Source organism: Streptomyces sp. NPDC058665, assembly GCF_042714995.1.
Classification (GTDB): domain Bacteria; phylum Actinomycetota; class Actinomycetes; order Streptomycetales; family Streptomycetaceae; genus Streptomyces.
The window spans coordinates 149,197-206,867 of the sequence record NZ_JBHXRX010000004.1; the positions used below are offsets into that span (position 1 = coordinate 149,197).

The 57,671-nt window shown below is 71.0% G+C and carries 30 protein-coding genes; 21 read left to right on the plus strand and 9 right to left on the minus strand.

The genetic code is table 11. The annotated features are described in order from the left end of the window. Positions 1-141: 141 nt before the first annotated feature. Positions 142-1,035, minus strand: coding sequence for a S1 family peptidase (locus ACFWV8_RS03940; protein WP_384197739.1), 894 nt, complete (start codon positions 1,033-1,035; stop codon positions 142-144). 1,302 nt (positions 1,036-2,337) lie between these two features. Here ACFWV8_RS03940 and ACFWV8_RS03945 point away from each other — a divergent pair. The 11 genes from ACFWV8_RS03945 to ACFWV8_RS03995 all read left to right on the plus strand — a co-directional run bounded on the left by ACFWV8_RS03945 (position 2,338) and on the right by ACFWV8_RS03995 (position 38,470). Next, positions 2,338-3,579 (plus strand): NAD(P)/FAD-dependent oxidoreductase, encoded by a 1,242-nt coding sequence (locus ACFWV8_RS03945; RefSeq protein WP_384197741.1) that lies wholly within the window; start codon positions 2,338-2,340, stop codon positions 3,577-3,579. A gap of 292 nt (positions 3,580-3,871) precedes the next feature. Further along, a complete protein-coding gene (locus ACFWV8_RS03950) occupies positions 3,872-5,080 on the plus strand; it encodes an SRPBCC family protein (protein ID WP_384197742.1) in 1,209 nt (402 codons plus the stop codon). Between the two features lie 2 nt (positions 5,081-5,082). Beyond that, complete coding sequence (locus ACFWV8_RS03955) at positions 5,083-14,355, plus strand: amino acid adenylation domain-containing protein (RefSeq protein WP_384197744.1); 9,273 nt, start codon at positions 5,083-5,085, stop codon at positions 14,353-14,355. Further along, complete coding sequence (locus ACFWV8_RS03960) at positions 14,352-23,276, plus strand: SDR family NAD(P)-dependent oxidoreductase (protein ID WP_384197745.1); 8,925 nt, start codon at positions 14,352-14,354, stop codon at positions 23,274-23,276. The genes ACFWV8_RS03955 and ACFWV8_RS03960 overlap by 4 nt, the downstream gene beginning before the upstream one ends. A 26-nt stretch (positions 23,277-23,302) precedes the next feature. Next, a complete protein-coding gene (locus ACFWV8_RS03965) occupies positions 23,303-29,449 on the plus strand; it encodes a beta-ketoacyl synthase N-terminal-like domain-containing protein (protein WP_384197747.1) in 6,147 nt (2,048 codons plus the stop codon). Then, positions 29,442-30,563, plus strand: a complete 1,122-nt coding sequence (locus ACFWV8_RS03970) for a DNA alkylation repair protein (RefSeq protein ID WP_384197749.1) — start codon at positions 29,442-29,444, stop codon at positions 30,561-30,563. Before ACFWV8_RS03965 ends, ACFWV8_RS03970 begins: the two co-directional genes overlap by 8 nt. Beyond that, the gene (locus ACFWV8_RS03975; protein ID WP_384197751.1) at positions 30,560-34,447 is read left to right on the plus strand and encodes an aminotransferase class I/II-fold pyridoxal phosphate-dependent enzyme; all 3,888 of its coding nucleotides are present in this window, start codon (positions 30,560-30,562) and stop codon (positions 34,445-34,447) included. Before ACFWV8_RS03970 ends, ACFWV8_RS03975 begins: the two co-directional genes overlap by 4 nt. 172 nt (positions 34,448-34,619) lie before the next feature. Then, complete coding sequence (locus ACFWV8_RS03980) at positions 34,620-34,928, plus strand: hypothetical protein (protein WP_384197753.1); 309 nt, start codon at positions 34,620-34,622, stop codon at positions 34,926-34,928. After that, positions 34,925-36,049 carry a class II histone deacetylase gene (locus tag ACFWV8_RS03985; protein WP_384197755.1) on the plus strand — a complete coding sequence of 375 codons (1,125 nt, stop codon included), beginning with the start codon at positions 34,925-34,927 and terminating at the stop codon, positions 36,047-36,049. Before ACFWV8_RS03980 ends, ACFWV8_RS03985 begins: the two co-directional genes overlap by 4 nt. Next, positions 36,046-36,855: a thioesterase II family protein gene (locus ACFWV8_RS03990; RefSeq protein WP_384197757.1), complete on the plus strand. Its 810-nt coding sequence runs from the start codon at positions 36,046-36,048 to the stop codon at positions 36,853-36,855. The genes ACFWV8_RS03985 and ACFWV8_RS03990 overlap by 4 nt, the downstream gene beginning before the upstream one ends. 43 nt (positions 36,856-36,898) lie before the next feature. Beyond that, positions 36,899-38,470: an MFS transporter gene (locus ACFWV8_RS03995; protein WP_384197758.1), complete on the plus strand. Its 1,572-nt coding sequence runs from the start codon at positions 36,899-36,901 to the stop codon at positions 38,468-38,470. Between the two features lie 61 nt (positions 38,471-38,531). On the opposite strand, the gene ACFWV8_RS04000 is transcribed toward ACFWV8_RS03995, so the two are convergent. Continuing rightward, entirely contained in the window at positions 38,532-38,969 is a 438-nt protein-coding gene (locus ACFWV8_RS04000; protein WP_384197760.1) for a VOC family protein, read from the minus strand. A 103-nt stretch (positions 38,970-39,072) separates the two neighbouring features. Here ACFWV8_RS04000 and ACFWV8_RS04005 point away from each other — a divergent pair, with 103 nt between their 5' ends. Further along, a complete protein-coding gene (locus ACFWV8_RS04005; RefSeq protein WP_384197762.1) occupies positions 39,073-39,816 on the plus strand; it encodes a 4'-phosphopantetheinyl transferase family protein in 744 nt (247 codons plus the stop codon). 68 nt (positions 39,817-39,884) lie between these two features. After that, a complete protein-coding gene (locus tag ACFWV8_RS04010) occupies positions 39,885-40,244 on the plus strand; it encodes a VOC family protein (protein WP_384197804.1) in 360 nt (119 codons plus the stop codon). 20 nt (positions 40,245-40,264) lie between these two features. Here ACFWV8_RS04010 and ACFWV8_RS04015 read toward each other — a convergent pair whose 3' ends face one another. Then, complete coding sequence (locus tag ACFWV8_RS04015; protein ID WP_384197763.1) at positions 40,265-40,855, minus strand: TetR family transcriptional regulator; 591 nt, start codon at positions 40,853-40,855, stop codon at positions 40,265-40,267. A 203-nt stretch (positions 40,856-41,058) separates the two neighbouring features. Between ACFWV8_RS04015 and ACFWV8_RS04020 the strand changes: the two genes are divergently transcribed. Next, positions 41,059-45,075, plus strand: coding sequence for a CHAT domain-containing protein (locus ACFWV8_RS04020; protein WP_384197765.1), 4,017 nt, complete (start codon positions 41,059-41,061; stop codon positions 45,073-45,075). Positions 45,076-45,079: 4 nt separating this feature from the next. After that, positions 45,080-45,910, plus strand: coding sequence for a CHAT domain-containing protein (locus ACFWV8_RS04025; RefSeq protein ID WP_384197767.1), 831 nt, complete (start codon positions 45,080-45,082; stop codon positions 45,908-45,910). 32 nt (positions 45,911-45,942) lie between these two features. Here the strand turns inward: ACFWV8_RS04025 and ACFWV8_RS04030 are convergent, their stop codons facing one another. The 6 genes from ACFWV8_RS04030 to ACFWV8_RS04055 form a co-directional block, all read right to left on the minus strand. Next, complete coding sequence (locus tag ACFWV8_RS04030) at positions 45,943-46,116, minus strand: hypothetical protein (protein WP_384197769.1); 174 nt, start codon at positions 46,114-46,116, stop codon at positions 45,943-45,945. Next, complete coding sequence (locus tag ACFWV8_RS04035; protein WP_384197771.1) at positions 46,106-46,768, minus strand: DUF6338 family protein; 663 nt, start codon at positions 46,766-46,768, stop codon at positions 46,106-46,108. The genes ACFWV8_RS04030 and ACFWV8_RS04035 overlap by 11 nt, the downstream gene beginning before the upstream one ends. A gap of 112 nt (positions 46,769-46,880) precedes the next feature. Further along, complete coding sequence (locus ACFWV8_RS04040; protein WP_384197772.1) at positions 46,881-47,390, minus strand: GtrA family protein; 510 nt, start codon at positions 47,388-47,390, stop codon at positions 46,881-46,883. A 183-nt stretch (positions 47,391-47,573) separates the two neighbouring features. Next, entirely contained in the window at positions 47,574-48,836 is a 1,263-nt protein-coding gene (locus ACFWV8_RS04045) for an MFS transporter (RefSeq protein WP_384197774.1), read from the minus strand. Beyond that, positions 48,833-50,017 (minus strand): PLP-dependent cysteine synthase family protein, encoded by a 1,185-nt coding sequence (locus tag ACFWV8_RS04050; RefSeq protein WP_384197776.1) that lies wholly within the window; start codon positions 50,015-50,017, stop codon positions 48,833-48,835. Before ACFWV8_RS04050 ends, ACFWV8_RS04045 begins: the two co-directional genes overlap by 4 nt. 140 nt (positions 50,018-50,157) lie before the next feature. Further along, positions 50,158-50,595 (minus strand): hypothetical protein, encoded by a 438-nt coding sequence (locus ACFWV8_RS04055; protein WP_384197778.1) that lies wholly within the window; start codon positions 50,593-50,595, stop codon positions 50,158-50,160. Between the two features lie 225 nt (positions 50,596-50,820). Here ACFWV8_RS04055 and ACFWV8_RS04060 point away from each other — a divergent pair, with 225 nt between their 5' ends. From ACFWV8_RS04060 to ACFWV8_RS04085, 6 genes are all read left to right on the plus strand, one after another. Beyond that, positions 50,821-51,960: a glutathione-independent formaldehyde dehydrogenase gene (locus tag ACFWV8_RS04060; protein ID WP_384197780.1), complete on the plus strand. Its 1,140-nt coding sequence runs from the start codon at positions 50,821-50,823 to the stop codon at positions 51,958-51,960. A 215-nt stretch (positions 51,961-52,175) separates the two neighbouring features. After that, on the plus strand, positions 52,176-53,816 hold the full coding sequence (locus ACFWV8_RS04065; RefSeq protein WP_384197782.1) for a DHA2 family efflux MFS transporter permease subunit: 1,641 nt from the start codon (positions 52,176-52,178) through the stop codon (positions 53,814-53,816). Positions 53,817-53,873: 57 nt separating this feature from the next. After that, positions 53,874-54,446, plus strand: a complete 573-nt coding sequence (locus ACFWV8_RS04070; RefSeq protein ID WP_384197783.1) for a hypothetical protein — start codon at positions 53,874-53,876, stop codon at positions 54,444-54,446. Positions 54,447-54,571: 125 nt separating this feature from the next. Beyond that, entirely contained in the window at positions 54,572-55,777 is a 1,206-nt protein-coding gene (locus ACFWV8_RS04075) for a sensor histidine kinase (RefSeq protein WP_384197785.1), read from the plus strand. Beyond that, positions 55,774-56,940, plus strand: a complete 1,167-nt coding sequence (locus ACFWV8_RS04080) for a hypothetical protein (protein ID WP_384197787.1) — start codon at positions 55,774-55,776, stop codon at positions 56,938-56,940. The genes ACFWV8_RS04075 and ACFWV8_RS04080 overlap by 4 nt, the downstream gene beginning before the upstream one ends. Continuing rightward, positions 56,883-57,560, plus strand: coding sequence for a response regulator (locus ACFWV8_RS04085; protein ID WP_384197789.1), 678 nt, complete (start codon positions 56,883-56,885; stop codon positions 57,558-57,560). Before ACFWV8_RS04080 ends, ACFWV8_RS04085 begins: the two co-directional genes overlap by 58 nt. Positions 57,561-57,671: the final 111 nt, after the last annotated feature.

Genomic DNA, 57,671 nt, shown 5'->3' on the forward strand with positions numbered 1-57,671 from the left:
CCCCCCCCCCCCCCCCCCCCCCAAAAAAAACAAAATTCTTGGGGGGGCCCCCCTTCTTTTTTAAAACCCCCCCCCCCCGGCCCGGGGCGCGCGGCCCCCGCCCGGGCCCCCCCCCCCCCCCGCCGGGGTGCTACGGAGGTGCTAGAGGACCGTGGCGCCGTAGACGCTCAGGGCCTCCGTCACGGGCTGGTAGAACGTGGTGCCGCCGGAGGAGCAGTTGCCGCTGCCGCCGGAGGTGAGGCCGAGCGCCGTGTTGCCGGAGAAGAGCGAGCCGCCGCTGTCGCCGGGCTCGGCGCAGACGTTGGTCTGGATCATGCCGTACACGATGCCGCTGGCACCGTAGTTGACCGTGGCGTTGAGGCCGGTGACCGTACCGCCGCGCAGCCCGGTGGTGCTGCCGCTGCGCTGCACGGACTGGCCGACGGACGCGTTGCCGGCCGACGTGATGTCCCGGTACGTGCCGTTGTACAGGTAGACACGACCGTCGGCCGCCGCCGCGTTGGAGTGGCGGATGATGCCGTAGTCGTTGGTCGGGAAGCTGGTGCCGGTGCGCGTGCCGATGGACCAGCTGGCGCCGATGTTGGTGCAGTGACCGGCGGTCAGCGCGTGGGCCACGCCGCCGACCGACACGTTGAAGCCGAGCGAACAGCGGCTGCCGCTGGTGGTGATGGCCTCGCCGCCGGCGATCAGCGGACTGAACTTGCCGTTGGTGCGCTTGATCGTCAGGTCGGCCTTGGAGTCCGCCAACGCTCCCTTGACCTCGGCCAGTTCGGCCTTCGACACGGTGCTGTCGACGGTCACGACGATCTTTCCGGTGCTCGCGTCGGTGTACCAGGCGGTGCCGGCGACGTCCGCTTCGAGCACGGCGGAGTCGGCGGCGGCGAGCTGCGAGGCGGTCGCCTTGGCTTCGGGAGCCGGGGCGGCGACGGCCGAGGGGGTCGCGAGCGCGACGGCGGTCACCAGACCGGACGTCACTGCGAGGAGCCGCGCCCGTCTCGACGTACCGCTGAGGGGGGAGAAGCGCTTGAAGATCACGAGATCCTCCGTAGGCATGGGGGATGGACGGCCCACCGGTGGGCGGGCGGTCGGTTGCGTGCAGGTCCGGTACCGGCGGTAGCTGGACGTGGACCTGTCAAGCTGCGCGGTGGAATCGTTGACGGCTACGGCTCCGGATACAAGGCCGACTTCCGGTCCCCGGGCGGAGAATCGCTCTGCGCGCCGGCGGGGCCGCTCCCGGCCCCGCGCCCGGCGCACGCCCCGCGCTTCGCCTTTGCTGTGCAACGTGTGCGCACCCCCGGGGCCTGTGCGTCCCGTGCGGAGAACACCTATGGCGGGCGGCGGGTTTGAGTCTGTTTGCAGTCTCTTTGCGAAAGGTTACGACGGGTCATATCGCGAACACGCCTGGTTTCCTGCTCGGTTCGTCGCCCGGTAAAGCTGTTGTGTACTGAGTCTGTTGGGGCTTCTGCGGCGTACGGTACGGCTTCCGCGACTGCGGAGTGTGCATGGCTTTCCGGTGAATTTCCCGGGCATCCGAGATGGCCGAATCTTTGACTCCGCATCCCGGGAACCGTCGTTTCGAGGCCCGAATACGTCCGGAGACGCGCTCTTGCGAAGGGTTACGGGGGTGTGCCTCGTGCCGACGGCGAACCGGTCGGTCTCCATCGCTTGTGTGGTGTTGCCGGCCGGCCCGTCCATGACTCGCATCGGTCCGCCGCGACCATGGGCTCCGACGGCCGCGGTCCTTCGCCCCGTTCCAGCCCGACGTGGTGCCCGGAGGTCCTCCACTCCCGATCGCCGTGCCGAAGGCTCCCGATTTGCGATTGTGACCGTTCGGTTCCGGGCGGTAGCCGCCGAAACTTTCGTCCGCGCACCCCCTGTGCTGCCCCCGCCGAGCGGCGGTGAGCGCTCGCTGACGGCGTGTGACGGTGGGTGGTAGGTGGCTGTGGCCTCGGCGTTCATGTGGTCGGGCTCAAATAAACGTGCGGCGCGGTGAATTATCCGGTGCGCCGCAACCGTCGCGTCATTATTTAGTTCAGAACGAAAAAACTTCGCTTTGCCAGAAGGGCTGAATTTCTCACCCTGGCTGGCTGGATTCAGGCCCCTGTTGGATTGTGACGCAGGCCACATTCATGACTGCCCATCAGCTCACAAAGTGGGTTACTCGGTACGGGGGTTGGGCGGAATGGATCATTCAAGTGGCGAGATATCGATGTCATTGCATTGCCTCGCTATTACCCGTACTTGACCTTCATCTGTCGATTTTCATAGCCTCCGGGTCGTGCTCCCGCCGCTTACAGCGGTGCGTCAGTTCCTCAAACCAAATTGACGGGGGATCGTATGTACGACGTGATCGTTGTGGGTGGACGCTGCGCCGGGTCACCGGTGGCGATGCTGCTGGCACGAGAGGGGCACCGGGTTCTTGTGGTGGACCGGGCCTCGTTCCCCAGCGACGCCGTCTCGACGCACTACATCCACCAGGCCGGACTGCTCAAGCTCCAGGGATGGGGTCTGCTCGACGAGATCATAGGGGCCAAGACCCCGGCGCTCCGGAAGATGAACTACTCCTACCGGGGCATAGAACTCAACGGTTTCGCCGACCCGGTGGACGGCATCGACGCCGTCTACTGCCCGCGCCGCACCGTGCTGGACGAGATCCTCATCAACGCCTCCCGCCGCGCCGGCGCCGAGGTGATCGAAGGGTTCACCGTCTCCGACCTGGTCTTCACCGACGGCCGTGTGACGGGCATCCGAGGACGCGAAGGGGACGGCCAGGAGCGGGAGTTCCGCGCCACCGTCGTCATCGGCGCCGACGGCTTCCACTCCACGGTCGCCAAGAAGGTCGGCGCGGAGCTCTACAACGTGCGCCCCGCCGCCGGCTTCATCTACTACTCGTACTACACCGGTCTCGACTGGGGCCTGCACCACAAGACCGGCTTCAACGAGAAGTGGTTCGGCACCTGGCCGACGAACGACGACGTGAGCATGCTCGCCGTCATCTGCACCAAGCGCCACCTCAAGGAGTTCCGCCAGGACGTCGAGACAGGCTTCCAGGCCGTGTTCGACGACGTGTCGCCGGAGATGGGCGCGCAGTTGCGCGAGCAGGGCAGGCGTGAGGAGCCCTTCAAGCCCATGCGCTACCCGGACAACTACTACCGCCGCGCCCACGGCCCCGGCTGGGCGCTGGTCGGTGATGCCGGCTACCACAAGGACCCCTACACCGGCTGGGGCATCACCGACGCCTTCGCGCACGGTGAACTCCTCGCCGAGCGCGTTCATCAGGGCCTGGCCGGCGAGCGGCCGATGGAAGAGGCGCTGGCCGAGTACAACACGCTGCGCGACGAGGAGAGCGCGGGCGTCTACGACTTCACGACGACGCTCGGCGAACTCACCGAACTGCCGCCGTTCTTCGAGGCGACGATGTCCGCGATGAGCGCCAGCCAGGAGTGGACCAACAAGATGCTCGGCCTCATCGGCGGAGTCGTACCGGACTACGAGGTCTACGCGCCGGACGCCCTCGAACGTCTCTACGACGCCGCGGGCGTGCCGGAGGAGAAGCGGATCTACGACCCGGCCGGATGACAGGCCGGCGGGGGCCGGCGGGGGTCGGCGGGGGCCGCCCCGGCCAGGGGCTCACCAGGCCAAGCGCCCCATGCCGGGCGTGCCGCCCGCCCCTGACGCCTCGTCAGCTCCCGCCCGTCGGCCGGGCAGCCCCCGCGCCTCACCCGCGCCGGCCCGGCCCAGCTTCCCCGTAATCACTCGTCATGCGGTAACCACCGTTGCCGGGGTCCGCCGCGGCTTTCCGCGGGCCCCGGCGCCATGGGTGTTCCCGCACGGCATTCCATGCGCTTGACCCTCTGAGGGAGACCAGCAGATGACGCGCGCGTCCAGCATGTTCGATCTCATCAGTGACCAGGGCGACGACAGGCCGTACTTCGAGACGGGCGGCATCGGCAGGTCGCACGGGTTCTACACCGGCGAGGAGCAGTACCGCCTGGAGATGTCACGCATCTACGGCCGGCGCTGGCTCCCCGTGGACCATGTCTCCCGGCTGAAGGACAAGGGCGCCTACACCACGCTGAACATCGGCACCGGATCCGTACTGATCATCCACGGGGACGACGGGATCCAGGCGTACCACAACTACTGCCGGCACCGGGGCTACAAACTCGTGGAGGAGGCGACCGGCAAGCGCCAGAGCCTGGTCTGCCTCTACCACTGCTGGGTGTACGACCGGAACGGCAAGCTCAAGAGCCTCAACGGCACCTACTTCGACCACTTCTTCGAGAAGGAGAAGAACGGTCTGCTGCCCGTACGGACCGAGATCCGGTTCGGGGTCGTCTTCATCGCCCTGTCCGACGACGCCCCCGATCTCGACGCCTCACTGGGCGAGTTCGGCGAGTTCGCGCGCGTCTACGAACTCGCCGACCTCCAGTGCGTCGAGGCGAAGGACTACCCGGTCGCCTCCAACTGGAAGCTCGTCGCGCACAACGTCAACGAGAGCCTGCACTTCCCCACGGCCCACAAGGACCTGCACCGCATCACCGACTTCGACGACGCGGGCACCTACGACCTCAAGGGCGACATCGTCGGCGCCTGGCAGGGCATCCGGAACGCCTACAACTCCGTCTCCATGACCGGACGCAGCGCCCGCACACCGATGGAGCTGGTCCCCGAAGCCGACCGGCAGAAGATCAACTGGATCACGATCCTGCCCAATCTGCTGTTCGGCTTCACCGCCGACTACGTGATGATGCAGTGGGTCTGGCCCGAGAGCCCCGGCACCTGTTTCGTCCGGCACTTCTGGCTCTTCCACCCCTCCGAGACCGCCAAGAGCGACTTCTCCCACGAAGCGGTGTTCGCCCTGTGGGACAAGGCGAACTACGAGGACTGGGAGATGTGCGAGCGCACGCACCGCGGCCTGTCGAACCCGCTCTGGACACCCGGGCAGCTCTCGCTCGACGAGGAAGTCGTCTCACAGATCGACTCCTGGGTCCTCGCCGAGACGGCACAGGGCCCCGACACCACCGCGATCGCCGGGAACGGCGCGCACACCTCCGAGACCGGAAAGGCCACGGGGTGAGCATGCCGGCCAACTGCTTCGTCATCGGCGGCACCCGGGTCCTCACCCAGTGCGCCGCACAACTCCTCGACGCGGACATACGGATCGAGGGAGTCTTCAGCGACGACCCCGCCGTGACCGCCTGGGCCGGTGAGCACGGGATCCCCGTGCTCGACCCGCACGGCGACCTGTCGGCGACACTCTCGGCGCAGCCGTTCGACTACCTGTTCAGCATGGTCAACTTCCGGATCCTGCCCGCCGAGATCCTCGGCCTGCCGGCCACGGCCGCGATCAACTTCCACGACGGGCCGCTGCCCCGCTACTCCGGCAGCCACGTCCCCGCCTGGGCGCTGTACGAGGGCGCGCCCCGGCACGCGGCGACCTGGCACCTGATGACCGAGGCCGTGGACGCCGGCGGTGTGCTCCTGGAGCGCTGGTTCCCCGTACGTGACCACTCCACCGCCCTGTCGCTGACCTACGAGACGGCCGAGGTGGGCATCGAGCTCTTCGCCGATCTCGTACCGCACCTGGTGGCGCGAACCCTGCCCGAGCCGGTCGACACGAGCGACCGCGAGCGGCGGTTCTACCGGCGGTCCGCCCGGATGGCTTCCGGCGGACTCATCCACGCCGGAGTCTCCGCCGTCGAGGCCGTCCGGCTCTCCAAGGCCCTGGACTACGGCTCCTTCCCGAACCCGCTCGGGGTACCGACCCTTGTCACCGAGCAGGGCGCGGTCTTCACCCGGCAGGTCAGACTGATCCCGCGCGAGGACCCCCGCACCGAGACCACCGTGCTGTCGGTGACCACGTCGGCCATCACCCTGGCGGCCCCGGACGCCGACCTCGTACTGAGCGACTGCACCGCCGTCGACGGGAGCGCGCTGAGCGGCCAGGCAGCCGCGCAACGGCTCGGCATCGCCCCGGGCTCACCGCTGCCCGCCGTCCCCGCCCAGCGGCTGGCGGACATCGCCGCCGCCCAGAAGGCGCTGCGGACACACGAACCCTGGTGGCGCGCACGGCTGGAGGAGCTGCGCCCCGCCCCGCTCGCCGCCGACGACTTCTCCGCGGCCGGGGCCCACTACGGCCGTTACGAGCTGGCGCTCACCCCCGGCTCGCGGGAGGAGGCGGTCGCCGTCGTCCGAGCCTTCCTCACCGCCGTGGCCGAGCGCACCGGCGAGCCGACCTTCGACTTCGCCTGGTCTCCGGCGTCCGCGCGGGTCCTCGCGGAGCAGACCCATGGCATCGCCGCCGCGAGGTTCCCCGTACGGTTCGACGGCGACACCTCCCGGTCCCTGCGGGACAAGCTGGACGAGGCGGCGGCCCGTCAGGGCTACGCCGGCGACCTCGAACTCCGGCTCGGCCTGGCCGGGCGCCCGCTCGGCTCCGACGAGCCCAGCTTCACAAGCGTCATGGTGCTGGACCGCGACGCGGGGGACGAGGCGTCCGCCGAACCGCACACCGAGATCGCGCTGCTGTGCCTGCGGGACGGTCCGCCCACCGTCTTCGTACGCGAGACGGCGATGGGGGAGGACGAGGCGCTGGAGTTCACCGAGCGGGTCGAGGACCTGGTCCTGACGGCGCTGCTCCACGGCGATGAGCCGCACCCCGAGCCCGCGGCACAGCCGGAGGCGCAGCCCGCGGTACGGCCCGAGGCCCCGGTGGCGGCCGGGACCGTACTGGACCTGATCGCGGCCACCGTCGCCGACCGGCCGAGGGCGACCGCTGTCCGCAGTGGCGCCCGCACCCTGGACTACGCGGGCCTGGACGCCTGGGCGGACGCCGTCGCCGCGCGCCTGCACGACCAGGGCATCGAGTCCGGTTCGGTGGTCGGCGTACTGATGGAGCGGGATCTCCCGCTGCTCCCCGCCATGCTCGGAATCCTGCGGGCCGGGGCGGCCTTCCTGCCTCTGGACCCGGGATATCCCGTGGAGCGGCTGCGGCGGTACGTGGAGGTGTCGCGGTGCGACCTGATACTCACCGACGCCCGTACGCATGACCTCGGCATGTCGCTCGGTGACGCGCGTAGCGTGCCCGGCCCGGACGGCTCCGCGCAGGCGGTGCCGCCCCAGGTCACCGCCTCCGACCTGGCCTACCTCCTGTTCACCAGCGGGTCGACCGGCGACCCGAAGGGCGTGGAGGTCGAGCACGGGGCGCTGGCCAACTTCCTCACCGGGATCGGTGAACGCCTCGGCGTCTCGTCCGACGACACCGTGCTCGCACACACCACCGTGGCCTTCGACATCTCCCTGCTGGAGCTGTTCCTGGGGCTGACGGTCGGCACGACGGTGGTCCTGGCCTCCCGTGAGACCGCGGCCGATCCGATCCAACTTGCCGGACTCATCACGGATGTGACGGTCGCTCAGGCGACGCCGAGTCTGTGGCGCCTGCTGCTCGGCACCGGCTGGACACCGCACGCCGAGCTCACCGTGCTCTCCGGCGGCGAGGCACTGCCGCCCGCCACCGCCGAGCGTCTGCACGAACCGGCCCGCGCCCTGTGGAACTTGTACGGCCCGACCGAGGCGACAATCTGGGCCTCGTGCCACGAGGTCACATCGGTGGGCTCCTTCCTGCCGCTGGGCGAACCCCTGCCGAACATGGAACTCCACGTCCTGAACGGGGAGTTGGAGCAGTGCGAGACCGGAGCGACCGGCGAGCTGTACCTCTCCGGCACCGGACTCGCCCGCGGCTACACCGGCCGGCCGGATCTGACGGAGTCCGTCTTCGTCGTCCACCCGGTGACCGGTGTGCGGCTCTACCGGACCGGTGACGAGGTACGTCAGCACGCGGACGGCGCGATCGAGTGGCTCGGGCGCGGCGACGCGCAGGTGAAGGTGCGCGGCAATCGCATCGAGCCCGCGGAGATCGAGCGGGTGCTGGAGACGTTCGATGGCATCACCGCCGCCGTGGTCGTCGCGGCCCGGTTCGAGGGGCGCGGCGAACCGAGGCTCACCGCCTACCTGGTGGGCGGCGGTACGCCGACCAAGGCTCAGCTCGACGCGTTCGTGGGCGGCTCCCTGCCCCGCTACATGGTGCCCGACGCCTATGTCGCCCTCGACGCCCTCCCGTTGACCGACAACGGCAAGGTCGCGCGCGGCGAGCTGCCACCGCCGACGAGGGACACCGTCATCCGCTCGGACTCCGAGCCCGACCCGACGCCGGCGCGGGGCGCGGCGCATTCGGACGCGCACCAGGACTCGGCGGCGACCGTGACGGTGGAGGCGCTGGCGGAGTCGATCGCGGGCGTGTTCGCGGCCACGCTGGACCTCCCGGGCTTCGACGTGCACGCCAACTTCTTCGACCTGGGCGGCGATTCGGCGAACGTCACCTTCGCCGCCGTACAACTCGGCCGTGAGCTGGGCGCGTCCGTGACCCCTCCGTCGATCTTCGCCACCGGTACCCCCGTGAAGCTGGCGAGGCTGCTGGGCGCGGAGGGTGTCGTACGGCTGCTCGACCCGGAGACCGAGGACACCGCCGCCGCAGAGGACCTGACAAGGGCGCCCGCAGTGGCGCCGGCAAAGGCGTCGGCAAAGCCGTCGCCTGATCCCGAGCCCGCGGTGACGGTCCCCGCCGTATCGCCGCCGTCGCCATCGGCCCCCGCCGTGTCGACTCCCGCGCAGTCCGCCCGGCCGGCCGACGACGGCGCCCTCGCCGTCATCGGTATGGCGTGCCGGTTCCCCGGCGCCACCACACCGGACGAGTTCTGGCAGAACCTCGTCGGCGGGGTGTCCGGCGTCCGGCCCGCCCCGGACGGCAAGCGCGGCTGGGCCCACCTGTGGTCCGAGGCCGAGGCCGACGACGTGCCGATGGCCTGGGTGGACGGCGTCGAGTACTTCGACGCCGCCCGCTTCGGACTGACCGACCGCGAGGCCCGCCGCATGGACCCGCTCCAGCGGACCCTGCTCAGCGTGACGGCCGAGGCCCTGGAGAGCTGCGGCCACGACCACACGTCCCTCGGCGCCGCCACCGGCGTCTTCGTCGGAGCCATCGCGAGCGACTTCCCGGAGATCGTGGCCCGGAGCGTCGGGTACCGCGACCCGCACGTGGCGACGGGCACGGCCGCCTCCATGGTCGCCAACCGGCTGTCGCACGTCTTCGACTGGTCGGGGCCGAGCTTCGTCGTCGACACGGCCTGCTCGTCCTCCCTTGTCGCGCTGCACCAGGCGGCCATGCATCTGCGGGCCGGCGACGTGGACGCCGCCGTGGTGGGGGCCGCGAATCTGGTACTCACCCCGACCAAGACACGCTCCTTCGCCCGCAACGGGATGCTGTCCCCGCGGGGCATGTGCCGCACCTTCGACAACGACGCCGACGGCTACGTACGAGGAGAGGGCACCGGCGTCGTCGTCCTCAAGCGGCTCTCCGACGCCGAACGCGACGGCGATCCCGTACTCGCTGTGATCCGGGGCACCGCTGTCAACCACACGGGAGGCAGCGCCGGCTTCCTCACGGCACCCAGCAGGCCGGCCCAGGAAGCGGTGCTGCGCAAGGCACTCGCCGGCTCCGGTCGTACGGCGGCCGACATCGGCTACGTCGAGGCGCACGGCACTGGAACCCAGCTGGGCGACCTCATCGAACTCGAAGCCCTGCACGCGGTGTTGGGCGAGCCGGCCGGGCGGCGGCCGGTCGCGGTGGGCTCGGTGAAGACGAACATCGGTCATCTGGAACCCGCGGCGGGGATCGCCGGACTGATCAAGACGATCCTGGCTCTCCAAGCGGGCCATATCCCGCCGTCGTTGAACTTCCGCACCCCGAACAAGTCCTTCGACTTCGACGCTTCACCCCTGTTCGTGGCCGACCGGCTGCTGCCGTGGGGCCCCGGCCCGCGTGTCGCGGGAATCAGCAGCTTCGGCTTCGGCGGCGCGAACGCCCACGCGGTGATCGAGGCGGGACCCGTCGGCGCGCCGGACGGTACGGAGCCCGGTCCGCGCCTGCTGATCCTCTCCGCGGGATCGGACGACGCACTGCGCACCCTGGCCCACCGGCTCGTACTGATGCTGCGCTCCGCGTACTGCCCGTCCCTGGACGAGCTGAGCGAGGCGAGCCGGCGGCGGCCCGTCGCCGCGCACCGGCTGGCCTGTGTGGCGGACAGCGTCGAGCAACTGGAGGACAAGCTGCGGCTGTTCCTCGCCGGGGTCACGGACATTCGCTCCCTCCACGTGGGGGTGACAGCCGAGACCGGCACCACGGAGGCGATCGGTGAAGGAGCGGGCCGGGAGACCCTCGCCGAGGCCGCCCGCGCGTTCGTCGCAGGTGCGGCCCTGCCCGCCGGGCGGCGGCGCCGGGCAGGCGTACGGTTCCCGACCGCGCCGCACGCGGAGAGGTACCTCTGGCTGGAACCCGCCGAGCAGCCGAACGCGCCTGTACGCGACGGCTCGTCCGGCCGTACGGAGAACACGTGGACGGAGCACCCGGAGGCCGCGGAGCACTTGGTGCTCGGCAGGCCGACACTGCCCGGCGCCGGATACCCCGGCAAGGTGGCCGAGCTCATCGGCCAGGACCGGTTCGGTCTGCGGGACCTCACCTTCCGGGCGGCCGTCGAGGCCCCCACGACCCTCACCGCCGAACGCGACAACAGCACGATCGCCTTCCGCGACGGCACCGGCGCCCTCGTCTGCACCGCCGAGTTGACCGGATCGGAGCAGGCGACACTCGCCCCGGCGGCCACCACCGACGGCTTCACCGCCGTCGCCGTCGACGCGATGTACGACGCGTTCGAACGCACCGGACTCAGCTACGGCACCGGCTTCCGGACCGTGTCCATGCTGTCCGTGGCGCCAGGCCAGGCGATGGGTGTCCTGCGCGGCGACGTACGGACCGTCGGCGCGGTGGACACCCGGCTCCTCGACGGCGCCTTCCAGATCGCGCTCGCCGCGTGTGGCGCGCAAGGGCTGTACGTGCCGTTCACCATCGAACGGCTCAGTGTCCTCGGCCGGATCCCCGACACCGCCCGGGTGTACGCCCGGCGGGACCGGGACACCGGGCCGGACTCCGGTCTGCTGACCGCGAGCCTGGTGGTACTCGACGGCGACGAACCCGTACTGGAAGCCCGGGGAGTCACCTGGAAGCGGCTCTCCCAGGCGCCGACGCCGGAGAGCACGGGAGGCGACGCACGGAACGGTCGCCGTACCGCGACGCCCTCGTCACCGACTCCGCCCCAGGCCACGGCCCCGGCGCATGTGTCCAACGGACGGCGTCCGGCGCCGGCCCCTGGTGGTCCCGCGGCCGGAGGTCTGGACGCGGCCCTGGCCCAATGGGTGGCAGCCGCACTGGAGTTGGACGTCGACGAGCTGGAGACGGACCGGCCCCTCCAGGAGCAGGGGCTCGATTCGATGCTCGCGGTCTCGCTGGCCCAGGACATCCGGGCCAAGCTGGACGTGGACATACCCGTGACGCTGGTCCTGGAGGTCGGCACGGTCGACCGCCTGGCCGCCGAGCTGAGGGACGAGTACGGGGCGAATGCGGCGCCCGCCGACGCGGACTCCCCGGAGATGGCCGCTGCTCCGCAGGCCGCGCCCGAGGACGAGTCTGTCGAACCCGTGCCGTCACCGGAGCCGGTTCAGGCCCGGGGCCCGGCCCAGGTGCGGGAGGCCGAGCCGCCTGTCGCGCCGGTGGGCGGCGACGCGGATCCGCACGACATCGCCATCATCGGCTTCGACGGCGTGTTTCCGAACGCCGCGAACACCGACGAGCTGTGGCGGGTACTGCTGGAGGGTGTGGACTGCCTGAGCGAGGTGCCCGCGTCCCGCTGGGACATCGACTCGTACTACGGCACGGAAGGCAAGCCGGGCACCGTCTACCTCAGGCGCGCCGGCTTCGTGGAAGGACTGACCGACTTCGACGCCGGGTTCTTCCGGCTGTCGCCCGCCGAGGCGGAGTGGATCGACCCCCAGCAGCGTCATCTCGTCCAGTCCGCCTGGCGGGCCCTGGAGGACGCCGGCCTGGCGGGCAACACCCCACGGTCCACCGGTGTGTTCGTGGGCGCCAGCTACCAGCACTACCGCGACATGGTCGTCGGCGACGTCGTACAGACGGCGGCGGGCCTGGGCAACCACAACGCGATCCTCGCCAACAGGGTGAGCTACTTCCTGGATCTGCATGGGCCGAGCATGACGATCGACACGTTGTGTTCGTCGTCGCTCGTCGCTTTGCACACGGCGGTGCGGAGTATCCGCGACGGGGAATGCGAACAGGCCATCGTCGCCGGCGTACACCTGGCGATGTCACCGCAGTACTTCCAACTGGGCGCACGACTCCGGTCGTTCTCACCCTCCAATGCCCTGCGGCCGTTTGATGCGGGGGCGGATGGGTTTGTGCCGGGGGAGGGTGTGGTGACGGTGGTGGTGAAGTCGTTGGGTGCGGCGTTGCGTGATGGGGATCGGGTGCGGGGTGTGGTGCGGGGGAGTGCGGTGAATCATGGGGGTCGTACGAGTGGGTTGACGGTGCCGAGTAGTGGGGCGCAGCAGGAGGTTGTGGTTGCTGCGTTGGGGGATGCGGGGGTGTCGGTGGAGTCGATTGGTTTGGTGGAGGCGCATGGGACGGGGACGGGTTTGGGTGATCCGATTGAGGTGGAGGGGTTGTCGCGTGCGTGGCGTGGGGTGACGGGGCGGTCGCAGTTTTGTGCGATTGGTTCGTTGAAGGGGAATGTGGGGCATTTGGAGCCGGCGGCTGGGTTGGCCGGTTTGGTGAAGGTGTTGTTGGCGATGGAGCGGGGTGTGGTTCCGCCGTCGTTGCATGTGGTGCGGCCGAACGACCACATTCGTTTTGAGGAGTCGCCGTTCTATCTGGCTGATCGTGCGGTGGTGTGGCCTCGGGGTGAGGAGCCTCGTCGGGCGGCGGTGAGCGCGTTCGGGATGGGCGGGGTGAACGCCCATGTCATCGTGGAAGAGGCGCCTGTGCGGGAAGCGCGGGAGACATCGGCGCAGGACTCGTATGTGGTGCGGGTGAGTGCCGCGGATGAAACGGCGTTGAGGGCACTCGCCGACTCGTACGCGGAGGCTCTGATCGACACGTCGGAGGACGAGGTCGGGGACTTCGCGTTCACTGCCAACACCGGCCGCGCCACCCATCGTTACGGCGTCGCGGTGCGGGGTGCCGATGCGCATGAACTCGCCGCCGGACTGAAGGATGTCGCGACGAGTCGCGACGCACTGCCCCGGAAGGGCGGCAAGGCGCAGCCTTCGGCCTTCATGTTTACGGGGCAGGGTTCGCAGTATGTGGGTATGGGTCAGGGTTTGTATGGGGTGGAGCCGGTGTTCCGGGCTGCGTTGGATGAGTGTGCGGGGTTGTTGGTGGGGCATGTGGATGTGCCGTTGGGTGAGTTGTTGTTCGGTGGGGTGGGGGGTCGGTTGGATCGGACTCGGTATGCGCAGCCGGCGATTGTGAGTGTGCAGGTGGGGTTGGTGCGGTGGCTGGAGTCGGTGGGGGTGTGTCCGGATGTGGTGGTGGGTCATAGTCTGGGTGAGCTGACGGCGGCGTGGGCGGCGGGTGTGCTGGATCTGGCCGATCTTCTCGAACTGACCGCGTTGCGGGGGCGGTTGATGGAGTCGCAGCCGGATGACGGCACCATGGCGGTGGTCCATGCGGATGCCGAGGCTGTTCTGGCTGCTGTTGCTGATCATCCGGGGGTGGAGATCGCGGCGTTCAACGCGCGTCGATCGGTGACGATCACGGGCCCGGCGGGCGCGGTGGAGCGGTTCTGTCAGGACTCCGCCCTGCGCACACAGAAGTTGACGGTGAGTCATGCGTTCCATTCGGCCGTGATGCAGGGCGCGGTCGCCCCGTTCGCCGAGGCGGTGGCAGGAAGGGCGCTTTCCGCCCCGGCGATCGGGTTCGCGTCCACAGTCACCGGCGGTTGGCACAACGCCGAGACGGCATCCGACCCGGACTACTGGGGCAAGGCCATCCGCGAGCCGGTGCGCTTCTCCCAGGCGTTGACGACGTTGGCCGAGGCCGGCCCGGCGGTGGTGTGGGAGATCGGTTCCCATCCCCAACTGACCTCCCTCGCCCGCGCTTCCTGGGGCGAGACACAGCCGGTCTGGCTCAGCACCCTGCGCCGCGAGCGCGCCGATCAGATCCAGCTCCACAGCGCGGTCGCGAACCACTACAACCACACCCGCACCGATCTCGACTGGGCCGGTCTGCACCAGGGGAAGGGCCGGCGCACCACCACCATCCCCACCTACCCCTTCAACCGGCAGGATCTGGCCGCCCCGCCCGTTCGCCGCGGCGGCACGGAGAAAAGCGCCCTCAGCCACCCGCTGTTCGACCGTCACTACGAGCACCAGAGCGAGGGACAGTGACGCATCCGGCCGAGACCTACGAGAAGACATTCACAGGCCAGGAGCCCTTCATCGCCCAGCACCGCTCCGCGGGCACCGGGCTGTTGCCGGCGGCGGTGCAGTTGGAGATGGCGATGGTGGGGGTCGCCAGGCGGCGGCCATTCACCCCACTGGAGCTCACCGACGTCACCTTCCTGCGCCCCCTGACCATCGCCGACGACGCGGCGGCTCCTGTCCGGCTCGATGTGTCCTTCGGCCCGCGCACCCGCTTCGAGCTGAGCACGGTGGTGGCCGGCGACCGCAAGCCGCTGTCCACCGGTACCGGCCGACTGCTCCCGGACGCCGTCCCGGCCCAACCCGCCCGTATCGGCGGGCAGATGACGGGCGGGCGGACGTTAACCCCGGAGCGGCTGTACGAAAGCTGGGCGCGTGAAGGGCTGCTGTACGGCCCCGACTTCCGTACCGTCCGCCAACTCACCGTCGGCGACGGCGGCATGGCCGGCGCCACCCTGCGGTCCGACGCCGAGCCCGTGCCCTGGTACGCCCATCCGCTGCTGGTGGACGGTGTGTTCCAGGTCGTCAGCTGCGCGCTCCAGGACCTCACGGCAGAGACCGGCCCGTATCCGATGCTGCCGATCGGCGTCGCCCGGATCGCCGTACTCGCCGATCTCTCGGTCCTGTCGGCGGGTGTGACCGTCCTGGTGCGCCGGACCGGAGTCGACGGCGCGTACGCGACCGCTGACGCCCAGCTGCTCGGGCAATCGGGCGAAGTTGTGGTGGAGTTCGAGGGGCTACGGATGCGCCGTACGGCAGCCGTGTCGCGACCGGCGGTCGCCCCGGCCCCGCCGAGGGCAGACGTACCGCAGGCGGAGGCGCTGCCCATCACCCGGATCGACTGGCGGCCCGCGCCTGCGACCGACGAGCGGCAGGACCCGCCGGCCGGAACCTGGGTGGTGCTGCACAACGGAGGCACGGGCAGCCTGGGTGAGCGCGCCGCCCGGCAACTGCGGGCCGGTGGAGCCCGGGTGGTGGAGGTAGGCGTCGGACCGTCCGGGGCGGAGGCAGAGGCGCGGGCCCAGGCGCACGACCGCGATCGGCGGATGCTCGCGCGGCCGGACGAAGAGGCGTTCCGGCGGCTCTGGGCGGAGGTCGGAGACCCGGTCGCGGGGGTGGTCCACCTGTGGAACGCCGGCGACGTGCCCGAGGTGCCCGACGGCGCTGCGGGCGATGAGGCGGAGCTCCGTCTCGGCCTGTACGGCTGCCTCGCCGCCCTGCGGACCCTTGGCGAGCGGCAGCGCAAGTCCCGCTTCCTCACGGTGACCAGGGACGGGCAACGGGTCGCGAACGGCGACCGGCCGGTGCCCGCGCGCGCCGCCCTGTGGGGCTTCGTCCGTACCGCCGCCATCGAGTACCCGGGTTTCCGCCCGCGCCTCATCGACATCGACCAGCGCTCCGACGACGCGCTCCGCGCGGTTCTGGCGGAGCTCGGCGCCGTCGGCGGCCCTACAGAAGTCGGCTACCGGCAGGGCGTTCGCCACGTACCCGTCCGGGTGCGTGACCGCTCGGCGTACGCCGCGCCCCACGGCGGCGACGGGCCGATCAGGCGGGGAGGCCGCTACCTCGTCCTCGGCGGGCACGGCGGGCTGGGCCTGGAGGTCGCCGACCGCTTCGCACGGGAGGGCGCCGGAGCCGTCGCACTGGTCAGCCGTTCAGGAGGGGCCGGAGCCGACCACGACCGGACGTCCGCGATCGGCGCGCACGGGTGCGAGGTGGCGTCCTACAGCGCGGACGTGACGACCCCCGGCGCACTGGCGGCAGTGGTGGAACGCTTTCGCGCGGAGTACGGCGAGTTGCACGGTGTGGTCCATGCGGCCGGGACGCTCAAGGACGGGCTGATCCGCAGCGCCACCGCCGGGGACATCGCGGCGGTGATGCGGCCGAAGGCCGACGGCGTCAGAGAGTTGGCCAGTGCGGTGGCCGGGCAGGACCTGGACTTCGCCGTGCTGTTCGCGTCGGTCTCCGGCACGTTCGGCAACCTCGGGCAGGGCGGGTACGCCGCGGCCAACGCCTACCTCGACGCCTTCGCTCAGGCGCACGGCTCACCGTGGCTGAGCGTCGCCTGGGGCCTGTGGGGCGAGGTCGGCATGGGTACCGCCGTCGCGGAGCAGCTGCGGCGGCGCGGAGTCCGGCCGTTGGACACCGCGGAGGGCCTGGACGCCTTGATCGCCCTCCTCGGGGCGGAAGAAGACCCCCGCCAGGTGGTCGTCGCCCACCCGGACGCCGGCGATGTGGTGGTCGAGCCCGAAGACGGCCCGCCGCCCGCAACGGCGGGCGTACAAGACGCTGTTGGTTCGACCGGTGCGGACGACGGGGAGCGTGTCGGGGGAGCGCTGGAGCGGTTCCTCGCCGAGCGGCTGGGCGTCACGTCATTCGACCGCGACACCCCGCTGTCGGACTACGGCATGAGCTCGATCATGAGCGTCGAGCTGTCGGAGGAACTGTCCAGCAGATGGGGCATTCACCTTCCGGCCACGCTCTTCCTTGAGTACGGGGAGTTCGCCGAACTCGTCGAGGCGTTGACCGGCCGTTACGGCGCCGGAGCGGCCGTCGCGGTCGCGGCGCGGGAGCCCCGCGAGGCCGTCGAGCCCGAGACCGTAGAGACCGGTGAGACCGCCGGGTCCCTCTCAGCTGCCTCCCCGAACCACCCGCGCCCTCGCGACGCGGACGTCGCGATCGTCGCCGTGTCCGGAGATCTCCCGGGCACGGTCGGCGGTGTGGCGGAGCTGTGGCCGCTGCTTCGCGCGGGCGGCCACGCGTTCACCGAGGTGCCGGCCGAACGCTGGGACATCGACGCCCACTTCGAGCCACGCGGCCCGCGAATGACAGGCACCTACTGCCGGACCGGCGCCTTCGTCACCGGTATCGACCGCTTCGACCCGGCCTTCTTCGGCATCTCCGTACGCGAGGCCGAGGAGATGGACGTACAGCAGAAGCTGCTCCTGGAGCACGCGTGGACGGTGCGGGACGACAGCGGTCTCGCCGGCCGCCGCGACATCGGCGTCTTCGTCGGCGCCACCTACACCCATCACCGCGACGCGCAGGGGCTGGAGACCGTCGGACCGCACACCGCGCTCGGCTCGATGAACGCGGTACTGGCCAACCGGATCTCGTACGTCCTTGACCTGACCGGCCCTTCGCAGACCGTCGACACCCTGTGCTCGTCGTCCCTCGTCGCCATCCAGCAGGCGGTCGCCGCCCTGCGTGCGGGACAGTGCGGCGCCGCGATCGTGGCGGCCTGTCAGGTCGGTCTGACTCCGTGGTACTACCGCAGCCTCAGCCAGCTCGGTGCCCTGTCCGACACCCGGCCGCGACCCTTCGACGAGCGGGCCGACGGATTTCTGCCGGGCGAAGGCACGTTGGCCGTGATGCTCAAGCCGCTCGCCGACGCCGAACGGGACGGCGACGGGATCTGGGGCGTCATCCGCGGTACGGCCGTCAATCATGGAGGTCGCGGCAGCGCACTTCCGGTGCCCCGCAGCGAGGCCCAGGCGGCGGTCGTACGGGCGGCACTTGACGACGCCGGACTTGCCCCGGCGGACGTCTCCCTGATCGAGACGCACGGTACGGCGACCCGGCTCGGCGACCCGATCGAGATCGCCGCGCTGACCGAGGTGTTCGGCGGCGACGCGGACCGTGGCGGGCCCTGCCACATCGGGACGGTGAAGGGGAACATCGGGCACCTGGAGCCCGCGGCCGGACTCGCGGGCCTGGTGAAGGTTCTGCTGTGTCTGAGGCATGGGGAGATCCCGCCCGTCGCCGGTTTCGAGACTCCAAGCAGCCATCTGGACCTGTCCGCCGGGCCGTTCGTGATCCCCGTCGAACCACAGCCGTGGACCTCGGACGGGCCGCGCCGGGCGGGAGTGAGCTCGTTCGGCATGGGAGGGACGAACGCGCACATCGTCGTGGAGGAGTACGCCGAGGAGTACGGGGGGGAGGCCCGTACGGCCGGGGCCGTACCGGACGAGCACCTGCTGGTCCTGTCGGCACACACCCCGGACGCCCTGGCCCGGCGCATGGCCGACGTCCGGCCGCTGCTGCGACAGGAGAACGCGGCGCCCCTGAGCGCCCTGTGCCGTTCCAGCGCCGTCGGACGCGACCACCAGGCATGCCGGGTCGCCGTCCTGGGAGCCACGGCCGACGAGTTGAGCGCCGGACTGGGCGAGGCGCTGCGCCTCGCGGACCGGGCACCCGGCGCTGTCCTGCGCGGCGGAGCGGTGCTGGACAGCGCGTCGACCGTGCTCAGCGGGGCGGCCTTCCGGTACGTGGGCGGCTCCACCGTCGACTGGACCACGGTGTACCCCGGCCCGCCGGAGTCCAGCCGCCCGGCCCTCCCGCCCTATCCGTTCGGCTCACGACCCGACGCACCGGACGCGGCAGAGGAAATACCTGACACGGCCGAAGTCGTACGTCGACTCTCCCGTGCCCACCGCGTTCTGGGCGAGGAGACCGTACCCGGAGCGCTGCCCGTGGCCCTCGGTCTGCGGACGAGCCGCGCACTGAGGCAGATCACCTTCACCGGTCGGGGGACCGGGGACCACCCCCTCACCAGCGACCTGGACGACCCCACCCGTACCGGACCGGCCACCTTCCGGCACGCCGACCGGGTCATCGCCCGGCTCACCACCACCGCCGAAGACCCGGCCTCACCGCCCGCCGCCGTGGACCTCGACACTCTGCGGACCGACCTCGACCGCACGCTGGAACCGGCAGGCCTCTACGCCTGGTTCGCGGCCAAGGGTATGGAACTGACCGGGCGCTTGCGGTCCGTTGCCGAGATCCACTACGGGCCCGGCAGGGTCCTCGCGCGGATCGACGTTCCGTCCGGCAGCACTCTGGAGGCGGAGGCGGTGGCTCTCGACGCCGCCCTCCAGACCATGGCCGTACTCACGTTGGCGGATCCCGCCGCGCCGTCGGCCACCTATCTGCCGGTCTCCATCGGCCGGGCCGTGCGCTGGGGGGACGCGGCACGGACGGCCTTCGTACTGCTCGAAGGCGCCGAGCCCGACGGCGACGGCACGCGACGCGGCGACGCGTCGCTGCTCGCGGCCGACGGCCGGGTGCTGGTCCGGCTCGACGACATCGAGTACCGCACCGTGGCGGGGAACGCCGCGCACACCGGGAAAACCGCGAACGGCACCTCACCGTCCACTCCCGCCCGCCGGGCGCCGGGGGCAGCCGTGGCGGAGGCGGCGATCCTCGCGGTGGTAAGGAACGTCCTCCACGACCCCGGTGTCACGGCGACCACCTCACTGTCCACCGTGGGCCTCGACTCCATGCTGGCGACCGCCATAGCGGCCGACGTCGAGGCGGCGTACGGAGTGAAGCTGAGCCCGACGGACGTACTGGACGCCGCGGACACCCGTACTCTCGCCGCGCATGTCGCCGAACTGGCGGGTGACGGTGTGTTCGTCACCTCCACGGCGGACGAGCGGCCTGCTGTACGCGACACCGCGCACGACCAGGACCAGGACATCGCCGTCATCGGGCTGGCCCTGGCGCTCCCCGGCGCCCCCGACCCGGAACGGTTCTGGTCGCTGCTCGCCCACTCCGGCGAGGAGATCCGGCCGGCTCCGGCCCACCGCTGGGGCCGGTACGCCGACCAGCAAGAGCCCGATGTCGGCGGATTCCTCGACAACGTCGAGGAGTTCGACGCACGGTTCTTCGACTTCTTCCCCAAGCAGGCCGAAGCGCTCGACCCCCAGGCCCGCTGGCTGCTCCGCACGACCTGGGAGGCGCTGGAGTCCGCCGGCCTTCCGCCGCGCCAACTGTCGCCGTCCACCGGTGTGTTCGTGGGCGCCAGTTACCAGCACTACAAGGACTACAACCTCTCGCCCGAACTGGACGCGCCGAGCGGCCTGGGCAACCACAACGCGTTTCTCGCGAACAGGGTGAGCTTCTTCCTGGATCTGCGTGGGCCGAGCATGACGATCGACACGTTGTGTTCGTCGTCGTTGGTGGCTTTGCACACGGCGGTGCGGAGTATCCGTGACGGCGAGTGCGAACAGGCCATCGTCGCCGGTGTTCGAGTCGCCCTGTCCCCGCTGCACTACGTCGCGATGAAGAACCTGCGCGCGCTCTCCCCGTCGGGAGCGTCCCGGCCGTTTGATGCGGGGGCGGATGGGTTTGTGCCGGGGGAGGGTGTGGTGACGGTGGTGGTGAAGTCGTTGGGTGCGGCGTTGCGTGATGGGGATCGGGTGCGGGGTGTGGTGCGGGGGAGTGCGGTGAATCATGGGGGTCGTACGAGTGGGTTGACGGTGCCGAGTAGTGGGGCGCAGCAGGAGGTTGTGGTTGCGGCGTTGGGGGATGCGGGGGTGTCGGTGGAGTCGATTGGTTTGGTGGAGGCGCATGGGACGGGGACGGGTTTGGGTGATCCGATTGAGGTGGAGGGGTTGTCGCGTGCGTGGCGTGGGGTGACGGGGCGGTCGCAGTTTTGTGCGCTTGGTTCGTTGAAGGGGAATGTGGGTCATTTGGAGCCGGCGGCTGGGTTGGCCGGTTTGGTGAAGGTGCTGTTGGCGATGGAACATGAGTCGGTCCCGCCGTCGCTGCATGTGGTGCGGCCGAACGACCACATCCGTTTCGAGGAGTCGCCGTTCTATCTGGCTGATCGTGCGGTGGCCTGGCCCCGCGGTGAGGAGCCTCGTCGGGCGGCGGTGAGCGCGTTCGGTATGGGCGGGGTCAACGCCCATGTCATCGTGGAAGAAGCTCCCCTGCTGCCGGTACGAAAGACATCGCCGCAGGACTCGCACATTGTTCGGGTGAGCGCCGCTGACGAGACCGCGCTACGAGCCCTCGCCGGCGCCTACGCGGAACGGTTCGACGCCGCACGCGACGACCGGGAGACCGCCGACCTCTGCCACACCGCCAACACCGGCCGCTCCCCGATGGAGTTCCAGACCGCGGTGCACGGGCGTAACTCCGCCGATGTCGCCGCCGTCCTGCGCTCCGTCGCCGCCGGCGACGTACCGGTGGCTCGCGTCGACATCGACCTGACGGGTCCGACCGACGGGGAGCTTCGCCCCGCCGACGTCGTGGAGTTGGTGAGAGCGGGGTACGCGCACATCGACTGGGCCTCGCTCTCCGCCGAAGGCGCCCGCGTCACGGACCTCCCCACCTATCCGTTCGCCCGGGGGTCCTACTGGCGCACCATGGACCCCGCTGTCGTGCCGCCCCCGGCAGGCGCGGGCGCCGAGGCGGTACGTTCGGAGTGGCGCGCCCGAGAACTGGCGCCCGCTCCCGTGGCCGGGCCGGCCACCGTACGTCTGGTCGCCGCCGACCCAGAGATCGGCCGTGCGCTGACGACGGCCCTCCGGGACCTGAGCGTGACCGTGGTCGAGCCCGGTCAACAGGCGGAGGCGACCATCGTGGTCGACGCTCCGCGCGGCGGACCGAACCAGGGCGGCGGGGCCGTCGAACTGAGCGGCTTCTGGACCGAGTTGAGCGGCCTGATGAGGGCCCTGCCCGCGCACGGGAGACTGCTCTGGGCCGGGTTCCACGGTGTGGCCGTACATCCCGACGAGCGCGCGGGCCTGTCCCCGGAGCGGGCCGCCATGGCCATGGCAGTACGGGCCGCCGGGGCCGAGAACCGTAAACCCACCGCCGTTGTCCACCTGGACCCGGCAGACCCGGCCGAGGTGCACGCCGTCCGCCTGGCGGCCGAGTACGCCGCCCTGAGCGCAGGCCCGGCTGCCGGGGCCGACGCCGGTACGGTGGTCGCCGCCTACCGGCGAGGCATCAGATACACCCCGGAGCCGGTGCCCGCGCCGGCCGGCCCGCCGTACACCCTTCCGGCCTCCGGGTACTACCTGGTCACCGGAGGACTGGGCGCCGTGGGGCTGCGTCTGACCGAGCGGCTGATCGACCGGGGAGCCAGCCGGATCGGCATCATCGGCCGTTCGGTCGTCGATGCCCAAAGCTCCGCGCCCCTACGGGAGTTGGCGAGGCGCGCCGAGGTCGAGTACCTGGCCTGCGACGTGTCCGACCCTGCCGCGCTCGCGGCCGTGGCCGGGCAGTTCGGCCGGCGCTGGGGTCGGCTGACCGGCATCGTGCACTCGTCCGGCGGCGTCAACCCCTTCGGGGCGATGCACCGCCGGACCTGGGGTGACGCCGAGAAGGTCCTCGCCCCCAAGGTCCCAGGATCGCTCAACGTCGTACGGCTGGCGAAGGAACAGGGCGCCGACTTCACCGTTCTGGTGTCGTCGATCGCCGGCACGCAGGCGACGGCCGGCCGGGGCCTGGTCGACTACAGTCTCGCCAACGCCTACCAACTGGCCCTCGCCGAACGGGAGAACGACGCCGTCACCACGGTCACCGCACACGCGTGGCCCAACTGGACGGGTACCGGCATGAAGGCGGACGCGTCGTTCTCCGCCACGCACTCGGTCAGCGCCGAGCAGGCGCTGGACGCCTTCTTCGGCCACCTGCGGTCGGGCGGCGCCGTGATCTTCCCGGGAAGCGCTCCCGCCGCCCCGCCGGAGGTCGTCGAACTCGCCCCGCCCGCCGAGACCGTGGCGTCGGTGGCGCCCACCGGGCGGGACGTCGCGGGGATGCGCGCACGGGTCCGCGACGCCTTCGTCCAAGTGCTGGGGGAGGATCCGGGAGACCGTCCCCTCCAGACGCTCGGGCTGGACTCCCTCGTCATCGCCGAACTGACCACGGTCCTTGAACAGCGCAGCGATCTGACCGTCGATCCATCGCTGCTGATGCGGGCACGTACCGCCGACGAGATCGCGGCGGACCTCGCCGCCCACGAGGCGCCGACCTCCCACCGTCCGCCGGCCCCCACCCCCAACCCCGACATCGAGTCCGCGCCCACTTCCGCGCTGAGCGCCTTGCTGCGTCCTCTGCTCGTCCACGACGGACAGCGGGGGCGGGAACTGTCATGACCCGAGAGCCGAACGAAAGGACCGCTGTGAGCGAGCACGACACCCGCATCGCCGTGATCGGCCTCGCGGTACGGCTCCCGGGCGCAGAGGATGTCGTCGACCTGACGGCCTTCCTGGGCGGCGACGGGATCGAGGTCGGTGAGGTCCCGCCGAGCCGGTGGGCCCGTGAGCTGTATCTGGGCGACGGGCCCCACCAGGGCACGCACCACCGCGGCGGGTTCCTGGTCGACCCGTTCTCCTTCGACCACGAGGCGTTCGGCATGACCGCCGATGACGCCGTGCTCCTCGACCCCCAGCAGCGGGTGATGCTGGAGGTCGGCGCGCGGGCCTTGGAGGACTCCGGGTATTTGGGGGTGCGCCGACGGCTCGACGCCGCCGTGTTCATCGCCGCACGCATGAACGCGTACGGCTTCGACCAGGGCCGGGGTGCGGTGCCGCCCGGTCCGGCCGGCCCCGTCGGTATTCCCGGCCCGGCCGCCCTGTGGGGGCGGTCGCAGAACTTCATGGCGGCCTGGCTGTCCGACCGCTTCGACCTGGCCGGCCCGAGCCTGGTCGTGGACACCGCCTGCTCGTCCTCGCTGTCGGCGGTCTGGCTCGCCTGCCAGAGCCTCGCGGCCGGGACCTCCGAGCTCGCCCTGGTCGGCGCGGTCGACCTGTTGATCGACCCGCTGACGTTCGTACTCCTCTCCCGCACCGGCGCTCTCTCCCCGGACGGGCTCTGCCAGACCTTTGACAGCAGGGCCAACGGCTATGTGCCCGGGGAAGGAGCCGCCGCTCTCGTTCTGAAGCCGATGCGGTCGGCGCTGGCAGACGGCGACGTGATCCTCGGAGCCATCAGCGGGGTCGCGGTCAACAACGACGGCCGCACCATGGGTGTCACCACACCGAACCTGGAAGCCCAGATCGACCTGCTGGGCACGGTGTACGACACCATCGACCCGGCGACCGTCCAGTACGTCGAGGCCCACGGCACCGGCACCGCCATCGGCGACCCGATCGAAGTGCGGGCGCTCACCGAGGTGTTCGCCAGGCACGGCGTCGCCCGGAACTCCGTCGCGCTCGGTTCGGTCAAGCGCCGGATCGGCCATCTGCACTCGGCGTCGGGCCTCGCCGGACTCGCCAAGATCATAGTCGCGTTGCGCGAGGGAACCGTCCCGGCCGTGGCGGTGGAGTCGCCCAACCCACGCCTCAACCTCGCGGACAGCCCCTTCCACCTGCCCGCCACCCGGCTCCCCTGGCCGAATGCCCCGGTGCGCCGAGCCGCGGTGAGCGGGTTCGGCTTCGGTGGCACCAACGCCCATGTGGTGGCCGAGGCAGCTCCCGGCGACGCCGGGTCGGCGCGGCCCAGCGGGCAGGCGTTGCCGGTCCATGTGCTGCCGCTGTCCGCCGACAGCCCGTACGCGCTGCGCGAACTGGTCGCCCAGTGGCTGGAGTTCCTGCCGACCCTGGCGGACGGGCCAGGCGAGCTCGGCGACGTATGCGCCACGGCACGCCTGGCCCGGCCGCACCGTGCCGAGCGGCTGGCCGTCGTCGGGGCGGACGCGGGCCAACTGGCCACCGCTCTGCGCACATGGCTCCTGCGGGCCGGGGCATCCCGGACCAGTACCGTCGACGGTCCACGCGTAACCGTCTCCGTACGTCCCGAGGCACACGCCGCCCCGCCCGCCTGGCTGACCGCCCTCGACCGCTCCGCACCGGCCGTTCATGAGGTCGTCGGCCTTTTCGAAGCGGCCACGGGCACCCAACTGTCCACGTTCTCGGGTGAGTTGCTGCGGATCGCCTCCGGGGTCGCCCTCGCGATCGTGCTGCGCGATCTGGGACTGCCCGAGGGCGCGGTCGAACTGCCGCCGGGCTGGCAGGCGGTCGGGGACTTCGTACGAGGACGGGTCCCGCTGGAGCGGGCGCTGGCCGAAGTGCTGCGGAGCGACAACGAACTCGCGCGCGACGGGCGGGAACAGGCCGATGCGGACGGCCACGACGTCGGCGCACGGCTGGCCGAAGCCCATGACGAGCGCGAGGTCGCGAGGGTGCTCGCCGCGATTGCCGCCGAGGTCTACGGGGACGGCCAGGAGATCGACTGGGCGGTGTTCCAGCAGGCAACGGGCGCGGCGTGGACAAAACGCCTGCTTCCGTCCGCCCAACTGCGCGGCCCCGCCCTGAACTTGGGCGAGCCCCAGCGCTCGGCCGAGCCAGGATCACCCGCGGAGCTCGTGTCGGACGAGGGGACGGCCGGGTACACGTTCTCCCGGGTGTTCGGTCCGGCCGAGTCACCCATCGCGCAGCACGCGGTGTACCGCACGCTCATGCTCCCAGGCGTGGCGTGGTTCGACTTCCTGCGAGAAGGCACCGCGCTGCGCGGCGAACTCTTCCACGGGGCCCGGGACATCCTCTTCCACCGACCGCTCATCCCGCGCGGTGCCCACCGGGTCATCGGCCGGGTGGACGCGGAGAACCGGTTCAGGGTGGAGGACCCCGAGAGCGGGGAACCCTTCGTCACCGGCCGGCTCGTCACCGATCGCCCGGCCGAGCCGGCGCCTCCCGTTCCCCTGGCCGCCCTGCTTACCGACTGCGCCGGCTCCGCCGTGCACGCGGGCTCGGGTCTCTACCGGTGGCTGCGGCGGATCGGGTACCACCACGGCCGCTACTACCGGAACATCTCCTGGGTGGCGAGCCTGCCGGACGGCGGCACCCTCGCCCGTGTCGAAGGCGCCCGGCAAAGGGAGTTGAACGCGCCCGGCGTGCGGCTGTTCCCCGGGCTCCTGGACAGTGTGACGGTCGCGGCGATCGACCCGGCCAACCCGGTGTTCGGTGCGGCGGACGCGTCGGCGTTCATCCCGCTCTCGGTGGGCCGGCTGGACGTCCTCGGACCGCTGGACGACGCCGCTTACGTACGGACGGAGATCGCCTTCTGGAACGACGAAGCCTGCCGGGTCACCCAGACGGTGACCGACGAGGCGGGGACGCCGCTGCTGGTCTTCGGCGACATGGCGTCCAAGCGGGTGCCCGTACAGGCGTTCAGTGCGGGGGAGACGCCTGCGCCGGTGGTGCCGGTGGGGCCGGTTGCGGTGCCCGAGCCTGTCACGGCGTCGGCGTCGGAGCCGACTGTGCTCTCGCCGACGCCACCTCGTCCGGCGGCCCAGACAGCCCCCGCGGCTCCGACGGCCCCCGCCGCCCCTCGGTCCGCACGGGCCCTGAACTGGTTCCTGTCGCTGACCGGAACCCCCGAGGAGCACAGCGATACGGAGTTCCTGTCCGCCGGGTTCGACTCGGTGGGCCTGGTGGCGCTGAGCGAGCGCATCTCCCAGGAACACGGTCTGTCCCTCTACCCGACGGTCTTCTTCGAGTATCCGACCCCCCGGCAGTTCGCCGACTTCCTCGCGGACGAGGCACCGGAGCTCGTCGACAACCAGCCGGCCCAGCCGGTCCCGGCGGCCCCGGCTGAGGCGGAAGCGCCCGCACCGGTGGCGCGAACAACCGTCACGCCACGAAGACCAGAACCCGAGCTCCCGGCCGAGCCCCCCTCGGCCGCTCCGGCGTCACGACCGCGCGACATCGCGGTCGTGGGGGCCGCGGTCAGGCTGCCCACCGCGGGCAACCTCAGCGCCTTCGCCGAGCTGCTCGCCGAAGGCCGGGACACGGTCCGCGCGCTGCCCGATGGGCGTTGGGACAAGGAGGCAGGGCCGGTTCCGTACGCCTCGTTCCTGGACAGCGTGGACGGGTTCGACCCGGCCCCCTTCCGGATCTCGCCCCGCGAAGCTCCCCTGATCGATCCGCAGGCGAGGATCGTGTACGAGACGATCTGGGAAGCCCTGGAGGACGGTGGCCGGATCGGCGGACGCGCCGACGGTCACCACACCGGTCTGTGGATCGCGTACAGCCACGACCACTACCACGAGGAGCGGGTACGTCACGGCGTACCCGACGGGCGTGGCCTCGGACTTGAGGCGATGATCGCCAACCGGCTGTCGTACCTGATGGACTGGCACGGCCCGAGCGGACTGGTCAACACACTCTGCTCGTCGTCCCTGGTCGCCATTCACTCGGCCCTTCAGCACCTGCGTACCGGCGACATCGACACGGCGGTCATCGGTGCCGTGCACGCCGGCATCAGCCCGGAGTACTTCCGGTCGATGGGGGACCTGATGGCCCTGTCGCCCCGGCATCGCAGCCGCGCGTTCGACAGTACGGCGGACGGCTTCGTCCCGGGAGAGGGAGCCGTGGCAGTGGTGTTGCGGCGGTACGACGACGCCGTACGGGACGGCGACCGGATCCGGGGCGTCATCAAGGGAGCCGCTGTCAACCACGGTGGCCGCACCACCCGCTACTCCGCACCCAGCCCGCGCGCCCAAGCCGCTGTCATTTCGGCCGCGTTGGGGGATGCGGGGGTGTCGGTGGAGTCGATTGGTTTGGTGGAGGCGCATGGGACGGGGACGGGTTTGGGTGATCCGATTGAGGTGGAGGGGTTGTCGCGTGCGTGGCGTGGGGTGACGGGGCGGTCGCAGTTTTGTGCGCTTGGTTCGTTGAAGGGGAATGTGGGTCATTTGGAGCCGGCGGCTGGGTTGGCCGGTTTGGTGAAGGTGCTGTTGGCGATGGAACATGAGTCGGTCCCGCCGTCGCTGCATGTGGTGCGGCCGAACGACCACATCCGTTTCGAGGAGTCGCCGTTCTATCTGGCTGATCGTGCGGTGGCCTGGCCCCGCGGTGAGGAGCCTCGTCGTGCGGCGGTGAGCGCGTTCGGTATGGGCGGGGTGAACGCCCATGTCATCGTGGAAGAGGCACCCTTGCTGCCGGTGCGGGAGAAGCCTGTTCAGGACTCGCACGTTGTTCGGGTCAGTGCCGCCGACGAGACGGCATTGCGAGCCCTCGCCGACACCTACGCCGAAACTCTGGCCCACACCTCCGACGACAAGCTCGGGGACTTCGCGTTCACGGCCAACACCGGGCGCGCCGCCCACCGCCTCCGTGCCGTCGTGCATGGCAGCGACGCCCGTGAACTGGCGGCCGGTTTGAGGGATGTTGCCGCAGGCCAGGTCTCCGGGTCCCGACGGGGCGGTACTCCCGCGCCGACCGCCTTCATGTTTACGGGGCAGGGTTCGCAGTATGTGGGTATGGGTCGGGGTTTGTATGGGGTGGAGCCGGTGTTCCGGGCTGCGTTGGATGAGTGTGCGGGGTTGTTGGTGGGGCATGTGGATGTGCCGTTGGGTGAGTTGTTGTTCGGTGGGGTGGGGGGTCGGTTGGATCGGACTCGGTATGCGCAGCCGGCGATTGTGAGTGTGCAGGTGGGGTTGGTGCGGTGGTTGGAGTCGGTGGGGGTGTGTCCGGATGTGGTGGTGGGTCATAGTCTGGGTGAGCTGACGGCGGCGTGGGCGGCGGGTGTGCTGGATCTGGCCGATCTCCTTGAACTGACGGCGTTGCGGGGGCGGTTGATGGAGTCGCAGCCGGGTGAGGGTGCGATGGCGGTGGTCCATGCGGATGCCGAGGCTGTTCTGGCTGCTGTTGCTGATCATCCGGGGGTGGAGATCGCGGCGTTCAACGCGCGTCGATCGGTGACGATCACGGGCCCGGCTGGCGCGGTGGAGCGGTTCTGTCAGGACTCCGGCCTGCGCACGCAGAAGTTGACGGTGAGTCATGCGTTCCATTCGGCCGCGATGGAAGGTGCGGTTGCCCCGTTCGCCGAGGCAGTGGCAGGCAGGACACTTTCCGCCCCGGCGATCGGGTTCGCGTCGACGGTCACCGGCGGTTGGCACAACGCCGAGACGGCATCCGCCCCGGACTACTGGGGCCGCGCGATCCGTGAGCCCGTGCGCTTCGCCCAAGCCGTTTCCGCCCTCGGCGAGTTCGGCGCGAGATCGGTGTGGGAGATCGGTTCCCATCCCCAACTGACCTCGCTCGCCCGCGCGTCGTGGGGCGAGACACAGCCGGTCTGGCTCAGCACCCTGCGCCGGGACCGCATCGATCAGGCTCAACTCCACGCGGCGGTCGCCGCGTATGTCAACCGGACCTCCGCCGACCTCGACTGGGCCGGACTGCACCAGGGCAACGGCCGGCGGACCGCCACCATCCCCACCTACCCCTTCAACCGACAGCGGTTCTGGATCTCCTCAGGACCGCACGAGACCACACCGAACGACCAGATGAAGCACGAGACGAAAAGGCACCTGAACCATGGCTAGCGAATACGGACTCAAGCGACACTTCAACGGCGACGCGGCACGCCTGATCGGCGACAGGATCCGGGCCGTCCACCCCGAGTTCGACGTGGAGGGATACGCGGCCGAGGTCGAGTCGCGCATCCCCGACAGAGAACTGAAGGACCGTGTCCTCGTCATGGCCGAGGGCCTGCGCACTCGCCTGCCCGCCGACTACCCCCTCGCCGTACCGATCCTCCTCACCATCCTCGGCGACGAACTCGCCGAAGGGGAGGGCATGTTCAACTCAAGCTGGTTCCTGATGCCGGTCGCACGCTTCGTCGAGGAGTACGGTCTCGACCACCCCGACCTGTCGCTGGACGCGATCGAGGAGATCACCAGGCGGCACACGGGCGAGTACGCGATCCGGCCCTACCTCGAACAGCATTACGCGCCGACGATGGAGCGCGTCGCCCTGTGGGCGCGGAGCCCTAGCCACAACGTGCGGCGCCTGGCGACCGAAGGAGTCCGCTCCCGCCTGCCCTGGGCCCGGACCCTGACCGTGTTCGTCAAGGATCCCCGGCCGGTCCTGGAGATCCTCGAACCACTGCGCAGCGACCCCTCGGAATACGTGCGCAAGTCCGTCGCCAACAACCTCAACGACATCTCCAAGGACGCCCCCGATCTCGCTCTCGCCACCGCGCTGCGCTGGCTGGAGGAGAGCCCCACTCCCGAGACCAACTGGATCGTCAGGCACGGACTGCGCACCCTGGTGAAGAAGGGTGATCAGCAGGCCCTGGCCATTCTGGGGGCCACGGGCGGCGAGCACGTCCGTGTACCCCGGCTGAGCATCACCCCGCGGTCCGTGACCATCGGGGACACCCTCGTCATCAGCTTCGACATCGAGAACACCCACGACCGCGCGCACAACATCGCGATCGACTACGTGGTCCACCACGTGCGCAAGAACGGGCGCAGCATCCCGAAGGTCTTCAAGCTGACGACCCTCGAACTCGGCCCCGGAGAGCGGCGGTCCCTGGAGAAGACCCACGCGATCAAGGAGGTGCAGACCCGTCGGTACTACGCGGGCGAGCACACCGTCGACATCCAGGTGAACGGTCTGGCGCAGGCCACCGAGAGATTCGACCTGCGCACATGAGCGGGCTCAGGTCGGTTCTCAGCGCTGCCGATCCGCTGGTCTCCCACCACCGGATCGGCGGCATCCCGGTGTTACCCGCCGCCGCGCAGATCGACGCCATGCTATCCGCCTGCGACGCCCGCCGCCCCGACTGCCGGTGGACCCTGGAGCAGGTCGCCTTCCGGGTGCCGCTGCTGGTGGTGGGTCGCGAGGCCGAGTTGGAGGTCCGGACCGCCGATGACGGTGGCTGCGCGGTCAGTTCAGTAGGTGCCGAACCCGGCTCACGACTCGTGCACAGCACCGCCCGGGTGACCGGCAGCCCGTTGCCGCCTCCTCGCTATGCCGACGTGGCCGCGCTGAGGGCCGGGTGCACGGAGCAGGTGCCGCTGTCGGACGTGGCGGCTTGGCGTGAGGCGAGCGGGATCGCGTACGGGCCGGCGTACCAGGTGATCCGGTCGGCCCACCGGGGCTCGGGCCGGATGCTGCTGATGCTCCGGGCGGGGGATGAGGCGAACGCGGCGTCGGCTCCCCCCTTCGTACCGCCGGCACTGCTCGACAGCGTCTTCCAGGCGCTCGGGATGCTCGACGGGGGTGCTGCCGGGGCGTGTCTGCCCTGGTACGTCGGCCGGCTGGTGGCCCGCCGCCGGATCTCCGGCACAGTGATCGCCCTGGTCGAGCGGGACGAGCCGGACGAAGCCGGCGGTAAGGGTGGTGCCGTACGGGGACGGGCCACGGTCTGCAATCAGCAGGGTGAGGTCCTGCTGGAACTGGACCGCATCACCCTCAAGGCCGCCAAGCCCCCAACGCCAACGGCCTCCAAAGCGTCAACGGTGCCCGAGGCACCCGCCGACTCCGAACAGGGCGTGCCAGCAGTCCCGTTGATCGAGACCGTCGTCTGGCGGAAGGCCGACGTCGTCACCCCCGTACATCCTGCCGCGCCCGAAGGCCCCGTGCTGATCGTGTCCGCGTACGACTTCCGTCCACCGGGTGACCGGCACGGCGTACACCTCACGCCGGCCCAGCTCTCCTGCGGGGGCCTCGACACGCTGTCGGCCGACGAGGCTTTCCGGGACGCTGTGTATGTGGCACCGCGCGGGCTGAGCGGTGAGGCGGAGGTGACGGAGGCCCTGCAGGGGGTCTTCGCGCTGGTGCGCCGACTCGCGGCGCGCCCGCCGATGTCGGACCTGCTGATTGTCACCTCCGGCGCACACCAGGTGGTGGCGGAGGATGTCGTCGACCCGTTCATGACCGCCCTGTGGGGTCTCGGCCGCACGCTGCGCGTCGAACATCCCCGTACCAGGGTCCGCCTGGTCGATCTTGGCCCCGCCGTAAGCCCCGAGACCCCTGAGAACGCTGCCGCTGTCCTCGGGGCTGCGCTCGGCCAGGACCGGCCGGAACTCGCCCGGCGCGACGACGTCTGGTACGAGCCCTCCGTAGAGCCGCAGCACATGAGCACCACCGACCCGGTGCGATACGAAGGCGGCCGTTTCCTGATCACCGGCGGGATGGGAGGGATCGGCCTGCGTGTCGCGGAGTTCCTCGCGGACGCGGGGTGCGCCCAGCTGACCCTGGTCGGGCGCACCGTGCCGGACGGGGGAGATGTACGGGAACGCCTCGACCGACTTGGAACCCGCTGCGACCTGACGGTCGTGGCGGCGGACGTCCGCTCGCTGCGCGAGCAACTGGCCGACGCGGCACGGTACGACGGGGTGTTTCACGCCGCGGGCGTGCTGCGCGACGGACTCGCGCGCAGCCTCACACCGGAGCAGGTGGACACCGTCGTCGGGCCCAAGATCGGCGGCGTACACGCGCTCACCGATCTGCTGTCCGGGCATGAACAGCCGGGTTTCGTCGCCCTGTTCTCCTCGGTCGCCGCCGTACGGGCCAATCTCGGCCAGAGTGCCTATGCCGCGGCCAACGCTTATCTGGAGGGCTACGCCGCCCGCCAACGGGCAGAAGGCCGCGCCTGGTTCAGCCTCGGCTGGGGTCTGTGGACCGTCGGGATGGGCGAGTCCATCGCCCCGAAGGCCGCCGCGCACGGCATCCCGGCCCTCACCGCTGACGACGGCGTCGACCTGCTCCGTACGGCCCTGAACCGACCCCCCGCGCATTACGTCCTGTCCGCCGCAGCTCAAGCGAAGGATGCACCCATGACTGCTGTCACACCGGAATCCGGGCTGTGGCCGTCGCTCACCCACGCACTCACGGAGGTCCTGCATCTCGGCGGCGTGTCCGCCGATGACGATCTGCTGGAGCTGGGCCTCGACTCGATGATGGCGGTCGAGCTGGCGGCGGCGCTGAGCTCCGACGGGCTCGACATCGACCCGATGGTGTTCTTCGAGCGCACCAACGTCGGCGCGCTGCTGGCCCACCTCGAATCGCTGCCGCGCACGGCTCCCGCCGCCGTACCAACTGCCGCCCCGGCGCCCGCACTTGCCCCGATGCCCGTCCCCGCCCCGGCCCCCGTCCCCGCCCCGGCCCCCGTCCCCGCCCCCGTACCCCAGAGGCCCGCCGTACCCCCGCGCACCGCCGACTCCTTCGTACCGGACTGGGACCGCTTCAGGGCCCCGGCGCCCGCCCCGTCGGTCCCGCAGGTGTCACCGCCCCAAGCGCTGGCCCCGCCCCCAACCCCTTCACCGGCCCCGGCACCTGCCCCCGCCTCCGGCCGCGTACCGCGCCGGACCCTGCCGGGCAGGCTGGCCGACGCCCCGCACGGCAGGTTCCTCGACCGCCGCATCGACGCGCTGTCGACGGAGGACCGTCTGATCGTCGCCAAGGACGAGTACTTCTACGAGCCCGTCATCGAGGAGGCCACCGGCCCCCGGATCAAGTTCGACGGCCGCTGGTTCCTCAACTTCGCCTCGTACAGCTACCTAGGACTCATCGGGCACGACTACATCGAGGACCAGGTCCTGCGCGCCGTCGAGCGCCACGGGACCGGCGCGCACGGCGTACGGCTGCTGGCGGGCACTCTGCATCTGCACCGGGAACTGGAGCTGGCGCTCGCCCGCTTCCTCGGCACCGAGGACGCCATCGTCTTCTCCAGCGGCTACATGGCGAACGTGGCGACGGTCGGCGCTCTCGTCGGCCCCGGCGACGTCGTCATCGGCGACGTCTACAACCACGCCAGCATCCTCGACGGGTACCGGCTGTCGGGTGCGTCGGTCATCACGTACGCCCACAACGACCTCGCCGACCTGGAACGCGCCCTGCGCAAGGCGGGCGACGCGGGCCGCCTGGTGGTCACCGACGCCGTCTTCAGCATGGACGGCGACGTGGCCGATCTGCCCGGCATCGTGGAACTGTGCGCGCGGTACGACGCCCCGCTGATGGTCGACGAGGCACACAGTCTGGGCGTCCTCGGTGCCACGGGGCGCGGTATCACCGAGCACTTCGGCGTCGATCCGGCGCGGGTCGACGTCAAGATGGGCACGCTCTCCAAGACGGTGCCGAGCGCGGGTGGTTACGTCGCCGGGTCCGCCGACCTGGTCTTCGCGCTGAAGAACAACGCGCGGGGCTGGATGTTCTCCGCGGCGGTGACTCCCGCCCAGGTGGCGGCGGCGAAGGCGGCGATCGAGGTGATGGAGGCCGCCCCGTCCCTCACCCGGGACCTGCGGACGAAGTCGGCGCGCTACCGAGAGGGGCTGCGGGCCCTGGGCTTCGACACGCTGGCCAGTGAGACACCGGTCGTGCCCATCATCTGCGCCAGTGCCGAGCAGGCGGGCGCGATGGCCCGGCTGTGCCAGCAGGACGGGCTCTTCGTGCAGCCGATCGTCTATCCGGCTGTTCCTCGGACGCTGCCCCGGCTGCGGACCATCGTCAACCTCAGCCACTCCGAGGCCGATCTGGACGCGGCCGTCGTGACGCTGGAGAAAGCCGGCCGCGCCTGCGGCCTGATCCGCTGAGCGCCGATCCGACGCGGCAACGCGTGGGAACGCGGCGACGCACAGGGAACACGGCGAGGCACCGGAACGCGGCGATCGACGGGAACGCCGCGCTCCACCAGGACCGGAGCGCTCCACCAGGAACGGACACCGTACGCCTCAACCACCGCATGGCAACCAGGGGGCAACGACCATGACCGACATCGACACCTCGGCGTTCTTCGGAGCGGTCCTGAAGACCATCGCCTCGACCCGCAACCACGGCACCGACCAGGACGAGTGGGCCTCCGGCGTGCTGGAACCGACCGCGCGTATCCGCGCGTTCGAGAAGGAGGTCGGTGACCGGCGGCTCACGCCCGCCGAGGCCGAGGAGGTCCTCGGCCTCCTGGGGACGACGCTGCGCACCAAGCGCACACCGGACGAGGAGCGCGAGTACTACCTCCAGTACATCGAGAAGGTCGCCGGGATCAGCCGGGCCTCGCTAGGTCTGTCCGGCTGGTGAACACCTCCCGACTCGCGTGGTACAGCCACGAGATCTGTTTCTGGCACGACCCCGGTCCCGGATCGGGGTACGTGCCGGTGGGGCCGGGCGTCGAGCCGTTACGCCAGTTCGCGGTCGACCCGGACCTCCGGCGTGCCGAGGGGCTGGTCAAGGCGTCCGGTGTGATGGACCGGTTCACCGGTGTCACCCCGGCGCCGGCCTCCGACGACGACCTGCTCCTTGTGCATGTCCCCGAGCACATCGAGCGGGTCGAGGCGGCATCGGCGGCCGGCGCGGGCGACGCCGGTGTGTACGCGTACGTCAACTACCACAGCGCGCGGGCCGCGAGGCTCGCCGTCGGGGCCTGCGCACAGGCCGTCACGGCAGTCCTGGACGGCCGCTTCGACCGGGCGTACTGCCTGGTGAGGCCGCCCGGCCACCATGCGGAGCCCGACCGGGCGATGGCGCTGTGCCTCTACAACAACCTGGCGGTGGCCGCCCGCGTGGCACAGCGCGCGGGCGCGCGCCGCGTGCTGATCCTGGACTGGGACGTGCACCACGGCAACGGCATCCAGCGGACCTTCTACGAGGACCCCGACGTGCTGTACATCTCCGTGCACCAGGAAGGGCTGTTCCCGGCGGCGTCCGGTCTCGTCATGGAGACCGGCGCGGGCGCGGGGGCGGGCAGCACCCTCAATGTGCCGCTGCCCGCCGGGTCGGGCCACGGCGCCTATCTCGCGGTGATGGACCGGATCGTGGAGCCGGCCGCCCGTGCCTTCGGCCCCGATCTGATCCTGGTGGCGGCGGGCGTCGACGCGAGCGGTCACGACCCGATGGGCCGGATGCTCTGCACCAGCCGCACCTTCCACACGATGACGTCGACGATGTGCCGGCTCGCGGACGAACTGACGGCGGGCCGGATCGTCTTCGGCCACGAGGGCGGCTACTCGGCGTGGTACCAGCCGATGCTGGTGCTGGGCACCGCCAGTGCCGTCGCCGGTGTGCCGGCCCCTCAAGACCCGTTCCTGCACTCGCTCGAACATCTGCCGGGCCAGCGCCTCCAGCGTCACCAGGACCGGGTGATCGCGCACCTGGAGGGCCATCACCCGCTGCTCGCGCCCGCGACGGGAGTCCCGGGATGAGCGGCTGGTGGATGACGGTGGGGAGCGGCGCGCGCCCCGTGGCCGGCCACGGCCCGGGGCCACGGCCCCGCGCCCGGTTCCGGATCGTGGCACTCCCGCACGCCGGCGGGTGGCCGTCCGCGTTCCGCTCCTGGTGGCAGGTGCTGCCCGAGGACGTGGAGTGCGTCGTCGCCCAACTGCCCGGCCGGGGCACGCGTATCAACGAGCCCCTGGTGACCCGCGTCGAGCCGCTGGTCGACGCGCTCGTCCGGGGCCTCGCGGAGCTGGAGCCCCTGCCGTACGCGGTCGTCGGGCACAGCTTCGGCAGCGTGCTCGGATACGAGCTCACCCGGGCGATGGAGCGGGGCGGCCTGCCTCCCACCCTGCTGGCGGTCTCCGCGCGTCAGCCGCCGTGCTTCCCCAGCGAACCGCCGTTCGCCCATCTCAGGACGGACGCCGAGCTGTTGGAGCATGTGACGGACCTGGGCGGGATGTCTCCCGGGCTGGTGGACCGTACCGATCTGGTCCAGTCGTCGCTCCGGGCGATCCGCGCCGACCTGGAGGCGATGGAGACCTACCGTCGGCCGCTGTCCGGCACCCGCGTCCCCATCCTGGCGCTCGGCGCGGTGGACGACCCGGTCGTCATCGACGAGCGGATGTACCTGTGGTCGCTGGAGACGTCGGGCGGCTTCAGCCGCCAGACGTTCACGGGCGGTCACTTCTACCTCTACACCCCCGCCAACGCGGCGGCCGTCGCCGCCCGTCTGATCCCCGGCCCCGACCGCCCCCGGTCGGAGCCGGCCCTGCCACACCCCCTCGCCCGATGACCGTATTCGGGCACCGACGCGCACCATCCCCGAAAGGAAACATGTGAGTACCACCGCCGAAACCACTTCGCAGGCCGGACCCCGTGAGTGGTTGGGCCTGGCCGTGCTGGCGCTGCCCACCTTGCTGCTGTCCATCGATGTGAGCGTGCTGCACCTGGCCGTACCGCACATCAGCGAGGGCCTGAACCCCTCCGCCGCCCAGATGCTGTGGATCATCGACATCTACGGCTTCCTCATCGCCGGATTCCTGGTGGCGATGGGCACCCTGGGCGACCGTATCGGCCGCCGGAAACTGCTGCTGATCGGCGCCGCCGCGTTCGGCGTCGCGTCGCTGGCCGCCGTCTTCGCGAACGACCCGGCCACACTGATAGCGGCGCGGGCCGCGATGGGCATCGCCGGAGCCACGCTGATGCCATCGACCCTCGCCCTGATCATCAACATGTTCCGCGACGCGCGGCAGCGCGGCGTGGCGATCGCGATCTGGGTCACCATGTTCTCCGTGGGCATCGCGCTCGGCCCCGTGGTCGGCGGAGCCATGCTGGAGTACTTCTGGTGGGGTTCGGTCTTCCTGCTCGGCGTGCCCATCATGGGTCTGCTGTTGGTGGCCGGCCCGATCCTGCTGCCGGAGTACCGCGACGAGGAGGCCGGCCGGATCGACCTCGCCAGTGTGGCGCTGTCGCTCGCCGCGATCCTGCCGGTGATCTACGGACTGAAGGAGATCGCCAACGACGGATTCGGCGCGGTCCCGTTCCTGGCGATCGTCGTCGGTCTGGTCGTCGGCGTGCTGTTCGTCCGCAGGCAGCGCACGCTGGAGAGCCCGCTGCTCGATCTCGCTCTCTTCCGCAGTTCCACCTTCCTCACGGCCCTGGTGACGCTGCTGCTCAGCATGCTGGTGGCCGGCGGCACATATCTGATGGTCACTCAGTTCCTGCAGCTCGTCGGTGGACTGTCCCCGATGAAGGCCGGTCTCTATCTGCTGCCTGCCGCCTTCGCGCTGATCGTGACGGCCGTGGTCTCCCCGATGGCGGCGAGCAGGTTCCGTCCGGCGTACGTCGTCGCGGCAGGGCTCGCCGTCTCGGGCATCGGCCATGTGATGCTGAGCCTGGCCGACAGCTCGTCGGGCATCGCCCAGGTGGTGACGGGCTTCGCCTTCGTCTACGCGGGTGGTGGCCCGCTCATCGCACTCGGCACGGACATCGTCGTCGGATCGGCTCAGCCCGAGCAGGCCGGGTCCGCCGCGGCCCTCTCGGAGACCAGCACCGAACTCGGCATGGCGCTCGGCGTCGCCCTGCTCGGCAGCCTCGGCGCCGCCGTGTACCGGAGCGGGGTGGACGTCCCGGCGGGGGTGGCTGGCGCCGATGACACGCTCGCGGGGGCGGTAGAGACGGCGCAGGGCCTGTCATCGGACGTGGCGGCCGTCCTGCTCGGCTCCGCGCGGGAGGCGTTCACCGACGGCATGAACGTCATCGGAGGCATCGGGGCGTTGGTCGCTGTCGCCTCCGCCGTGCTGGTGGCGGTGGTCATCAAGATTCCGGCCACGGGTGCGGGCGAGGCCCCCGAAGGCGCGGACGGTTCGTCCGACGGCGTCGTTCCCGCCGTCAAGGTGGAGGGGTAGCACCCCGGGCGATCCCTGCGGATTGTGCGGCCCGCGTCACGCGACGCGGGCCGCGCAGGGCTTAGGTCCTGCCCGACTGATCCTGGTAGGCGTCCGCGTACTCCTCGGTCGGGGCGATGGGCGTGATGACGTCGATCAGTACGCCGTCGGGGGCAGCCACGATGAAGTGGCGCTGGCCGAACGCCTCGCTGCGCAAGGGGAGTTCGGCCTTCAGACCGGCCTCCGTCACGAGGCGCGTGTACTCGGCGTCGACGTCGGCCACCTCGAAGTTGAGGAGCAGGCCCTGGGCCGGCCGGCGGTAGGTCTCCGGCACGGTCTCGTGTCCGGCGGCGACGAGAGCGAGTTCGTAGTACGGCGGCTCGGGCCGCCGCAGGCTGACGTACCAGTCGCTGGTATAGGTCGTCTCGAATCCGAGCAGCGTGCTGTAGAAGGCCACCGACTCACTGAGCCGCTCGGTGCAGAGCACGGGATAGAAGCTGGTCACGGCAGAGGTCGTCATCACAGCACCGTTCTGGGGCGGGAACGCGGTCGTGTTGTCTCAACGAGGCATCCGCCGCCGCGTCACGTCCGCCGGATCGACGGCACCTCGAAGGCAGGTCGACATGACATCGGCGGTGCACCCTGCGGGCGAAGTCCGCGTATGGGCGGTGCGGCAGGCGCCCCCGTGGCGCGAAGACCTCTCGCTCTCGCTGCTCGACGCGCGGGAGCGGGCCAAGGCGGCATCCTTCACCCACCGCCGCGACCGGTCGATGTACCTCGCTGCGCATGTGGGGCTGCGACTGCTGCTGGGTGACCGGCTCGGCGTCCACCCCCGGGACCTTCGCTTCGGCCGTGACCGGTGCGGGCACTGCGGCGGTCCGAACGGCCGGCCGGTTCTCCTCGGCGGCCCCGGCGGCCTGTACTTCTCCCTCTCCCATGGCACGGGCATCACTCTCGTCGCGGTCGCCGACGTGCCCGTCGGGGTCGACGTGGAGTCCCTGCCCGGCCGCCGGACGGTCGAACTGTGCCTGGCGCGGCTGCATCCACGCGAGCGGGAGGAACTGCTCAGAGTTCTCCGGGCCGAACTCCCCCTGGAATTCTGCCGGTTGTGGACGCGTAAGGAGGCGTATCTGAAAGCATTGGGGACCGGGCTCAGCCGGGGGCTCGACCGGGACTATCTGGGAGCGGGGGGAGAGGGAAGGCCCGTGGCTTGGAACGTCGTCAATCTCTCCTGCGGCCCGCAGAACCGAACGCACGCCGCCGCGCTGGCCGTTCCGCGGTGGGTGCGGGCGCCCGCCGGACCGCGTGAGCTGAACTGGTCGGCGTACGGCCATGTCCTGGGCGGCGTCGGCTCGTTGGAGGAGTGAGGCCCGCGTTGACATGCCACCGGTATGCCATTAGGTTCCATTCGCATACCGTTGGTACGTGAGTGGAGATGTCCCCCATGCTGACCAGCTTCTGTCCGGTGATCTGCACGTCACGGCTGGGGGAGTCCCGCAGCTTCTACAACAGACTGTTCGGCTTCACCGCCACGTTCACGACCCAGTGGTACGCCGGTCTCAGCCGGCCCGGCGGGCCGCGGCACGAACTCGCTCTGCTCGACCACGCGCATCCGGCGGTGCCGCAGGCGCTTCTTCGGCCGGTGCGCGCGGTGCGGCTCACCTTGGCGGTGGACGACACGGCAAAGGTGTGGGAGCGGATCGCCGCCCTCGGGGCGGCCGGGTGCGCGGATCGCGGACACCTGGTCATCACCGACCCCAACGGGGTCCGGATCGACATCGTCGTACCCGACTGATCACCGGCCGCGACGCCCGGTCACTTCGCGCGCAGCGCCTCCAGCATCCGCGCCAACGCCTGTCGCGCGTCCGTGAGATCGGCGGAGTCCGCCGAGGCCGCCAGCCACAGCGCCGCCTCGTTCATCGCCCCCGACAACAGGTGTGCGAGCGGCGCGACCGGCTGCGCGGGGATGGTGCCCTCGTGGACCAGGACGGCCAGAGCCTGGGCCAAGTGGCGGCCGGAGGTGGCCTCGTTCATCGCCCGCCAGTCGCGCCAGCCGAGCACCGCCGGCCCGTCGACGAGCATGATGCGCTGGATCGCGGGGTCGGTGGACGCGCTGAGGAACGCCTGGCAGCCGTGGGTGAACTGGTCCCAGGCATCCTGCTGGGCGTCCGCCTTCGCCGCGACGTGCGCGGCGACCTCCTGCTGAACCTGCTCCAGGACGGCCCGGAACAGCTCCGCCTTGCTGTCGAAGTGGTGGTACAGCGCGCCCTTGGTCACCCCGGCGGCCCCGACGATCTCCGACAGACCTACGGACGCGTAACCCAGTTTCGAGAACAGCCGCCTGCTCTCCCGCAGCAAGGCGTGCCGTGTCTGCTGCCGTTGCTGTGCGCGAACCCCGATCGTCATCGTTGCGCCCCCCGTCTTCGGCCTGTTGAAGCCATACGCACACGGTACTTCGCCGCTGGTGGGACGGGCGAGACCGTATTCCTCCCTCAAGTCCCTTCTGAGATCGGTACGTTGATCCCGCTGACGGCATTCGTCCCACGGGGGGAGCGTGTGTGGAGTTACGCGGGAACAGTGACGGTTCAGGGGGACCTGCGGCGCGGACGGTGAACGCCGCGCACCGCGTTCTTCGGCAGTCCGAGCGCGCGGAGTCCGAGCCCGCCGCCCTGGAGTGGTTCCTCGGGGCCGAGGCACGGGAGGCGGCCGACGAGGTACGCGGCGGCCTCGCCCTGTCCGACGGGAACATATGGGCCCTCGGGGTCCTGGCTCTCGGTCATCTCGACTGGTGCCGTTATCTCGCCGGAGGCGAGACCGACCGGGCGGCGCTCGGCGCCGCGCTGCTTCGGCTCGCCGGGATCCATGAGCAGGATCCCGCACAAGTGCCTTACGGGTTGGTCCCGTTGTTCGCCACGCTGTCCGGCGCACCCGAGGGAGCCGGGACGGAACCCGGCTTCGCCTACGACGGGGGCGTCGGGGTGGCGCTGATGTTCCAGCAGAGCCGGCACCCCGGGGCCCTGCCCATGGCCGAGGCCCTGCTGCGGCACGCCGTCGCCGGATTCGGTGAGGGCAGCCTCGAACAGGGCGTCTGCCTCTCGGACCTCGGAATCGTCCTCCTCTACAGGTTCCAGGAGGGCGCGGGACGCCACACGATCTCCGAAGCCGTCGACACCGGCCGTGCGGCCGTCGTCTGCGCACCGGGTGATCGGGATGAACAGGCCCGCAGACACGGCAACTTGGGGTACACGCTCAGACACTGGTCCGAGGCGAGCGCGAACAGGGAGGCGATGCGGGAGGCCGTCGCCGAACTGCGGCGGTCGGTGGAGCTGTGCACATGGAACAACCCGATGCGCGCGCAGCACTCCGCCACCCTCGGTTCGGCGCTCTGTGTCGCCGCCAGGGAACTGATGGAGCCGGCGCTGCTCTCCGAGGGCATCGCGCTGCTGCGTGCGGTCCTTTCGGAGCCGGACGCCGTCATACCTCATCGCCCCTCGTTCCTCTCCGACCTGGGCGTGGCCCTGATCCTGCGGGCCATGGAGAGCGGCGGCGACGCCGAGCAGTACGAGGAGGGCATCGCCACCGGCCGCGCGGCAGCCGACATGGCCCCCAACGCCGTCGAACGCACTCTGTATCTCACCAACCTCGCCCTGCTGCTGGCCGGGCGCGCGGTGCGCACCGGACATCTGGCCGCCTTCGACGACGCGTACACAACCAGCCGCGAAGCCCTTGAGGGCGCGCCGCCCGGCCATCCGGTGCTCGCCCAGGCGCACTTCGTCCTCGCCGGTGTGCTGGGCTCGCGGCACGCCGCGACGGGCATCATCGCCGACCTGGACGAGGCCGTTGCCCATGCCCGCCGGGGAATGGAGATGACCTCCGTACTCACCGACGACCTGCGCCGACGGGTGAACCACGGCACCAGGCTCGCCGACCTGCTGCGCAAGCGTGCCGCTCTGCGGCCCGCCTCAACCTCCCACGGTCCGGGGGAACTTCAGGAGGCGATCACGCTGCTCCGCGGCCTGGCCGAAGACCTGCCGGCCCGCACCACGGAGCGCGCCCGGGTGCTTCTGGCACTCGGACGCTGCCTGATCGCCTCGGACTCGGCCACGGACCCGGACCTGGACACAGGCGCCGACGCCGACGAGGCCGCCGACTGCTTCCGCAAGTGCCTCGCACTGCCGCCTCCCAGCGACGACTTCGAGGCCACCGCGCGTTTCGAACTCGGCTCGGCGCTGGCCGGACGCGCCGGTACGGACGACGACGCCTGGCAGCGGCGCGGCGACGAGATGCTCCGGGCGATCGAACTGCTTCCGCCCGGCGACCCGTTGCGCTGGGACTACGAGTCGGAGTACGCCAGAGTCCTCGTGAACCGGGCCGACACCATGAGCGGCGTCAGCGGCGTCGACGCGTTCGAGGAAGCGCTCGACCTGTACCGGGAAGCGACACGCCTCCTGCGCAAGGTGATGACAGACCTCCCGGACATCCGCGTCACCGCGGGCGCCACCTGCCGGTCGCACCTCGGCACCGTCCTGGCCAAACTCGGCCTGCGCACCGGCCGTGTCGAGTTCTTCGCAGACGCCGTGACCAGCCACCGGGAAGCCGTCGCCATGACCTCGGCGCGTGACCACTTCCGGGTGCACCGGCTCGGCGCCCTGGGCGAATCCCTGCTGGCCCTCGGCGAGTTCGGATCGGACCCCGAACTGCTGAGGGAGGGCGTCGGCGTACTGCGTGAAGCCCTGGCAGGCGCGGACGACGCCACCCCCGGCAGGGCCGCCTGCCTCAGCTCCCTCGGCGACACCCTGCGTACCCTCGCCCGTTTCACCGGCGACCCAGCCCCGCTGGAGGAGTCCGTCCGATGCCACCGGGAGGCGCTCTCCATGGCGGCGGGACAGCCGACGGCCGTGGCTCTGCTCAACATCGCGAACAGCCTGGCCGACCACTACCGCCACACCCGCGACGTGCGGCAGAGTGACGAGGCGATGCGGCTGTTCCGTGCCGCCCTGGCCGCCGAACAGCCCACGGTCGACCTGCGGGGCATCATCCTCATGTGCCTGGGCAATGCCGAGTGGTACCGGGCCGTCGACAGCCGCGACGAAACCCTCATGGACGCCGCCATCGGCACGCTGCGCGAGGCCGTGACCACCGTGCCCAGGGCGCGCCTCGGCATGGCGCTCACCAACCTGGGCGGCGCCCTCATGAACCGCTCGTCGGTCACCGGCAACCGCGTCTGGCTGGCCGAAGGAGTGACGGTGCTGCGCCGCGCGGTGCGCGAGAGCCCGCCGACGGCCATGGAGCGTTCCATGCACCTCAACAACCTGGCCGAAGCGCTGCGTTGCTGGTGCGAGATCGTCGGGGACACCTCCGCCGCCGACGAGGCCGCGGCGCTCCTGCGCGAGGCGATGGCCATGGAGCACGGCGACCGTCTGGGTACCGACGCGGCGGCCATGAACCTGGGCCTCCTGCTGACCAGCCGCGCCCAGTGGGACGAGGACCCGCACGCCGCCGATGAGGCACGGCGGGTCCTCGAAGAGGTGGTCGCCGGGCTCGGCGAGCACCACCCTTCGCGATCCGCCGCCCTGCTGAACCTGGCGACCACCTGTTCCGTCGCCGCCCATCTGGCGCGGGAGAGCACAGGTGCCACGGCGCGGCAGGCGCTGCGCCGGGCGGTCACCGTCACCCGGGAATCCCTCGCGGGCATGCCCGAAGGCCATCCGGACCTGAGCCGCGCCCGGTTGATCCTGGCCCAGGTGCAGCTGGACCGTGCCGCGCTCGGCGAACAGGTCGACTTCGGGGAGGTGGCCCGCGACGCCCGCGCCTGCGCGCACGATCCGGTCGCCCACGGCACGAACCGGATCGTGGCCGCGCGGGTCTGGGGCAAGGCCTCGGCGCTGGCGGGGCACCACACCGATGCCCTCGACGGGCACGCGTACGCCGTCGGCCTGCTGTCCACCATCGCCCCGCGCAGCCTCGCGCGCGCCGATCAGGAGGCGCGGCTGAGCGTCAGCGAGGGCCTGGCGAGCGACGCCGCGGCGCTGGCGCTCGACGAGGGCGCCGCCGGCCGCGCCCTCGCCCTGCTCGAACAGGGAAGAGGAGTGCTGCTCGCCCAGGGCCTGGAGAACCGGGCCGACGTGTCGCAGCTGCGTGCCCTCGCCCCGGCCATGGCAGCCGAATTCGAGCGGATCCGGGACCGGTTGAGCGCTCCGCCCCAGCTCCCCGTCGCGCTGCGCACCGGGCCCGGCGGCCCGGCCGTCCCGCCCCATGACGACCGCGATGCGGGCGTGATCGCCGAGGCCCGGCACGCCCTGTCCCAACGCTGGTCCCAACTGCTCGCCGAGATCCGGGAGTTGCCCGGACTCGACGGCTTTCTTCACCCGCCGTCCGTACCGGACCTGGTCACCGCCGCCACCGAGGGACCGGTCGTGGTGGTCAACGTCAGCGAATACCGCTGCGACGCCCTTGTCGTCACCGCCGACGCCGGAATCGACGTGGTCCCCCTGCCCGCCCTCACCCCGGACGCCGTCCTGTCGCGGGCGGCGGAGTTCGTCGACGCGATCGACGCGGCGTACGGCGGGAACGGCGTGGACAACGCGGTCGCCGCGATGCGCACACTTTCCGGGACGCTCGGCTGACACGGTGGCCGCACCGGTGCTCGACAGGCTCGGTCTGGACGCCGTACCGCACGACGGAGCCCCCTGGCCCCGGCTCTGGTGGTGCCCCACCGGTCTGCTGTCCTTCCTGCCGCTGCACGCGGCCGGATGCGGCGCGCCGGACTCCGGCACCTGGGTCATCGACCGGGCCGTCTCCTCGTACACGCCGACCCTCCGCGCCTTGGTCCGGGCGCGGGACGGGCTCAACTCCCTTGCCCCCGCGCGCCCTTCACCCCTGGTCGTGGCCCTCCCCGAGACGCCCGGGGCCGAGCCACTGCCCGGAGCGTCACGCGAGGCCGAGTTGGTCGCGGAACTGTTCCCCGCCCGGCGGCTGCTGGCCGGGACCGATGCCACCGTGGACGCGGTCGTCCAGGCTCTCGCCGCCCACTCCTGGGTCCACTTCAGCTGTCATGGCGTCAGCGAACTGCTCAGCCCGTCACAGAGCGGTCTGATCCTCCACGACGGCCGGCTCACCGCGTCCGACGCCGCCGCCCAGCGTCTGGGCAGCCCGGAACTCGCCATGCTGTCCGCCTGCTCCACGTCCCAGGGCGGTATCACCCTGCCCGACGAGGCGGTCCATCTGATGTCGTCCTTCCAACTGGCCGGGTACCCGCATGTGATCGGCACCTTGTGGACCGTCTCCGACGAACTGGCGACGCGCCTGACCGAAGAGTTCTACGCCTCGCTCGCGCGGGACATCTCCGGTGGCCGGCGCATCGACCCGGCCGAGGCCCTGCACCGTCCGGTCAGGTCCCTGCGCGACCGCTACGCGCAGGCGCCGCACCTGTGGGCCGCGCACATCCATACGGGCCCGTGAGGCCCGGGACGTACCCGCGCCACCTGGGGCGCTCAGGACGTCTCCGGCTCCCCGGAACCGTGCACGGGCGGGGCGGCGTCCCCCATCGCCGTGCCCGACGGGCCCTGCGGCAGCTCGTCCGGCTCGTCCAGGGCGTCGGTGGGCCGATAGGTCCTGCGCGAGGCGAACTCCTCGACCAGGGCCGCCAGTTCGGCTTCACTGCCCATCTCTTGATCCTCCGGCATCGGCCACCACTCCCTCCGTCGCCGCCGCGGACGGCGGCAGCAGTACCTCCAGCACATCCACATCGCTCGCCCGCACGTACACGCCCCCGGTACCAGGCACCTTCCCGAGGAACGTGCCGTCGGACCCCACCCGGTACTGGGCCTGGAGATAGAGGTCCCCCGGCTGCGGATAGGCCGAGACGGCCGACCGCGAACCGAGCCAACCACCCACCCACAGACCGCTTTTGAGGCGCATCCGTACGAAGCAGGAGCCGCGGTCACGGAAGAGGGCGTCCCAGGCGGTCGGCATCGGCTCGTACCGCGCCCGTGCGTGCCGTCTGCGCCAGGCGGCCTCCGCCCAGGCCAGCGCGGACGGAACGGCGACGATCAGGAGCAGCGCGGCCAGTCCGGCCCGGCGGGGCTCCCGCAGCAGCCCGGATATGGGCCCGTCTCCGTCCCCGGCCAGCAGCCGTACGAGCCATGGCCCCGCGGCCACCGCGTAGACGGCGTCGAGCAGGGCACCGGCGGCGATGGCACGCACGAGCCGGTTCTGCGGCTCCTGCTCACTGGCGAGCGAGCCGCGCAGCCGCTCCCGTACGGCCTGGTAGAAGACACCGGGCAGCACGAGGATCAGCAGGATGGTCAACTGCTGCACCGTTCCTGGAACCATCGTGGTGCCGCACCCCCGTGCTCGGCGTTCCGCCCGTGTCGTCGCCGCATCAGGATGACGTATAGGAAGGCGCTCCGGGGGAGTTCGGCCCGAACGGTCAGGCGGCGCGGCAGAGCGTCCCGGCGCCGGCCGGGGGCGAGGCGTGAGCCACGGTCGCCTCCACGGGGCTGACGGTGGCCCGCGAGCGGCTTCGCGCGAAGACGACGAGACGCAGCACCCCGAACCGCGCGACACCGGCGACCGCGGAGGCGGACAGGTAGACGACCTGTTCGAGCAACGCGCTTGGCGCTGCCAGGAGTTGTCGCAGGACCAGCATCGCCGCGCAGGTCACCGCGTACGCGCCCACGGCCGAACCGGCCGACTGCACATGCTGGCGCCAGGTGGCGTGCCCGCCCGCGCCGAAGGTGTAGCGGGCGTGCAACTCGGTGGCGAGGAGCGTGGAGACCACGGTGATCAGGGCGTTGGCGAGGACCCAGGGAATCCAGGAGGCCAGGGCCACCACGGCGAAACTGGAGGCGAGCCCCACCCCGCCGCCGCAGAGCACGAAGCGGGCGAACGCGCCGAAGGCGCCGCGCTCCGGCTGCCGCCCGCTGTGTGCTGTCTCCATGCCCCGACCCCTTTTGATGGCTCACTCCGCGAAACGCGCACTCCTCGGCCGCTCAGCCGCGCGGCCGAGGAGTGCGCTCCCCTTGGTGCCAGTATGGCACATAGATGGCGCCAGGATGAGCCATTAGTGGGCACGGGTGTGCTTACGGTGGCGCCATGGTGTGCGTCGGCGCGGTAGGACCGGTCAGGCGCGGGCCGGTTGCGGCAGGGACCCGGCGAGCCGGCCGGTGCGGGCCAGCGCGCCCACCGCCGCCGCGCACCCGGCCCCGGTCGCCGTGAGCGCCGTCCACACCAGCCACCCGGCGTCGTGGGTCCGGGCGTAGTCCCACAGCGCGCCGCAGACCAGGTTGCCCAGGGTGATGCCGAGGCCGGAGACGGTGTTGTAGAAGCCGTAGTGGGTGGCGACCAGCCTGTTGCCGGACAAGGCGATCATGGTGTCCATCTCGAACGGATAGACCACCGCGCTTCCCGCCGCCAGCACGGCTACCGCGAGGACCAGTGCCGTCAGCACCCCCAGGGTCGCCGAGGCCGGGACCAGGGCGAGGGGCAGGAAAGCCGCGCCCATCGCGGCGAGCCCGGCCATCAGCGCCTGATGAGGGGTGAAGTGGCGCTTGGCCCACCCCGTCAGCCGTAGTTGTCCGGCCACCGCCACCGCCGCCGACACGACGAACAGCAGGCTGGTGGCCTTCGTACCGTCGGCGCCCAGCGCGGCGTCCGCCGCCAGCGGGAGGGCGAGATAGACCTGGAACGTCAGGACGTACGAGCCGATCATGGCGGCGGAGAACAGCAGGAACGGCCGGTTCGCGACGACGGTGCGCCACTGCGCCAGCACCCCCGCCTCCCGTCCGCCCCCGGCGTCCGCGGGCGCGTCGCCGCGACGGGCGGGCAGCGCGCGCCACTGACCCACGCTCAGCAGCGCGAAGATCGCCCCCGCCACCGTGCACACCAGCCGGAAGTCCGTTGCCAGCAGCGCGAGTCCGACGAGGGGACCCAGCAGCATCCCGGCCTGGTAGTAGACGTTGAACGTCGCGAACGCGTCCACCCGCCGCTCGCCGGCCTCGGCGGCGAGGTAGGCGCGTACCGCCGGATTGAACAGGGCGCCCGCGAAACCGGTAGCCGCGGAGGCGACGAGGAGCGCGGGCACGGTGTCGACCCAGCCCAGCAGCGCGAACCCGCCCGTGCGCAGCACGCACCCGGCGAGGATGGGCGCCTTGTAGCCGAAGCGGTCGGCGATGGTGCCGCCGATGAGGAACATGCCCTGCTGGGAGAGGTTGCGTACGCCGAGGACCAGCCCGACCGTCCAGGCGGCGAGTCCCAGGTCGCCGGAGAGATGGGCGGCCAGGTAGGGCATGAGCATGTAGAACGCCAGGTTGATGGCGAACTGATTCACCATCAGCAGTTGGGCGCCGGGCGGGAAGGAACGGGTGCTGTGCCAGAGGGACTTCACGGCCGCACCGCTCGCAGGTCCGCAGCGGCAGTGGCTGTGGCTGTGGCCGTGGTGGCGGCCGTCGCGGCCGTGAGTTCGGCCTCGATGTCGGCGAGGGGGTCGACCACCGTCGTGCACCTGCTCCACGAGGTGACCGTCAGCTCGCCCGGGTGGGCGATCTCGTGCGGTGCGACGGGCGGCGCGTGGTGCAGCAGGCCGTGCTCGCGGCAGTAGGTGTCGCAGAAGACGGTGCCCGCGTACCGCTGCGGGCCGTCGGGGAAGACCGCGGCGATCCGGGCCTCGGCCGGCAGGGTGGCGGCGAGCCAGCGGGCGGTCAGGGCGACGGCGCCCACGCTCCAGCCGCCGGTGGCGTAATGGCAGCGGGCGAGAGTACGGGCGGCCCATACCGCCTCGGGAGCCGCGACCCAGTGGACCTCGTCGAACAGGTCGTAGGCGACGTTACGCGGGTGGATGCTGCTGCCGAGGCCGCGCATCAGCCGGGTGCCGGCGGGCTGGCCGAAGATGGTGGAGCCGGTCGTGTCCACGCCCACGACCCTCAGGCCGGGGAAGAAGTCCCGCAGGACCGAGCCCACGCCCGCGGAGTGCCCGCCGGTTCCGACGCTGACCACCAGGGCGTCGATCCGGCCGAGTTGGGCGACGAGTTCGTGGGCCAGCGTCCGGTAAGCGGCCACGTTGTCGGGGTTGTTGTACTGGTCAGGGCACCAGGCGTCCGGACGTACGGCCAGCAGTTCGGCCACCTTGTCCCGGCGGGCCCGCTGCCAGCCGCCCACCGGATGCGGCCGCGACACGACGTGGACGGTGGCGCCGTAGGCCTGGAGCAGGCTGGTCATCATCGGCTCCATGCCGGGGTCGGTGACCACGTCGACGGGGTGGCCGAAGGTGCTGCCCGCCAGGGCCAGCCCGAGCCCCAGGGTGCCGGAGGTGGATTCCACGATCGGGGCACCGGGCAGCAGTTCGCCCCTGCCGCGCGCCGCCTGGACCATGTGCAGGGCGGTGCGGTCCTTGATCCCGCCGGGGTTGGCGCCCTCCAGCTTGGCCCAGAAGCCGCGGCCCGGATCGGCGAAGGGCTCGCCCACCCACAGCAGCGGGGTGTTGCCGACCAGTCCGGCCGCGGTCCGCGCGCTCGGCGCCGTCGCCGCCAGCAGACCTGCGGGCGGGCAGGGGGAAGTCACTGAGGTCATGGTGTTCAACGGAGTCTCTTTCGGCGGCCGGCCCACGACGGGCCCGGCCGTTTGAGGTCGGGGAGAAGATGGCCTTACGGCCCCCGCACCGAGCCGGGAACACGGGTGTCCGTGGCTCCGTGCGCGGGGGAGCGGCCCTTCTAGATCCGCCAGACCCCAAGCCCCGCCCGGCCGTCGTCAGGCGGCGCCCTTCTGCCCCTGGCGGCGCCCGCCCGCGAACCCGCGCCGGACACCCCGGTCGGGAGAAGGACGGTCTCGGCGCGGACCGCCATGGCCGGGGGCTTCAACTGGCTGTCCTGCTGCACCCAGCCGGGCTGATCGGCGCCGGGGCAGTGCGCGAAGACGGACCCGTCCGCCGCCCGGTCGGTGTCCACGGCGGCTCTGCCGCCCTGGGCGACGACCAAGGCGGGCACCGCCACCGGCCGTACGGCACTCAGTGAGTCGGCGCCCCCCGCCCCGGACGACTGCGGCCCATGGGCGCAGACGAAGATGTGCACCACCGCGGCCAGCACGGTCAGCAGGCAGGCCGGAGCCCACCACCCGGCCCGCCTGTATCCGCCCGATGCGCCAACTGTCATGTCGCTCAAAGTAACGGAACAGCCACATAAAGTGCCCGTTAGGAATGCGGGGCCAGGCTCTCCCGGTCACCCCTCGTCGTCGGGCGATGCCCCTCCGCCGCCTTCGGAAGACAAACCAAACAAAGAGAACAAATCGCAGATTTCTCTGCCGAGTCACGGGTATCGAGTGTGAGGACTCGGGGTGTGGGCCGCCGGCAGGAGGCCCGACGAAGAGGGGAGAACACCATGAAGGCAGTAGTTTTCCACGGCCCGTACGAGGTCTCGGTCGACGAGGTGGAGAAGCCCCGCATCGAGGCTCCGCAGGACGTGCTGCTGCGCGTGACGACCACCTGTATATGCGGGTCCGACCTGCATATGTACGAGGGCCGTACGGCCGCCGAGACCGGCCTGGTGTTCGGCCACGAGAACCTCGGCGTCATCGAGGAGGTGGGCGAGGGCGTCACCAGCCTGAAGCCCGGCCAGCGGGTGGTCATCCCGTTCAACGTCGCGTGCGGCTTCTGCCGTAACTGCCGGGCCGACAAGACGGCGTTCTGCGAGACGGTCAACCCGGGGTTCGCCGGAGGTGCCTACGGATACGTGGCGATGGGCCCGTACCCCGGTGGCCAGGCCGAATACCTGCGCGTGCCGTACGCGGACTTCAACTGCGTGCCCCTGCCGGACGGCGAGGAGCACGAAGCCGACTTCGCCCTGCTGGCCGACATCTTCTCCACCGGCTACCACGCCACGGAGCTGGCCGGCGTCAAGCCGGGCGAGACCGTCGCGGTCTACGGAGCCGGCCCCGTCGGGCTGATGGCCGCCTACTCGGCGATGCTGAAGGGCGCGTCCCGGGTCTTCGTCGTCGACCGGGTGAAGAACCGCCTGGACCTCGTCAAGCAGATGGGCGCCACGCCGATCGACTACTCCGTGGACGACCCGGCCCAGCAGATCAAGGACGCGATCGGCGATGTGGGCGTCGACCGGGGCATCGACGCCGTCGGCTATCAGGCCACGGTGCCCGAGGGCGAGGAGCAGCCGGCCCTCGTGCTCAACCAGCTCGTGGACACGGTCCGCCCGACGGGCTCGATCGGCACGGTCGGGCTGTACGTGCCCACCGACCCCGGCGCGCCCGACCAGGACGCGGCGAAGGGGTACCTGCTCTTCAACATCGGGAAGTTCTTCGAGAAGGGCCTGCGCATGGGCACCGGCCAGACCAACGCCAAGGTCTACGCCCACCAGCTCCGGGACATGATCATCGCGGGCAAGGCCAAGCCGAGCTTCGTGGTCTCCCAGGAACTGCCGCTGATGTCGGCGCCCGACGCGTACGCCCGCTTCGACAGGCGCGAGCCCGGCTACTCCAAGGTGCTTCTCCACCCGCACCAGGCCTGACCGGCACACCACGACCTACACCCCCGCGAGGTTCCCGCGTCCGGTCCGGCCGGGCGCGCTTCCTCGCGGGCGGTCCGCGTCCGGGAGAGGAACGTCCTGACGGCTTCGCCGGGATTCGCCCGACTGGCCCGCACCGTGAGGGCCGGTCGGAGCCCGCGAGAAGGAGATAGTCGGTACGACCCATACGCCCGACCGGCCAGGAAAGAGGAGCGCGCATGGCTGACAGCGAGCCCGACGCGTTCGGACCGGACCGCTCCGAACAGGACCGCTCCGACGCGGCCCACACCTCCGGGGGCGCTCCGCACGGCCGGTCCCGGACAGGCCGCACGCCACCCGCGCAGAACAAGTGGTGGACGCTGACCGCCGTCTGCCTCGGTACGTTCATGCTGCTGCTCGACATCACGATCGTGAACGTGGCACTGCCCGACATCCAGCGGTCCCTGCACGCCAGCTTCTCCGACCTCCAGTGGGTCGTCGACGCCTACTCCCTCACCCTGGCCGCGCTGCTGCTCACCGCGGGCAGCCTCGCCGACATGTACGGCCGCAGGAAGCTCTATCTGGTCGGACTGTCGATCTTCAGTCTCGCGTCGCTGCTCTGCGGCCTCTCCGACAGTTCACTGATGCTGCAACTCTCCCGGGGCCTTCAGGGAATCGGCGGCTCCATCATGTTCTCGGTCTCCCTCGCCCTGCTGGCGGACGCCTTCCGGGGCAAGGACCGCGGTGTCGCCTTCGGGATCTGGGGCACGATCACCGGGCTGGCGGTGGCCATCGGACCGCTGCTCGGCGGTGCGCTCACCACCGGGCTTTCCTGGGAGTGGATCTTCTACGTCAATCTGCCCATCGGCGTGATCGCCGTCGCGATCACCGTGGCCAAAGTCTCCGAGTCCCGCCAGCCCGGGGCCCGCCACCCCGACTGGCCCGGCTTCGTGCTCTTCACCGCCGCCCTGTCGAGCCTGGTGTACGCGCTCATCAAGTCCAGTCACGACTCGTTCTCCGACCCCGTCGTCATCGGATGCCTGACCGCGGCGGTCGTGCTGATGTCCGCCTTCGTGGCGGTCGAGTTGCGGACCAGTCAGGCGATGTTCGACCTGTCGCTCTTCCGGAAGCCGACCTTCACCGGCGGCCTGGTGGCGGCCTTCGGTCTCAGCGCCTCAGTTCTGTCGATGCTGCTCTACCTCGTGCTCTATCTCCAGGACGTGCTCGGATTCAGCGCCCTGGGCGCGGGCGTACGGCTGTTGCTGATCTCCGCGGGCATCCTCGTGGTGTCCACGGTGTCGGGCCGGCTCTCCTCAAGGATGCCGGTGCGATATCTGATCGGCCCCGGGCTGCTGCTGATCGGCGGCGGGCTGCTGTGGATGCGCGGTCTCGACGCGTCGAGCGAGTGGACCCATCTGATCCCCGGCATGATCATGTCCGGCGCCGGTGTCGGTCTGGTCAACCCGCCGCTGGCGTCGACCGCCGTCGGCGTCGTGCAGCCCGCACACGCCGGCATGGCCTCAGGCATCAACTCGACGTTCCGTCAGATCGGCATCGCCACCGGCATCGCGCTGCTCGGCACGCTGTTCTCCAGCAAGGTCAAGTCGTATGTGACCGACCACATCGACGCCGTCCCCGGCCTCAGCGACTTCGCCCCGCGGATCTCCACCGCCGTCGAGTCGGGAACGGTCAGCCAGATCCTCGGCTCCCTCCCGGCCGACGTCCGCGCCCCGGTCAAACACCTCACCGCGGCGGCCTTCACCTCGGGCCTCAACGAGATCCTCCTGGTGGCCGGGATCGTCGCCCTGGCCGCGGGTGTGATCTCCTTCGCCACGATCCGCACCAAGGACTTCGCCCAGCAGCCTTCGGACGGCACATAGCCCCCGGGGCGGCCCCGGCCGGCGCGGCATAGACTCGCGGACGCGCCGGAGAGACCCATGGCGAAGTTCGAGGGGGACACACCGTCCGTGCATGACTATGACGACCCGGCCTGGGGGCCGTTGCCCGTTCGCCCGGCTGTGCTCCGCTGGCTGCTGCTTCTGCCTCTGACGCTGGTGTTCCTGCCGTTGTGGTGGCTCGTGTGGGTCTTCCTCGCGCTCTGCTTCTACGGGGTGGCGATGGTGGCCCAACTGATCGTCTACCTCGTGCCGCGTGCCGAGAACGGCGCCGTACGCGTCCTGGACGCCACTCTGGGCCAGGTGCCCTTCATCCCGCTGTGGTGTGTGACCCCGGTGGCGCTGATACGGGAAGGCGACACGGCGTACTACCGGGCGCGGGTGGACCGCCGGGTGGAGAAGCAGACCCGGCGGGTGGAGACCGCGACGCACAATCGCGAGCACCACCGCGATCTGGAACTCGGCGCGCACTACTTCCGTGGCGCGGGCGCCGGTCATGTCCTGCGCGTCGCCTCGGAGCAGGGCTGGAGCCTCCATCCGGTCCTGCGCTCGCACCCCCGGCGCCGACTCCGGCTGCGCCACAACGGGCGGCCCCGGCCGGGCTCCGGGAGCTGAGCGCCCCGAACCGTCCCGGGACCCCCAGCTGTCACTTTCGCCACAGAACGCTTCCTCTGGCGCACATGCCCCCGTATCGTCGTCACAGGGGCCGACCAGCCCCATCTTTCGGGGGCGAACGGCTGATGTCCGAGGAACGCGAGCCCGCTGAGCATGCCTCGGCGCGGGTGTGGGGGCACGGCGAGGTCCCTGCCGCCGGTCCCGCCACGGTCAGCCTGGAGCGGCAGGCCCTGCTGATCATCGTGATCCTGCGCCTGTCCAGCGCGGCGGTCGCCGCCGTCGTCGCACTGCTGGGGCTCGCGTCGGCCGCGAATCCCGTGTGGGTGCTGCTCTCCGTCTCCGGCGTACTGGTGTGGGCCGGCTGGTTCGGCGTCTTCGCGCTTCGCCACGGCGCGACCTTCCGGCTCGGCGTGACGGATGTCGCCGTCTGCGCCGTGTTCTGTCTGCTCCACGGGCAGCTGGTGCCCGACCCGGTACTGGAGGCGAGCGCCGGCACCGGATGGATCGACCTCCTGGCCGGCGTCACCGTACTCAACGCGCCCTTCTATCTGCGCCCGTCCCACGGGCTCCTGGCGACCGTCGTGATCACCGTCGCCTACATGGCCGGTGTCCCGGGCCTCCGGGAAGCCCCCGTCGTGCTCGTGCTCCAAGGCATCCTGAGTACGGGTACGTTCGTCCTGCTGCGCCGTGCCGCCCGCTCCGCGGACGCCGCGCTGGCGGCCAAGGCCGTGGCGCAGGCGAACGAGCGGGCCAGGGCGGCGGCCCGCGCGGACGAACGCGACCACCAGCGCCGGCTGCACGACACCGTGCTCGCCACACTCACCATGGTGAGTACCGGCGCCATCGCCGATCGTTCCGAGGTCCTGCGACACCGCGCCATGGCCGACCTCCAGGTGATCGACGCGCTGGCGACCCCGCACGGCGCGCCCGCCGATCCCGTGCCCCTGGTCCCGCTGGACGCGGCCCTGCGCGCCGCGGCGACGACGCCGAGGCCCGGACTGCCCGCGCCGACGGTCGAGTTCGGGGTCGTACCGGTACTGCTGCCCCACCCGGTCGTGACCGCGCTCGCCGACGCCGTCGCCGAGGCCCTGACCAACGTCGTACGGCACGCCGGCACCACAGCGGCCCAGGTGCGCGCCGAGCCGGTCGGCGCCGGTGTCGTCGTCGACGTGCTCGACCGGGGACGCGGCTTCGACCTCGCGGCCGTGTCCGAGCACCGCAGAGGACTACGGGAGTCGATCGTGGGCCGGATGACGGCGGTGGGCGGTGACGCGCGGATCGAGGCGCGGCCGGGCGACGGGGCCCGCGTCATGCTGCGGTGGCCCCGGTGAACAGCGAAGCGGGCACGCCACGAGGGGAGTTGGTCGCGGCCCGCTACACCCAGGTGATCAGTGTCGTGGTCGTGGTCATCGCCGTCCTCTGGCACTTCGGCTTCGACGCCCTGATCCTGCTGCGCGGCTGGTCGCGGTACGAGCCGGCTTGGGCGGCCCTCACAGCCTGGCTGGTGCTCGCCGTCGTGCAGTTGATCGGCTCCGTCCTGCTGCTGCGGTCCGCGCTGCGCGGCCGTGCGGCCCCGGCGCTCGCGTCCGTCGCCGTGCTGGCCGGAGCCGTCGCCGTCGCGACATACCCGCCGGGCCAGGCGATCGGTGACATCAGCTGGGCCGCGAACACGGTCGGCTGGTTCGGCGTACTGCTGCTGATGCAGCGCCCGATCCACGAGCTGGTCGTCCTGTTGAGCTGCACCGTCGCCATGACCACGATCGCGCTGGGTCTGAGCGGCGAGCTCGACACCTCAGTGGCCTGGAGCAGGCTGATCGCCCAGTCCTACACCACGGCCGGAATCCAGCTCGCCTTCGCCCTGCTCACCCGGCAGTTGCACCACGCCGCCGAACTCACGGCGCGCGCGGCGAGGGCGCACGCGGACCGCCTGGCACGGCAGGCGGCCGACGACACCAGGCACGCCGAGCGGCTGCGGCGCTATCACTACCTGCGTGACCGCATCGCACCGCTGCTCCGCGACCTGGCCGAGGGGCGGGCCCACCCGGGGGACGACACCGTACGGCGGTCGAGCGCGATCGAGGCGGCGCGGCTGCGCAGGCTCTTCGCCGAGACGGAGGACTCCGCCCATCCTCTGCTGCACGAACTCCGCGCCTGCGCCGATGTCGCCGACCGCCGGGACGTCGACGTCACGTTCGTCTGCTACGGCGAACTGCCCGACGTTCCCGTGGCCGTTCGCCGGCGGCTGACCGAAGGGCCGCTGCTCGCGCTGGCGTCGGCCGAGGTCAGCGCCAGGGTGACCGTCGTCGCCATGGCCGGCGAGGTCACGGTGAGCGTGGTGGCGGACGCCGCGGCCCCGGTAGCACTGAGTACGACCGGTTCGACCGACACATCGGTGATGTTCGACGAGAAGGAGAACCTGCTGTGGCTGGAGTCTCGATGGCGCGTCCCGGGACCGCGTTCGACGTCGGCATCATCGACGATCACCCGGTGGTGATCGACGGCGTCCGCGCCTGGCTGGCGGAGGAGCCGAACGTATGCGTCAGACACACCGGCGAGAGCGCCGAGGACCTGCGCTCCGGCGTGGCGGACGTCCTGATCGTGGACCTCAATCTCAACGGGCGGCTGGTGCTCCCCGACATCGGCGAGCTCGCCGCGGCCGGTCAACGCATCGTCGTCTTCTCGCAGTTCACCGACGAATCGCTGGTGATGGACGTGCTGGACATGGGCGCCAGTGGATTCGTCACCAAGAGCGAGGGCCAGGCCCATCTGCTGCACGCGGTGCGCGCCGCCGCGGCCGACCGGCCCTATGTGCCTCCGACCACCGCCGGCGTCCTGGTCTCCGACCGCAGCCCGGTGGGCCCCCGGCTGTCCGATCAGGAACGGACGTCGCTGCTCTGGTGGTTCCAGTCCATGTCCAAGGCGTCGGTGGCCCGCCGTATGGGCGTGTCCGTGCACACCGTCGACATGTACATCAAACGGGCGCGGGTCAAGTACGCGCAGGTCGGCAGGGCCGCACCGACGAAGGCGGACATGCTGGCCCGCGCGATCGAGGACGGGCTGGTCACCCCCGGCGAGGTCGCGAACTCCGGCCCGCGGACACCGCCGCCGATGTGACCGCCGTCCCTCGCCGTGCCGCGGCCCGTTACTCGGCGCGGGAGAAGCGGCGCGCGGCGACCGCCAGGGCGACGAGGCCGAGCGCGCACATCACCATCAGCTCGACCCCTA

Coding starts and splice junctions, on each gene's coding strand:
- ACFWV8_RS03945 (WP_384197741.1), top strand. CDS start 2,338: ATGTACGACGTGATCGTTGTGGGTGGACGCTGCGCCGGGTCACCGGTG.
- ACFWV8_RS03950 (WP_384197742.1), top strand. CDS start 3,872: ATGACGCGCGCGTCCAGCATGTTCGATCTCATCAGTGACCAGGGCGAC.
- ACFWV8_RS03955 (WP_384197744.1), top strand. CDS start 5,083: ATGCCGGCCAACTGCTTCGTCATCGGCGGCACCCGGGTCCTCACCCAG.
- ACFWV8_RS03970 (WP_384197749.1), top strand. CDS start 29,442: ATGGCTAGCGAATACGGACTCAAGCGACACTTCAACGGCGACGCGGCA.
- ACFWV8_RS03975 (WP_384197751.1), top strand. CDS start 30,560: ATGAGCGGGCTCAGGTCGGTTCTCAGCGCTGCCGATCCGCTGGTCTCC.
- ACFWV8_RS03980 (WP_384197753.1), top strand. CDS start 34,620: ATGACCGACATCGACACCTCGGCGTTCTTCGGAGCGGTCCTGAAGACC.
- ACFWV8_RS03990 (WP_384197757.1), top strand. CDS start 36,046: ATGAGCGGCTGGTGGATGACGGTGGGGAGCGGCGCGCGCCCCGTGGCC.
- ACFWV8_RS04000 (WP_384197760.1), bottom strand. CDS start 38,969: ATGACGACCTCTGCCGTGACCAGCTTCTATCCCGTGCTCTGCACCGAG.
- ACFWV8_RS04005 (WP_384197762.1), top strand. CDS start 39,073: ATGACATCGGCGGTGCACCCTGCGGGCGAAGTCCGCGTATGGGCGGTG.
- ACFWV8_RS04010 (WP_384197804.1), top strand. CDS start 39,885: ATGTCCCCCATGCTGACCAGCTTCTGTCCGGTGATCTGCACGTCACGG.
- ACFWV8_RS04015 (WP_384197763.1), bottom strand. CDS start 40,855: ATGACGATCGGGGTTCGCGCACAGCAACGGCAGCAGACACGGCACGCC.
- ACFWV8_RS04030 (WP_384197769.1), bottom strand. CDS start 46,116: ATGGGCAGTGAAGCCGAACTGGCGGCCCTGGTCGAGGAGTTCGCCTCG.
- ACFWV8_RS04040 (WP_384197772.1), bottom strand. CDS start 47,390: ATGGAGACAGCACACAGCGGGCGGCAGCCGGAGCGCGGCGCCTTCGGC.
- ACFWV8_RS04050 (WP_384197776.1), bottom strand. CDS start 50,017: ATGACCTCAGTGACTTCCCCCTGCCCGCCCGCAGGTCTGCTGGCGGCG.
- ACFWV8_RS04055 (WP_384197778.1), bottom strand. CDS start 50,595: ATGACAGTTGGCGCATCGGGCGGATACAGGCGGGCCGGGTGGTGGGCT.
- ACFWV8_RS04060 (WP_384197780.1), top strand. CDS start 50,821: ATGAAGGCAGTAGTTTTCCACGGCCCGTACGAGGTCTCGGTCGACGAG.
- ACFWV8_RS04065 (WP_384197782.1), top strand. CDS start 52,176: ATGGCTGACAGCGAGCCCGACGCGTTCGGACCGGACCGCTCCGAACAG.
- ACFWV8_RS04070 (WP_384197783.1), top strand. CDS start 53,874: ATGGCGAAGTTCGAGGGGGACACACCGTCCGTGCATGACTATGACGAC.
- ACFWV8_RS04075 (WP_384197785.1), top strand. CDS start 54,572: ATGTCCGAGGAACGCGAGCCCGCTGAGCATGCCTCGGCGCGGGTGTGG.
- ACFWV8_RS04085 (WP_384197789.1), top strand. CDS start 56,883: ATGGCGCGTCCCGGGACCGCGTTCGACGTCGGCATCATCGACGATCAC.